The 48,602-nt window shown below is 34.8% G+C and carries 48 protein-coding genes and 1 riboswitch (1 of these 49 running past the window's edge); of the genes, 28 read left to right on the top strand and 20 right to left on the bottom strand.

All coding sequences use genetic code 11. The features are described from left to right. From B6A10_RS03990 to B6A10_RS04060, 15 genes are all read left to right on the top strand, one after another. Positions 1-2,539: the 3' portion of a TonB-dependent receptor gene (locus B6A10_RS03990; protein WP_188219795.1), read on the top strand. It extends 89 nt beyond the left edge of the window; only the last 2,539 of its 2,628 coding nucleotides appear in the window; its start codon lies beyond the left edge, outside the window; it ends in the stop codon at positions 2,537-2,539. 94 nt (positions 2,540-2,633) lie between these two features. After that, a complete protein-coding gene (locus B6A10_RS03995; protein WP_188219796.1) occupies positions 2,634-3,935 on the top strand; it encodes an MFS transporter in 1,302 nt (433 codons plus the stop codon). A 4-nt stretch (positions 3,936-3,939) separates the two neighbouring features. Beyond that, positions 3,940-5,118 carry a glycoside hydrolase 100 family protein gene (locus tag B6A10_RS04000; protein WP_188219797.1) on the top strand — a complete coding sequence of 393 codons (1,179 nt, stop codon included), beginning with the start codon at positions 3,940-3,942 and terminating at the stop codon, positions 5,116-5,118. A 1-nt stretch (position 5,119) separates the two neighbouring features. Continuing rightward, complete coding sequence (locus B6A10_RS04005; protein WP_188219798.1) at positions 5,120-6,043, top strand: carbohydrate kinase family protein; 924 nt, start codon at positions 5,120-5,122, stop codon at positions 6,041-6,043. Positions 6,044-6,192: 149 nt separating this feature from the next. Beyond that, entirely contained in the window at positions 6,193-6,849 is a 657-nt protein-coding gene (locus B6A10_RS04010; RefSeq protein WP_188219799.1) for a queuosine precursor transporter, read from the top strand. Between the two features lie 133 nt (positions 6,850-6,982). Next, positions 6,983-7,417, top strand: a complete 435-nt coding sequence (locus B6A10_RS04015) for a lipocalin family protein (protein ID WP_188219800.1) — start codon at positions 6,983-6,985, stop codon at positions 7,415-7,417. 70 nt (positions 7,418-7,487) lie between these two features. Next, the gene (locus B6A10_RS04020; RefSeq protein WP_188219801.1) at positions 7,488-8,051 is read left to right on the top strand and encodes a DNA-3-methyladenine glycosylase I; all 564 of its coding nucleotides are present in this window, start codon (positions 7,488-7,490) and stop codon (positions 8,049-8,051) included. 88 nt (positions 8,052-8,139) lie between these two features. Further along, a riboswitch (TPP riboswitch) is annotated at positions 8,140-8,247 on the top strand. A gap of 65 nt (positions 8,248-8,312) precedes the next feature. After that, positions 8,313-8,519, top strand: coding sequence for a sulfur carrier protein ThiS (gene thiS, locus B6A10_RS04025; protein ID WP_055094267.1), 207 nt, complete (start codon positions 8,313-8,315; stop codon positions 8,517-8,519). Between the two features lie 105 nt (positions 8,520-8,624). Then, a complete protein-coding gene (gene thiC, locus B6A10_RS04030; protein ID WP_188219802.1) occupies positions 8,625-10,448 on the top strand; it encodes a phosphomethylpyrimidine synthase ThiC in 1,824 nt (607 codons plus the stop codon). A 98-nt stretch (positions 10,449-10,546) separates the two neighbouring features. Then, positions 10,547-11,128 carry a thiamine phosphate synthase gene (locus tag B6A10_RS04035; RefSeq protein WP_188219803.1) on the top strand — a complete coding sequence of 194 codons (582 nt, stop codon included), beginning with the start codon at positions 10,547-10,549 and terminating at the stop codon, positions 11,126-11,128. Continuing rightward, entirely contained in the window at positions 11,101-11,856 is a 756-nt protein-coding gene (locus B6A10_RS04040; protein ID WP_188219804.1) for a hydroxymethylpyrimidine/phosphomethylpyrimidine kinase, read from the top strand. The genes B6A10_RS04035 and B6A10_RS04040 overlap by 28 nt, the downstream gene beginning before the upstream one ends. After that, on the top strand, positions 11,849-12,487 hold the full coding sequence (locus B6A10_RS04045) for a thiamine phosphate synthase (protein WP_188219805.1): 639 nt from the start codon (positions 11,849-11,851) through the stop codon (positions 12,485-12,487). Before B6A10_RS04040 ends, B6A10_RS04045 begins: the two co-directional genes overlap by 8 nt. Then, the gene (locus tag B6A10_RS04050) at positions 12,468-13,244 is read left to right on the top strand and encodes a thiazole synthase (RefSeq protein WP_188219806.1); all 777 of its coding nucleotides are present in this window, start codon (positions 12,468-12,470) and stop codon (positions 13,242-13,244) included. Before B6A10_RS04045 ends, B6A10_RS04050 begins: the two co-directional genes overlap by 20 nt. 159 nt (positions 13,245-13,403) lie before the next feature. Next, a complete protein-coding gene (gene thiH, locus B6A10_RS04055; protein ID WP_188219807.1) occupies positions 13,404-14,519 on the top strand; it encodes a 2-iminoacetate synthase ThiH in 1,116 nt (371 codons plus the stop codon). Between the two features lie 19 nt (positions 14,520-14,538). Continuing rightward, positions 14,539-15,249, top strand: coding sequence for a HesA/MoeB/ThiF family protein (locus tag B6A10_RS04060; protein ID WP_188219808.1), 711 nt, complete (start codon positions 14,539-14,541; stop codon positions 15,247-15,249). Positions 15,250-15,393: 144 nt separating this feature from the next. Here B6A10_RS04060 and aat read toward each other — a convergent pair whose 3' ends face one another. Both aat and B6A10_RS04070 read right to left on the bottom strand, forming a co-directional pair. After that, entirely contained in the window at positions 15,394-16,035 is a 642-nt protein-coding gene (gene aat / locus B6A10_RS04065; RefSeq protein ID WP_188219809.1) for a leucyl/phenylalanyl-tRNA--protein transferase, read from the bottom strand. Positions 16,036-16,164: 129 nt separating this feature from the next. Continuing rightward, on the bottom strand, positions 16,165-16,542 hold the full coding sequence (locus B6A10_RS04070; protein WP_026712592.1) for a DUF3127 domain-containing protein: 378 nt from the start codon (positions 16,540-16,542) through the stop codon (positions 16,165-16,167). A 329-nt stretch (positions 16,543-16,871) separates the two neighbouring features. Between B6A10_RS04070 and B6A10_RS04075 the strand changes: the two genes are divergently transcribed. Then, positions 16,872-18,020, top strand: a complete 1,149-nt coding sequence (locus B6A10_RS04075; RefSeq protein ID WP_188219810.1) for a sensor histidine kinase — start codon at positions 16,872-16,874, stop codon at positions 18,018-18,020. Positions 18,021-18,045: 25 nt separating this feature from the next. Here the strand turns inward: B6A10_RS04075 and B6A10_RS04080 are convergent, their stop codons facing one another. The 3 genes from B6A10_RS04080 to greA form a co-directional block, all read right to left on the bottom strand. Beyond that, complete coding sequence (locus B6A10_RS04080) at positions 18,046-19,218, bottom strand: transglutaminase domain-containing protein (protein WP_188219811.1); 1,173 nt, start codon at positions 19,216-19,218, stop codon at positions 18,046-18,048. A 66-nt stretch (positions 19,219-19,284) separates the two neighbouring features. Continuing rightward, positions 19,285-19,674 carry an HIT family protein gene (locus B6A10_RS04085; protein WP_188219812.1) on the bottom strand — a complete coding sequence of 130 codons (390 nt, stop codon included), beginning with the start codon at positions 19,672-19,674 and terminating at the stop codon, positions 19,285-19,287. Positions 19,675-19,738: 64 nt separating this feature from the next. Further along, positions 19,739-20,215, bottom strand: coding sequence for a transcription elongation factor GreA (gene greA, locus B6A10_RS04090; RefSeq protein WP_055094242.1), 477 nt, complete (start codon positions 20,213-20,215; stop codon positions 19,739-19,741). Positions 20,216-20,376: 161 nt separating this feature from the next. On the opposite strand from greA, the gene B6A10_RS04095 reads away from it, so the two are divergent. Beyond that, positions 20,377-20,808, top strand: a complete 432-nt coding sequence (locus B6A10_RS04095; protein ID WP_188219813.1) for a Rieske (2Fe-2S) protein — start codon at positions 20,377-20,379, stop codon at positions 20,806-20,808. A 55-nt stretch (positions 20,809-20,863) separates the two neighbouring features. Here the strand turns inward: B6A10_RS04095 and B6A10_RS04100 are convergent, their stop codons facing one another. The 5 genes from B6A10_RS04100 to B6A10_RS04120 form a co-directional block, all read right to left on the bottom strand. Beyond that, entirely contained in the window at positions 20,864-23,083 is a 2,220-nt protein-coding gene (locus B6A10_RS04100) for a TonB-dependent receptor (protein ID WP_188219814.1), read from the bottom strand. Between the two features lie 279 nt (positions 23,084-23,362). After that, the gene (gene arfB / locus B6A10_RS04105; RefSeq protein ID WP_188219815.1) at positions 23,363-23,764 is read right to left on the bottom strand and encodes an alternative ribosome rescue aminoacyl-tRNA hydrolase ArfB; all 402 of its coding nucleotides are present in this window, start codon (positions 23,762-23,764) and stop codon (positions 23,363-23,365) included. A 3-nt stretch (positions 23,765-23,767) separates the two neighbouring features. Continuing rightward, positions 23,768-25,387, bottom strand: a complete 1,620-nt coding sequence (locus B6A10_RS04110; protein ID WP_188219816.1) for a DUF4301 family protein — start codon at positions 25,385-25,387, stop codon at positions 23,768-23,770. 21 nt (positions 25,388-25,408) lie between these two features. After that, positions 25,409-26,032 carry a nicotinamide riboside transporter PnuC gene (pnuC, locus tag B6A10_RS04115; RefSeq protein ID WP_188219817.1) on the bottom strand — a complete coding sequence of 208 codons (624 nt, stop codon included), beginning with the start codon at positions 26,030-26,032 and terminating at the stop codon, positions 25,409-25,411. A gap of 3 nt (positions 26,033-26,035) precedes the next feature. Continuing rightward, a complete protein-coding gene (locus B6A10_RS04120) occupies positions 26,036-26,767 on the bottom strand; it encodes a geranylgeranylglyceryl/heptaprenylglyceryl phosphate synthase (RefSeq protein WP_188219818.1) in 732 nt (243 codons plus the stop codon). 93 nt (positions 26,768-26,860) lie between these two features. Here B6A10_RS04120 and B6A10_RS04125 point away from each other — a divergent pair, with 93 nt between their 5' ends. The 3 genes from B6A10_RS04125 to B6A10_RS04135 all read left to right on the top strand — a co-directional run bounded on the left by B6A10_RS04125 (position 26,861) and on the right by B6A10_RS04135 (position 28,209). Beyond that, positions 26,861-27,457 carry a Crp/Fnr family transcriptional regulator gene (locus B6A10_RS04125; RefSeq protein WP_188219819.1) on the top strand — a complete coding sequence of 199 codons (597 nt, stop codon included), beginning with the start codon at positions 26,861-26,863 and terminating at the stop codon, positions 27,455-27,457. Between the two features lie 74 nt (positions 27,458-27,531). Further along, a complete protein-coding gene (locus B6A10_RS04130; RefSeq protein WP_188219820.1) occupies positions 27,532-27,813 on the top strand; it encodes a hypothetical protein in 282 nt (93 codons plus the stop codon). Then, positions 27,814-28,209: a group III truncated hemoglobin gene (locus B6A10_RS04135; RefSeq protein ID WP_188219821.1), complete on the top strand. Its 396-nt coding sequence runs from the start codon at positions 27,814-27,816 to the stop codon at positions 28,207-28,209. Positions 28,210-28,245: 36 nt separating this feature from the next. Here B6A10_RS04135 and B6A10_RS04140 read toward each other — a convergent pair whose 3' ends face one another. Both B6A10_RS04140 and B6A10_RS04145 read right to left on the bottom strand, forming a co-directional pair. Next, positions 28,246-28,890, bottom strand: a complete 645-nt coding sequence (locus tag B6A10_RS04140; RefSeq protein WP_055094221.1) for a hypothetical protein — start codon at positions 28,888-28,890, stop codon at positions 28,246-28,248. A 55-nt stretch (positions 28,891-28,945) separates the two neighbouring features. Next, on the bottom strand, positions 28,946-29,578 hold the full coding sequence (locus B6A10_RS04145) for a 4'-phosphopantetheinyl transferase family protein (RefSeq protein ID WP_188219822.1): 633 nt from the start codon (positions 29,576-29,578) through the stop codon (positions 28,946-28,948). Between the two features lie 254 nt (positions 29,579-29,832). On the opposite strand from B6A10_RS04145, the gene ahcY reads away from it, so the two are divergent. After that, positions 29,833-31,149: an adenosylhomocysteinase gene (ahcY, locus tag B6A10_RS04150; protein WP_055094217.1), complete on the top strand. Its 1,317-nt coding sequence runs from the start codon at positions 29,833-29,835 to the stop codon at positions 31,147-31,149. 69 nt (positions 31,150-31,218) lie between these two features. On the opposite strand, the gene B6A10_RS04155 is transcribed toward ahcY, so the two are convergent. Further along, positions 31,219-31,710, bottom strand: a complete 492-nt coding sequence (locus tag B6A10_RS04155) for a hypothetical protein (protein WP_188219823.1) — start codon at positions 31,708-31,710, stop codon at positions 31,219-31,221. A 116-nt stretch (positions 31,711-31,826) separates the two neighbouring features. Here B6A10_RS04155 and B6A10_RS04160 point away from each other — a divergent pair, with 116 nt between their 5' ends. After that, positions 31,827-33,545 (top strand): tetratricopeptide repeat protein, encoded by a 1,719-nt coding sequence (locus tag B6A10_RS04160; RefSeq protein WP_188219824.1) that lies wholly within the window; start codon positions 31,827-31,829, stop codon positions 33,543-33,545. 82 nt (positions 33,546-33,627) lie between these two features. Next, positions 33,628-36,435 (top strand): outer membrane beta-barrel protein, encoded by a 2,808-nt coding sequence (locus B6A10_RS04165; protein ID WP_188219825.1) that lies wholly within the window; start codon positions 33,628-33,630, stop codon positions 36,433-36,435. Positions 36,436-36,763: 328 nt separating this feature from the next. Here B6A10_RS04165 and rpmA read toward each other — a convergent pair whose 3' ends face one another. Together rpmA and rplU are read right to left on the bottom strand one after the other, a co-directional pair. After that, positions 36,764-37,030, bottom strand: a complete 267-nt coding sequence (gene rpmA, locus B6A10_RS04170; protein WP_026712573.1) for a 50S ribosomal protein L27 — start codon at positions 37,028-37,030, stop codon at positions 36,764-36,766. Positions 37,031-37,054: 24 nt separating this feature from the next. After that, a complete protein-coding gene (gene rplU / locus B6A10_RS04175; protein WP_055094211.1) occupies positions 37,055-37,477 on the bottom strand; it encodes a 50S ribosomal protein L21 in 423 nt (140 codons plus the stop codon). A 242-nt stretch (positions 37,478-37,719) separates the two neighbouring features. Between rplU and B6A10_RS04180 the strand changes: the two genes are divergently transcribed. Both B6A10_RS04180 and B6A10_RS04185 read left to right on the top strand, forming a co-directional pair. Beyond that, the gene (locus B6A10_RS04180) at positions 37,720-39,045 is read left to right on the top strand and encodes a M16 family metallopeptidase (protein WP_188219826.1); all 1,326 of its coding nucleotides are present in this window, start codon (positions 37,720-37,722) and stop codon (positions 39,043-39,045) included. Positions 39,046-39,058: 13 nt separating this feature from the next. After that, on the top strand, positions 39,059-40,474 hold the full coding sequence (locus B6A10_RS04185) for a M16 family metallopeptidase (RefSeq protein ID WP_238929357.1): 1,416 nt from the start codon (positions 39,059-39,061) through the stop codon (positions 40,472-40,474). 62 nt (positions 40,475-40,536) lie between these two features. Here the strand turns inward: B6A10_RS04185 and gldD are convergent, their stop codons facing one another. Genes gldD through mutY form a run of 4 tightly spaced genes read right to left on the bottom strand, consistent with a single transcriptional unit; the run spans position 40,537 to position 43,962 of the window. After that, positions 40,537-41,121: a gliding motility lipoprotein GldD gene (gldD, locus tag B6A10_RS04190; RefSeq protein WP_055094205.1), complete on the bottom strand. Its 585-nt coding sequence runs from the start codon at positions 41,119-41,121 to the stop codon at positions 40,537-40,539. Next, entirely contained in the window at positions 41,114-42,412 is a 1,299-nt protein-coding gene (locus B6A10_RS04195) for a gliding motility-associated protein GldE (RefSeq protein ID WP_188219827.1), read from the bottom strand. Before B6A10_RS04195 ends, gldD begins: the two co-directional genes overlap by 8 nt. 23 nt (positions 42,413-42,435) lie before the next feature. Next, positions 42,436-42,876, bottom strand: a complete 441-nt coding sequence (locus B6A10_RS04200) for a single-stranded DNA-binding protein (RefSeq protein ID WP_188219828.1) — start codon at positions 42,874-42,876, stop codon at positions 42,436-42,438. A gap of 51 nt (positions 42,877-42,927) precedes the next feature. Beyond that, positions 42,928-43,962 (bottom strand): A/G-specific adenine glycosylase, encoded by a 1,035-nt coding sequence (gene mutY / locus B6A10_RS04205; RefSeq protein WP_188219829.1) that lies wholly within the window; start codon positions 43,960-43,962, stop codon positions 42,928-42,930. A 134-nt stretch (positions 43,963-44,096) separates the two neighbouring features. Here mutY and B6A10_RS04210 point away from each other — a divergent pair, with 134 nt between their 5' ends. Together B6A10_RS04210 and B6A10_RS04215 are read left to right on the top strand one after the other, a co-directional pair. Next, entirely contained in the window at positions 44,097-44,387 is a 291-nt protein-coding gene (locus B6A10_RS04210) for an HU family DNA-binding protein (protein WP_007805026.1), read from the top strand. 386 nt (positions 44,388-44,773) lie between these two features. Further along, positions 44,774-46,321, top strand: a complete 1,548-nt coding sequence (locus tag B6A10_RS04215; RefSeq protein WP_188219830.1) for an Rne/Rng family ribonuclease — start codon at positions 44,774-44,776, stop codon at positions 46,319-46,321. A 60-nt stretch (positions 46,322-46,381) separates the two neighbouring features. Here B6A10_RS04215 and B6A10_RS04220 read toward each other — a convergent pair whose 3' ends face one another. Beyond that, complete coding sequence (locus tag B6A10_RS04220) at positions 46,382-47,548, bottom strand: MFS transporter (RefSeq protein ID WP_188219831.1); 1,167 nt, start codon at positions 47,546-47,548, stop codon at positions 46,382-46,384. A 130-nt stretch (positions 47,549-47,678) separates the two neighbouring features. Between B6A10_RS04220 and B6A10_RS04225 the strand changes: the two genes are divergently transcribed. Then, positions 47,679-48,509, top strand: a complete 831-nt coding sequence (locus B6A10_RS04225) for an AraC family transcriptional regulator (RefSeq protein ID WP_188219832.1) — start codon at positions 47,679-47,681, stop codon at positions 48,507-48,509. The last annotated feature ends 93 nt before the right edge of the window (positions 48,510-48,602 follow it).

The following is a 48,602-nucleotide window of genomic DNA, read 5'->3' on the forward strand; positions in this document are numbered from 1 at the left end:
ATCAGGAACTGTTACCGATGCTTCAGGAGCACCGCTTCCGGGAGTAAATATCGCCATTAAAAACAGCTCAAAAGCAATAGCCACTGATGCTAATGGAAAATATTCATTTAACAATTTAAAAAATGGCAGCATTGGACTTATTGCTACTTATATTGGATTCAAAAAAACAGAAATCAGCGTTAACGTTAATGGAAACACAGTTCAAAATATTACCCTGACAGAAGACGCTAATGTTCTGGAAGATGTGGTAATCACAGGGGTTGTAAATCCTAAAGCTAAAATAAAATCCAGTGTTTCCATCACCTCTTTAGGAACAGAACAAATCAACCAATCAGCTCCGAGATCAACAGCGGAAATCTTCAGAACCATCCCGGGTATCCGTTCAGAATCATCAGGAGGTGAAGGAAATTCAAATATTTCAGTTCGTGGGGTGCCAATTTCATCCGGTGGATCTAAGTATTTACAACTTCAGGAAGATGGTCTTCCGGTATTATTATTTGGAGATATTGCCTTTGCTACAGCAGATATTTTTACAAGATTTGACGGAAATATTGCCAAAGTAGAAGCTATTCGTGGAGGTTCGGCATCTACACTTTCTTCGAATTCTCCTGGTGGTATTATCAACTTTATTAGTAAAACAGGAAAAACAGAAGGCGGAAATATAAGCACAACTTTCGGTCTGGATTATGGAAATTTCAGAACTGATATTGACTACGGAGGAAAAATTGGTGAAGGCTTATATTTCCACACTGGTGGTTTTTACAGAACTGGTGAAGGTGTTAGAAAAACAGGTTTCAACAGCAATAATGGTGGTCAGTTTAAATTCAACATTACCAAAGAATTTGAAAACGGTTCGATTACTGTTTACGCTAAATTCTTAAATGACCGAGCTGCTGCTTACATGCCAATGCCTGTTGCGGTTTCCGGAACAAATGCCAATCCAACCTGGAAAAGTGTTAACGGATACGATGCAACAACAGGAGCTTTACAATCTATTTATTTAACTCATAATCTAGGATTAGGCCCTGACGGAAATGTTCGCAGAGAAGCAGTAGCCAATGGTATGCATCCTGTTTCAAAATCTATCGGTGCTAATGCAAATTTTGACTTAGACGGAGGTTGGAAAATAACAGATAACATCCGATTCACATCAAATTCAGGAGGTTTTATTTCTCCTTTCCCTGCCGAGTTAGCAACTGCTGCTACAATTGCAAATTCATTTGGTACCGGCTCTACATTAGTTTATGCAGATAACGGCGCCGCATTTAACAATCCAAATGGATTAGTAGCTCGCATCCATATGTTTGATACCCAATTAAACAATATGGGGAATTTCATGAATGATTTAAGATTAACCAAAAAATTTAACAAAGTAGGTGTTACTGCAGGTTTGTTTAAATCCATGCAAAACATTTCCATGTCATGGCTATGGAACTCTTATTTACAGGAAGTATCAGACAACAACCCACGTTTAATTAACGTTAAAAATGCTGGCGGCGCTTTATTATCAGAAAACGGATTATATGCATACGGAACACCTGCCTGGGGTAATTTAGCCAGAAACTATGATACACAATATAATGTTTCAGCACCTTATGTAAACATTTCCATCGATGCAACCGACAAATTATCCTTAGAAGGTGGATTACGTTATGACAAAGGTAAAGTAACCGGATCTTTTGCAGGCGGAACATCAACTACTTACGACATTAACAACGATGGTACGATTTCAGTTCCTGAACAAAATGTTTATGCAGTAGACAATGCAAATGCTACAACTGTAAACTACGCTTACGATTATTACTCTTATACTTTAGGAGCTAACTTTTTAATCAACAACAAACAATCGGTTTTTGCTCGTTACAGCCGTGGTGCATCTGCTAAAGCGGACAGAATTTTATTCAACGGTGATTTAGATTACCTTAACGGAGATAAAATGAACGCTTTGGATTTCTTACAACAAGCTGAAATTGGATACAAACAAAAATTCAACAAAGGTTATTTTTACGCTACTGCTTTCCATTCGAAAACAGACGAACAAGGTGGATTTGAAGCAACTTCAAACAGTATTATCCAAAACAACTATAAATCACTTGGTTTAGAATTAGAATCATCTTACGATGTTGTTGACAATTTAAACTTAAGAGGTTCATTAACGTATACTAAAGCTGAAATTACTTCTGGAGCTAACGATGGAAACCAACCAAGAAGACAGCCAAAATTAATGTATAGCTTTATCCCTACTTACAAATTTATGGACAACAAAAACACCTTAGGACTAAGTTTCATTGGTCAGTCAAAAGCATACGCTCAAGATTCCAATCAATTAATAATGAACGGATTTGTAATTGTAAACGGATTTGTAGAAGTGGGCATTGCAAAAGGTTTATCTTTAAATGTTTCAGGAAACAACCTATTTAATACTTTAGCAATAACTGAAGCTGAAGAAGGGAGTATCACTGAAAACACAGTGAATTATGTAAGAGCAAGATCTTTAACAGGAAGATCAGTATCGATGTGTTTAGCCTATAAATTCTAAATAATTTTTTTCATAATAGTTGGTTGGCAATTCCTGTACTATAATAAAACATAAAAAGTACAGGAATTCATTTAAAAATTTTAAAATCGCAATTATGGCATTCGTGAAACCTAAATTAAGTTTTTGGCAAATAATCAATATGAATGTTGGCTTTTTTGGCATCCAATACAGTTTTGGTTTGCAACAAAGTGCCGTAAATCCAATTTATGATTTTTTGCATGCCAGTCCGGATCAAATTCCAATTCTAAATTTAGCCGGACCATTAACCGGATTATTAATCCAACCGATTATTGGCGCCATGAGTGATAAAACCTGGCATCTTAAATGGGGACGAAGAAAACCTTATTTTTTCATCGGTGCACTCATTTGCAGCATCACCTTATTCCTATTCCCATTCAGCAGTTCACTTTGGATGGCAGCAGGTTTACTTTGGATTTTAGATGTTGGAAATAATACTGCCATGGAACCTTACCGAGCCTTTATTGCAGATACGCTTAATGAGGACCAACAACCAATCGGTTTTCAGGCGCAGAGTTTTTTCACAGGTTTCGGACAATTTTTATCCTATATCTCACTGTTTTTGTTTCCAATTATTTTTGCAGGTTATACAGGAGAGTTACCCAACTGGATTTATGCTTCTTTCTTTTTGGGAGCAATTCTTTCGATAACTTCCATTTGGTGGAGCATGAAAAAAACAGCCGAAATTCCACCAACAGCCGAAGAAATTGAAAAAATCAAAGCAGAACCTCTAAATCTTTTAAGTCCGTTTGTAGATATTTATCATGCTGTTTTAGAAATGCCAAAGGTAATGTGGCAACTTTTTTTAGTGTATTTGTTCCAATGGTATGCGCTGATGTGTTTCTGGCAAAATAACTCCAAAAGTATTGCTTTATCGGTTTGGGATGTTACTCCGGCAAACAAAGAAGGTTATGAAAAAGCAGTAGAATGGATGGGATTAATAGGAGCTTTTGGTTTTATCGTTACCTTTTCAGTAGCTTTTTATTTGGCAAAATTGGCTAAAAAACACAGCTCAAAAATGGTACATTTTGTTTGCTTGCTATTTGGTGCTATTTCCTTTCTGTTTTTCCCTTTGATACACAACCAATATTTATTTTTTGCCGTAATCATAGGCTACGGAATAGCCTGGGCAAGTATGATGGGAATACCTTATTTAATAGTTGTAGCAACCATTCCTAAAGAACGTTATGGTGTATATATGGGTATTATCAACATGATGATTGTAATCCCAATGATTTTTCAAAATATCTCATTTGGTTACATTTTAAAGAATTTTTTAAATAATGATCCCCGACTAGCAATAAGCTTTGCCGGAGTACTCCTAATCTTGGGTTCACTAAGCACTCTTTTGATTAAAGCACACAAAACAGCAAATTAACAACATGAATACTAATATTACCTACAAAAAAGCAATTGAACTGCTCGAAAAATCATCTTCTTCAGAAGGTTTTTTAGCGAGTGCACAAAACATTTCCAATTACAAAAGAGTTTGGGCACGTGATGGTGTGATATGTGGATTAGCAGCCTTGGCTTCCGGAGATAAAAATTTGATAGATACCTTCGAAAAAACATTAGAAACTCTGGCAAGAAATCAACATCCAACAGGTACAATTCCTTCAAATGTAATGACTAACGGAGATAATGTCGAAGTAAGTTATGGTGGATTAGCCGGAAGAGTCGATGCGGTAACCTGGTTTATAATCGGGGTTTGTCAATATGCTTTTTACAAAAAAGAGGTTTCCTTTGTTGAAAAACACCAATCCCATATCCAAAAATGTCTAACCTTAATGGAAGCTTGGGAATTTAACAACAAACACCTGATGTATGTTCCATTATCAGGAAACTGGGCCGATGAGTACATTACAGATGGCTATGTTTTATACGACCAATTGCTTCGCATCTGGGCGCTAAAAAGTTATAATTACTTTGCAAAAAACAATGAAATCAGCTTAAAAATCAAACAAATAACCGAACAAATAGAATCTAATTTCATTCCTGATTCACCCGGAGAGAAATACCACGAAAGAACTTACAACGAATTAAACATAAAAGACTTCATGCCTTGTTCTTTCTCTCCTGCAGGATACAAAACACCGTTTGATTCGTTTGCGCATTCCTTAGCATTATTGTTAAATATCGGTTCAGAGGAATTTCAGCTAAAGATTATTCAACATACTGAAAAAACAAGAACTCAAACAGCACTGAAAATACTCCCGGCTTTTTGGCCTCCAATAAAAGAAACAGATGCCGATTGGAATTTACTGAAGAACAATTTTAAATATGAATTTAGAAATTATCCTAATGAATTCCACAATGGAGGGAGCTGGCCAATGGTGAATGGTTTTTATGGAGTTGCCCTCCTTACAAAACAGCAAAATAATATTGCACGGAATCTTCTAAATTCAATAAATGAAGCCAATGCAAAAGAAGATTTTAGTTTTTACGAAAATTTCAATACCGAGACCCAAAAACCAAACGGAGTCCCTTTTTGTACCTGGAGTGCTGCGGCAACCGTTATGCTCCATCAGGGGATTAATGCCAATTTTAAATTATTGATTTAAAATGAAAAAGACAATCGACATAATCTGTGCAGGTGAATTGCTCATTGACTTTATTGGCAATGAAATCAACACCCCTATTTCAGAGATAGAAAATTACGAACGCTTCCTTGGTGGCTCTCCAACTAATGTTGCTATTTATGGTGCAAAATTAGGATTGAAAACTACTCTGGCTGCAAGTTGCGGCAATGATGGTTTAGGTCATTTTATGGTTGAAAAACTAAACCAAAATCAGGTAAAGACAACTCTTATTGAAAAAACAAACGATTACCCCTCTTCGGTGATTTTTGTTTCAAAATCAAATGCCACCCCTGAATTCATAGCTTATCGACAAGCCGATTTCCACATTAATGAAGCTCAAATTCCGGACACTGTCCTCGAAGAAGCCCAAATTTTTCATACTACCTGTTTTGCCTTAAGCAAGAATCCGGCTCGAGAGACCATTTTGAAAAAAGCTAAAAAAGCCCTTCAATTAGGCTTACAAACGAGTATTGATCTCAATTATTCCGAAAAAATATGGTCTGACAGAAAAGAAGCCAAAGAGGTGATTGCAGCATATTTAGACACAAAACCCTTAGTGAAATTAAGCGATGACGATTGTTTCCGATTATTTAACGAAACCAAAAGTGACGAAGAAATTATTGAATATTTTCGAAATCTAGGGGCATCAGCAATTTGTTTAACCAAAGGAAAAAACGGAGTGAGCTATTGGGATTCTCAATTAGGTGTTTTACACAAAGAAGCTCCTTTTGTAGAAAACATTAAAGACACAACGGGTGCCGGAGATGCTTTTTGGACCGGATTTTTATACGGAAAACTTAAGGGCAAAACGCCTCTTGAATGCATTACTATTGCTCAAAAAATAGCAGCCATAAAACTGCAACATCTGGGTCATCTTCCGGATAATATTCAGGTGGAAAAAATTTAAAGAAAAAACACAAAACTAAAACCCTAACCGTGACTTTGATTAAGTTCCCTTTTGTATAAAAAGCGGAACTTTTTCCTTTATTGGCAAATAAATCATTTAATCAATTCTAAAAATAATAAACTAAATTTGGTTGCATCAAAAACCAAAATATGTTTCAATCCAAAAAAGACCTTGTTTACATAATCCTTGCCGGAATATTCATTACCAATGCCGTTATTGCCGAACTAATCGGTGGAAAACTCATTTATGTCGGTCCTTATTTAATGAGTATCGGGATTTTACCCTGGCCGGTTGTCTTTGTAACTACCGATTTAATCAACGAATATTTTGGGCAAAAAGGAGTCAAAAAACTCTCTCTGATTACCGCCTGCCTGATTGCTTACTGTTTTGTTTTATTATTTTTTGCACTAAAAATCCCTGCTGTTAAAGGCAATGGACTCGTGACTGACGACCAATTTCATGCGGTATTTGGACAAAGCATGTGGATTATTGTAGGGAGTATTACAGCGTTTTTAACTTCCCAATTAATTGATGTGAGCATTTTCCATTTTTTCAAAAACAGAACCGGCAACAAAATGATATGGTTAAGAAGCACCGGCTCAACAGTTATTTCTCAATTATTTGATAGCTTTATCGTTTTGGGAATTGCTTTTTGGATGACAGGAAAAATCAACACCGAACAGTATATTGCTTCGGCATTTACAGGTTATTTTGTCAAATTGATAATCGCCATTTTACTAACTCCTCTAATTTATTTAGGACATTCACTTATTGAAAAATATTTAGAAAGCAACAAAACAAATTGAAAAAATTAAAGTTACTTCTTATATTAACAAAATTTTAAGCAAGAAAAATAATGTGAAAAAAATAATTACCAGTATTTATATTACAAAATAAAATAGTATATTTGATGCATCATTAACATAAAAACTATCAAACATGAAAAAATTAAATGTACTATTTTTGTCTATGCTTACATTAGCAACTGTTACATCATGTAGCAATGATGATGACAATTCAATATCTGCTTCTATCGTTGGAGAATGGGAATACTATCAAGAAGGTGAAGATCTAGATGATCTAGAGTTATGGGAACACGAATCTATTGATTGTGGAAAAGATTATATTAAAATTCAAAAACAAGGATCATCAGGCAATACCTATAGCTACGAATCAAGTTATTTTTATACCGAAAATTCAGAATGCAAAGAAGAAACTGAGTCTGGAACTTTTACTAAAAATGGAAACATAATTTCAGAAGTGTATGACGGTGAAACTTACACAAACACAATAATAAAATTGAACGAATCTACATTAACAATAAAAGAAGTAGATGAAGAAGGAACATGGTACACTGTTTATAAAAGAAAATAACTTTTTAATAGATCAAAGATTTAACCTCAAAGTAAAATTTGAGGTTTTTTTATACCTTTAAAAATAAAAAATGGAAAATAAAACACGCTGCGCCTGGTGCGAAAAAGACGATTTATATCGTAAATATCATGATGAAGAATGGGGAAATCCCGTGTATGACGACCCTACATTATTTGAATTCTTAACACTGGAAACCTTTCAGGCTGGATTGAGTTGGTACACTGTTCTCGCCAAAAGAGAAAGTTTCCGCGAAGCCTTTGACCAATTTGATTGTCAAAAAATTGCCAGCTATTCTGAAGCTAAAATTCAGGAATTAATGCAGAATCCTGGGATTATTCGCAATCAATTAAAAATACGTGCCACAGTTACAAATGCTATTGCCTTTATGAAAGTTCAGGAAGATTTTGGCAGTTTCTCAAAATACATTTGGGCATTTACTGATGGAAAACCTATTGATAATAATCCTAAAACTTTAAGAGAAGTTCCTGCCACTACTCCACTTTCGGACGCTATCAGCAAGGATTTAAAAAAACGCGGATTCAAATTTGTGGGTTCCACCGTAGTTTACGCCCACATGCAAGCCACCGGAATGGTGAACGACCACGTTGAAGAATGTTGGACGAGAATCCAGTAATCAGCGTTCAATTTTAAAAGTATTCAGCACAAAATTGTTAAACTTCTCTTTTTTAACTACCAACTTCTAACTTTTTAATTACATTTGTCACACACTTTAGGGGTGTCTGCTTCCGGAAAACCGGAAAAAGGCTGAGATTTTACCCTCTGAACCTGATCTAGTTCATACTAGCGTAGGGAAAAGTAAGATGACTTCCATCGTCCAATTTTCGGACATTTTGTAGCCATTCCTAAAGTATTTTTTATTTTAAAAAATCAAGGAATGGAACTAAAAATCAACAATCAATCCAAACACTTTCAAGCAGATACACTAAGTATTCAATCCTTGCTTGACATTGAATTTCCACAAAAACAAAATGGCATTGCCGTAGCCATTAACCACAATGTGATTCCAAAATCCAATTGGAATAACCACATCCTAAAAGAAACTGACGACATTTTAATTATTTCGGCTACACAAGGCGGATGATAACCATTTTAATTTAAAGATTGAAAAATTTAAGGATTAAAATATTTGTCAATCCTTTCTTCAATCTTTAAATTTTTTAATTATTAAATCTTTCAATAAAAAAATATGAACAACGAAGAAAAAATATCCAGACAACCTTTCCCTAATTCGACTAAAGTTTACATCGATGGCGAAATTCATCCTATAAAAGTAGCCATGCGCGAAATTCAGTTATCAGACACTAAACTTTCAAATGGCGGCACTGAAAAAAATCCTCCTGTAACGGTTTACGATACTTCTGGTCCTTACACCGATCCAAATATCGAAATCGATGTTAGAAAAGGATTACCACGCCTTCGCGAACAGTGGATTTTAGACCGAAATGACGTAGAAGAATTGAGCGAAATTACTTCAAATTATGGAAAAGAACGCCTTGCCGATGAAAAATTAAATCATTTGCGTTTTGAATATTTACACAAACCAATGCGTGCCAAAAAAGGAGCTAATGTCACCCAATTATACTATGCCAAACAGGGAATTATCACTCCCGAAATGGAATACATTGCTATTCGTGAAAACCAACGCATCGAACAATTAGAAACCGCTCAAAAAGCGATGCAATGTCAACACGCAGGTCACAGTTTTGGCGCCAATACGCCGAAGAACAAAATCACTGCTGAATTTGTTCGTTCCGAAGTAGCAGCAGGTCGCGCTATCATCCCAAATAACATCAACCATCCGGAAAGTGAACCGATGATTGTAGGACGTAACTTTTTGGTAAAAATCAATGCTAATATTGGAAACAGCGCCGTAACTTCCTCTATTGAAGAAGAAGTAGAAAAAGCCGTTTGGGCTTGTCGTTGGGGAGCCGATACCATTATGGATTTGTCTACCGGTAAAAACATCCACGAAACCAGAGAATGGATTATCCGAAATTCTCCGGTACCGATTGGAACGGTGCCTATTTATCAGGCTTTGGAAAAAGTAAACGGAATTGCTGAAGATTTAACTTGGGAAGTTTTCCGTGATACTTTAATTGAACAGGCGGAACAAGGGGTTTCTTATTTTACGATCCACGCCGGAGTATTATTGCGTTATATCCATTTGACAGCTAATCGTGTTACCGGAATTGTTTCTCGTGGCGGATCGATTATGGCAAAATGGTGTTTGTTCCACCACAAAGAAAACTTTCTATATACCCATTTCGAGGAAATTTGCGAAATCATGAAACAATATGACGTTGCTTTCTCTCTTGGAGATGGTTTGCGTCCGGGATCTATTGCTGATGCCAATGATGCTGCTCAATTTGCCGAATTAGAAACTTTGGGTGAATTGACAAAAATTGCCTGGAAGCACGATGTTCAGGTATTTATTGAAGGTCCGGGTCACGTGCCAATGCACATGATTAAAGAAAACATGGACAAGCAATTGGAACATTGCCACGAAGCACCTTTCTATACTTTAGGCCCTTTAACCACCGACATTGCACCGGGTTACGATCATATTACCTCAGGAATTGGAGCTGCAATGATTGGCTGGTACGGTTGTGCTATGTTATGTTATGTAACACCAAAAGAGCACCTTGGTTTACCCAATAAAAAAGACGTAAAAGACGGCGTGATTACTTATAAAATTTCGGCTCACGCAGCCGACCTTGCCAAAGGACATCCCGGAGCACAATACCGAGACAATGCCCTGAGTAAAGCCCGTTTTGAATTCCGTTGGGAAGATCAGTTCAATTTATCCTTGGATCCGGACACAGCCAGAGAATTCCACGATGAAACGCTTCCGGCTGATGGCGCTAAAGTTGCCCACTTCTGCTCGATGTGCGGACCAAAATTCTGTTCGATGAAAATCTCACAGGAAATTCGTGATGTCGAAGAAGCCAAAAAGGGGATGCAGGCCAAATCAGAAGAATTTATCGAACAAGGAAAAGAGATTTATATCTAAAAAAGAAAAAAGAACATAGAGAAGAGAATATAGATTTGATTCATTTCCGATTACTGTCTATTCTCTCTTTTCTATATTCTATAATCTAATATTTAAAAATGATCATCATATCCAATCCAATTGCTGTTGCAAACGAAATCAAAACCGTCCATGCTCTTTTTGAAAATGGACTGGAATTATTTCATATTCGAAAGCCTGAGTTTTCTGAAGAAGAAATGAAAGCTTTTGTGGCTGCAATTGGATTGGAATTTAGAAATCGGTTGGTTTTACACAGTTACCATCATTTGGCTAAAGAATTTGGAATAAATCGGATTCACTTTTCTTCAACAAACAGACCTGATAACTTTTCAAAACCTAACGGTTTTACAGTATCTACTTCGACACATTCCATCGAAGAATTCAATGCTTTGTCTGAAGATTTTGGTTATGCTTTTTTGAGCCCTGTTTTCAAAAGTATTTCCAAAGAAAATTACGAGCCGAAGACAAATTGGGCAACCGAAATAAAAAAACGAATCAATTTCCAAACAAAACTCATTGGTTTAGGTGGAATACAAGATACAAATCTCCATCAGGCTTTACAGCTTGGTTTTGATGAAGTCGCACTTTTAGGAAGCATTTGGAACAGCGAAAACCCAATACAAAATTTTAAATTATGCCAACAAATCGTCCTTTCGTATTAAGTATTGCGGGTTTTGATCCCTCGGCCGGAGCAGGTGTTTTAGCCGATATTAAAACATTCGAACAGCATCAGGTGTATGGTTTTGCCATCAATACTGCCAATACCATTCAAACTGAAAATAAGTTTGTCGCCATTCAGTGGACAGAACTTAGTTTTGTATTGCAATCCATTGAAACATTATTTGGCACTTATGAAATCAAGGCGGTTAAAATTGGTATCATTCCTTCGTTAAACTATTTAAAATCGATTGTTTTTTTGATAAAAAGGCTTTCTCCTAAGACCAAAATAATTTGGGACACCGTTCTGAAATCAACTACCGAATTTGACTTTTTACAAATTGAAAATCAGCAAGATTTATTAGCTATTTTAAACCAAATCGAACTCATCACGCCCAATTACAACGAAATTCTGAAATTGAATCCGGAAGAAAAACCGGTCGAAATGATTATAGAAAAATTAGTCAAAAACTGCCCCATTTTATTAAAAGGTGGACATCATCCTAAAGAAACTGGAACCGATTATTTACACACCCAAAATCAGTTTTTCAGGCTTTCGCCAAAAAACACTTCGATTTATCAAAAACACGGTTCTGGCTGTGTTTTATCGGCTGCTATTACGGCTAATATAGCCTTAGGAAAAGAGCTTTTATTGGCATGCAAAGAAGGCAAAAATTACACCGAAAACTTTTTACTATCAACCCCAACATCATTAGGAAATCATTATGTATAAGCGTTTACAATACATCTCACAAGGGAACAGCATTGACGAGCAATTGCACAACATCCGGGAAGTCTTAGAACAAGGCTGCCAATGGATTCAGCTGCGTTTTAAGAATGCAACTTCCGAAGACATTTTTACTTTGGCGGAAGCCGTAAAAATCTTATGCCAAGAACATCAGGCTACTTTTATCATTAATGACAATGTTCCGCTAGCGCAAAAAATCGATGCCGACGGCGTTCATCTAGGATTAAAAGACATGAAAATTGCCAATGCCCGCGAAATTTTAGGCAAAGACAAGATCATCGGCGGCACAGCCAATACTCTGGAAGACATAAAAAAACAAATAAATCAGGGAGCCGATTATATTGGTTTAGGTCCTTTCCGATTTACAAAAACCAAAGAAAACCTAAGTCCAATTTTAGGATTGGAAGGCTACCAAAATATTTTGGACCAACTAAAATTACAAGGAATCGAAACACCGGTTTATGCCATTGGCGGGATTCAATTTGAAGACGTATCGGCAATTATCCAAACTGGAGTTTATGGTATTGCCGTTTCGGGATTAATCACTCAAAGTGACCATAAAAACGAATTAATAACAGCACTTAACGAAAAATTATATGAGTCAGTCATTATTTAAAATAGGCGATAAAGAACTGCAATCGCGTTTGTTTCTAGGAACAGGAAAATTTGGTTCGAATACTCAGATGGAAGAAGCCATACTGGCTTCCGAATCGGAATTGGTTACCGTTGCACTAAAACGTGTGGATTTAGAAACCGATACCGATGCGATTTTATCACATTTAAAACATCCTAAAATCAATTTATTACCCAATACTTCAGGTGCCCGAAATGCCAAAGAAGCGGTTTTTGCAGCTCAATTAGCCAGAGAAGCTTTAGAAACGAATTGGTTAAAACTGGAAATTCATCCCGACCCAAGATATTTACTTCCTGATCCGATTGAAACTTTAAAAGCCACTGAGGAATTAGCGAAATTAGGCTTCATTGTTTTGCCATACATACATGCCGACCCTGTTTTGTGTAAACGTTTGGAAGATGCCGGAACCGCAGCAGTAATGCCTTTAGGTTCGCCAATTGGAAGCAACAAAGGCTTAAAAACTATTGATTTTCTGGAAATTATTATCGAACAATCTAAAGTTCCTGTGATTATTGATGCCGGAATTGGCGCTCCGTCTGATGCGGCTAAAGCAATGGAAATAGGTGCCGATGCGGTTTTAGTAAACACTGCAATTGCCGTAGCCGGAAATCCAAAAATGATGGCAGAAGCTTTTAAAGAAGCCGTTATTGCAGGAAGAAAAGCATTTGAAGCCAAACTGGGACAACAATTCAATCAGGCGATGGCTTCGAGTCCGTTGACGGCATTTTTATACGAATAATTATTTAACCGCAAAGTACACTAAGACTTACGCTAAGTTCGCTTAGCTAAGTTTATTAATAAGTTTTCAAAGCTTTGTGAACTTTGCGAAAAAACCTTGTGGACTTTGCGGTTAAAAAATCGCAAAAAACTACTTCTTCACAGTATAAACCAAAATCAAATGACAACATTTAAATCCGTTTTTGAAAAATATAATTGGGAAGATATTCAAACCAAAATTTACTCTACTACAGTTAAACAAGTTGAGCAATCCTTAGCCAAATCCAAAAGAAATCTGGATGATTTCTTAGCCCTGATTTCTCCGGCGGCGCAACCTTATTTGGAACTGATGGCCCAAAAATGCCATGAATTAACCAAAAAACGTTTTGGAAAAACTATCCAAATGTATGCGCCTTTGTATTTGAGTAACGAATGCCAAAACATTTGCACCTATTGTGGTTTTAGTCTGGATAACAAAATCAAACGAAAAACTTTAACTGATTCGGAAATCAAACAGGAAGTTCAAGCCTTAAAAAATATGGGATTCAACCATGTTTTATTGGTAACGGGCGAAGCCAATTATACCGTAAATATCAATTATTTTCTGAATGCAATCGAACAAATCAGAAAGGATTTTTCTATTATTTCGGTCGAGGTACAGCCTCTTTCCCAGGAAGAATACGAGCGTTTACACCAAGCGGGGGTATATTCCGTTTTAGTTTATCAGGAAACTTACCATCAGGAAGTTTATAAAAAATACCATACCAAAGGCAAAAAATCCAATTTTGATTTCAGACTCGATACTCCTGACAGAATTGGAAAAGCTGGAATTCATAAAATTGGTTTGGGCGTTTTACTAGGTTTGGAAGACTGGAGAGCCGACAGTTTTTTTAATGCTTTGCATTTGGATTATTTGCAAAAAACCTATTGGCAAACCAAATATTCTGTTTCTTTTCCACGATTGCGCCCAGCAGAAGGGATTATCGAGCCCAATTTTATTATGGATGATAAAGATTTAACCCAGCTCATTTGCGCTTATCGTCTGTGGAATGAAGATTTGGAAATTTCGATTTCAACCCGTGAAAATGAAAAATTCCGCAACAACATTATCTCAATTGGAACCACCAGTATGAGTGCGGGTTCCAAAACCAATCCGGGCGGTTATGTGGTGGATCCGCAATCTTTGGAACAATTTGAAATCAGCGATGAACGTTCGGTAGCTGAAATTGCAAACATAATTACCCAAAAGGGATATGAACCGGTTTGGAAAGATTGGGATAAAAATTTTAGATTTTAGATTTCAGATTTCAGATGTGATGAGTATAGTACAAGATTTTTTAAGATACAACCGACAAGTTATTTTACCTGAAATTGGCGAAGAAGGCCAGCAAAAACTCAAAAAAGCCAGAGTACTTGTCATTGGCGCTGGCGGTTTGGGCTGTCCTATTTTGCTATATTTAGCACCGGCAGGTGTGGGAACTATTGGGATTGTTGATTTTGACAAAATTGAAATTCACAATTTACACCGTCAAATTTTATATACCGAAGAACAAATAGGTTTATCGAAAGCTTTAACCGCCAAAGAAACGGTTGAAAAGCTGAATCCGTTAATTCAGGTTCAGGTTTTAGAAGAAAAACTAACCGCTGAAAATGCCAGCAGAATCATTGCCGATTTTGACATTGTGGTGGACGGTTCGGATAATTTCAACACACGTTATTTGGTCAATGATACATGTGTAGCATTCCATAAAACATTGGTTTATGGAAGTATTCTTGGTTTTGAAGGGCAAATTGCGGTTTTTAACCATCAGGGAAGTAAAAATTTGCGGGATTTATTTCCGGAACCACCAAATCCAAAAGATGTACCTAATTGCAGCTTAAACGGTGTTCTGGGAACATTACCGGGGATGATTGGGACAATGATGGCACACGAAACTTTAAAATTAATTATTGGTTTGCCGAGTTTAAAGAATGAATTGATTTTGTATAAAACTTTGGATTGGAGTTTTACCAAGTTGAGCTTTTAAAAATGGAACACAGATAAAACGGATACAACAGATAAACACAGATTTTATTTTAATCTAAATGCTTTTTAGAAACACAGATTGCAAAATCTTGGAAATTCTGACACCTAATTTCTCTTTGCGAAAAAACTTTTGCCAACTTTGCGGTTAAATACGGTTTTGAAGTATTTGCATAAACTGTTCTCGCTCAATTTCGCGACAGCCTAAACTTTCCAAATGTTCATTATACACCTGACAATCGAGCAGTTTGTAATTCTCATTTTTTAATTTTTCTACCAAAGCAATAAAAGCGACTTTGGAAGCATTAGAAACCTTGGAGAACATACTTTCTCCACAAAAAATATGACCTAAATCAACTCCATATAATCCGCCTACAAGTTCATTATTTTGCCAAACCTCAACTGATTTAGCAATTCCTAATTCATGTAGTTTGCAATAAGCTTCAATCATATCATCAGTAATCCAGGTTCCGTTTTGACCTTCACGTTTTATTTTTTGGCAATTTGAAATTACCGCTCTAAAATTTTGATTGAATGTTACCGTAAATATTTTTCGATTCAGAATATTCCGCATGCTTTTAGAAATCACCAATTCGTCTAAAAACAAAACCATTCTGGGATTAGGCGACCACCAGGTAATGGGTTCGCCATCTTCAAACCAGGGGAAAATTCCGCTTTGATAAGCCAGTTGCAATCGTTCGGGAGACAAGTCGCCACCAAGCCCAATAATTCCAGAGGAATGAGCTAAATGAACAGGTGGAAAGAATAATTCTTCGGTTAAATAAAACATAACTCAATGGCAATGACAATGGCAAAAATCAATAACAATAAAAAAAATCCCAATTAAAAAAGAAATTCCAAATTCCAATTAATAAATATCTAATTGGAATTTGGAATTTAAAAATTTCGAATTTAATTCTTAGAACGGTAAATCGTCCGGTTCATCTTCATTTAAATTAGTAGCGGGAGCAAATGCCTGAGCTGCCGGCATTGGAGGTGGCATTTGAGCAGCAGGTGCTTCAGTAGCCAGTCTTTCAATTCTCCATCCCTGGATACTGTTAAAATATCTGGTTTCTCCTTGCGGATTAACCCATTCTCTACCTCTTAAATTGATAGAAACTTTAACTGCTTCACCAATATTATAATTGCTTAATAAATCGCATTTATCTTGTGTAAATTCAATCAATATGTGTTGAGGATATTGTTCCTCTGTAGTTACAACTACTTCTCTCTTTCTAAATGACGCACTTACCTGTTGCTCCGGATTGACAACTTTAATTTTCCCTGTAACTTCCATCTTCGTTATTTTAACTGTTAAATAATATTATTTTTCAAAAGTATTCCTAAACCGGAAAACAACTTTTTTCTTTCAAATTTTTATTTCCTCAAAATCAAAGGAATGCAAAACTCTTCCGGAAAAACATTTGATTTACAAATATAACAACTTCTTCTGTGTGATAATAATGTTTGTTTTACTATTTCGATGATAGTTTTTAACAACTTGCTTAACAAATTCTTTTTTCTAAGAATGATTGGGCTTTTGAGGCGAACTATCCTCAAAATTGTAAGCTAAACTAAAACAACAACAGGGATATTTCGTTATATTTATAGCTCAAAATATCATTTATGCAATTTTCTGATAAAAGAAGTACCGGAAGGTGGATTCTTATATTCGCTTCATTTCTTATTATTTCCTTAATCCTTTGGAACACTTATACTTTTTTTCAGATTTTTAAAAATGAAGAACGTTTAAAGATGAATCTTTTGGCAAAAGCCCAAAAAACACTCATCAATGCCGATGAAAATACCGATGTAGAACTTCCGTTGCAAATTTTCAACAACAACACTTCTATTCCGGTGATTCTTACCGAAAACGACAGCATTATTAACACCCTCAACATCGACGAACATATTGTAAAAGACAAGGAAAAAGCCAGGGCTTTTTTAGCCGGATTAAAAAGAGAAAACGAGCCGATTATTATTGAATATGCGCCTAATAAATTCCAAAAATGGTACTATGGCAACTCGGCTTTACTCAATAAATTGAAATATTATCCTATTGCTCTGCTTTTGATTATTTTCCTGTTCTCGGCATTGATTTATTATTTTTACCGCAGTACCAAAATTGCCACTCAAAACAAACTTTGGGCGGGAATGGCTAAGGAAACCGCACATCAAATAGGCACACCGCTTTCTTCCTTAATTGGCTGGGTAGAAATTTTAAAAACCGAAAACATTGATGAAACCACCACTTCAGAAATTGAAAAAGACATCAATCGTTTGCAAACCATTACCGAGCGTTTTTCAAAAATTGGATCGGAACCGGTTTTAGAAAAAGTCGATATTATCGAAAGCACGCTTCAAACTTACAACTATTTGCAATCGCGATTTTCCAAACAAATTGAATTTTCATTTGAAAGTCCAAAATCAAATATTTACACCTTACTCAACCCTACTTTGCACAGCTGGACGATAGAAAACCTCATCAAAAATGCTATCGATGCCATGAAAGGAAAAGGCAAAATAGCTGTCAGCATTCAGGAGGATTCAGAAACCGTAAAAATCAACGTTTCTGACACCGGAATCGGAATTCCTAAAAACCAATTCAACACCATTTTTGAACCCGGTTTCACCACCAAAAAAAGAGGTTGGGGGCTTGGACTTTCGTTAACCAAACGCATTGTAAAAGAATACCACAAAGGCAATATTAAAGTGCTGCATTCGGAACTGGGAAAAGGAACTACAATGCAAATCAGTTTCAAAAAACTAGTTTAAATAAGCTTTTTTATTTTAAAACATTTTAGTTCAATGGTATTCCAAACCAAGACACTCTCGAGAACATTGTCTTTCGCATCAATTTAGACTTACTCAAATACTCCTTTACAAAGGATGCATGTTCGTCTGCTAAAATCAAGTTTTGAGCAATACTATTTTTTATTGAATTTACATTAGCAGTGTTATCACTACCCACCATAACCAATTTAAAAACATCATTTTGACATTTTAACAATTTCTCTCTCGGAGTCTGAATCATTTGACTAATTTTCTCATCAGAGAAAGTGGGTTTAAATTTTTTATTCCTGTACATTATAAAGTCATTTAATAGTAATACCGCCTCATTAAGTTCAGCTACAATGCTATTAATTTTCTCTACATTGGTATTTTGCATTGCAGTACTCCACTGACTCTTCTTAACATTATATGATTCTAAAATCATAGCATTTTTTATCCCATTTTTTTCAATTCTTTCAGCCGTTTCAAATAACTGATCATTTTCTGATTTTTTTAAATAAAGTTCTATCTCCTTCTCAAAATCAAAATATTTTTTTGTCTTATCTAATTGAATTTTACCTGCATAAAATTCTTCATTAGTAATAGGATAGTTCAAAAATTGCCATAAATAATCAAACGGCATATGTGAGGCAATTATTTTGGAAGGCTCCGCTTTAAAATAAGTATTGTTTAACTTCTTTACAAATTTTCCATTAGTTACACCTCCGGCGCCCCAAGTAGGATCAAACACAAACCACTTATTTTCAATTTGAGCCGCACACCAGGCATGAGATAAATTAGCTACCTTTCCATTCTGTTTGGTATAACCCTGAATTATTTGGCATTTAATTCCAATTTTATTTGAAATATCATTGAAAACTTCGGCATAGTGAATACAAACTCCTTTCTTAGTTTTTAAAGTATTTTCTATTTTCTCCTGAGAAGATTGTAATTGATTTGGCTCAAACATATTGGGCACATCATAAGAAATATTAGTAGCCGTCCAATAAAAAACCGCCCGAATTTTTTCGGTATCTGTTTTAAAACTATCCGATATAAATTTTGCGATTCCGGTTGTTGAAGAACTCAACTCAACGGGGATTCTAGAAATTTTATTATCAATATCAGTATACCCCGTTTTTGTTTGCCCAACACTTAAAACAGATAAGAACAGGAATATAAAAGGAACAAATTTTCTCATATTGGTTCAGTTTTTATATAAAAAAACACGAACAAATTCGTGCTTCTTTTTATACTATTGAATAGATTAAAGATTCGCTCTGATTTCCTGAGCTAAATTTTCAAATTCTTCCTGGCTCATAGCTACCTTTTTCTGAAAGCGAATGTCTTCCATGCTGTTTAGCGGAATCAAATGCACATGAGCATGCGGCACTTCTATACCAATAACCGAAATGGCAATTCGGTTACAAGGAACGGTTTTTTCGATAGCCTTAGCTACTTTTCTTGAAAACTGCATCAAACCCAGATAAACTTCTTCGTCCAAATCAAAAATCTTATCAACTTCCGCTTTTGGAATACACAAAGTATGTCCTTTTGCATTTGGATTAATATCTAAAAACGCAAAATAATTCTCGTCTTCAGCGATTTTATAACATGGAATTTCTCCGTTTACTATTTTGGTGAATATAGAACTCATAGTTTATTCGTTTATTTGATTCATCGTTTAACCGATTTTAACGATTAAACGGTTAAACTAAAATTTACTCTCTGGTAATTTCCAAAATTTCGAATTTCAATTTTCCGTTAGGCACCGTAATTTCCGCTACTTCACCAACTGATTTCCCAAGCAATCCTTTCCCTATAGGAGAAGTTACCGAAATTTTTCCGGATTTTAAATCGGCTTCACTTTCAGCAACTAATGTATATTTCATTTCCATGCCATTGGCCTGGTTTTTTATCTTTACACTGGATAAAACCAACACTTTGGACAAGTCTAATTGTGATTCATCAATCAATCTTGCATTAGCATATAACTCTTCCAGTTTAGAAATTTTCATCTCTAATAATCCCTGAGCTTCTTTAGCAGCATCGTATTCTGCATTTTCAGACAAATCACCTTTATCACGGGCTTCAGCAATGTCCTGAGACGCTTTTGGACGCATTACTGCTTTTAAATAATCTAACTCTTCCTTTAACTTTTTTAATCCCTCGGCAGTATAATAAGATACGTTACTCATAATTTCATCGTTTATATAAATACAAAAAATCCCATCGGAACGGGATTTCTTTCCACAAAGATACTATATTTTTTTATAGTATATAATTATATGTTAACCATATATTATTTCAAATGTAAATAAATTAAATTTGTTTCAACAATACTTTTACAAATTAAAACATGAAAAAAATCATCACACTTTTTACTATTTGTCTCTTATTTTTTTCCTGTTCTGACAATGGTTTTAAGAACAATAATCCCTATATCCCAAACTATAATTTTTCAACAACCTTAAATTTGGCATTTTATCAAAACCTCACTTATCCAGGTGGTGTCATTTACTATTCGGGTGTTGATGTAGGTCCTAAAGGAGTTTTCATCATTAATACTTCCGGAACTAATTACAATGCATTTGATGCTGCTTGTCCTAATCAATCTTCAACTAGTTGCACTAACAGATTAACTTTAGATACTGATAAAATATCTTTAAAATGCAGTTGTGGCAATGAAAAATACAATTTATATACCGGACAAAGCAATCTTCAATATCCTCTAAAACAATATCGTGTTGAAATAAGCGGGGACAGAAAATACATTACGATTTATAACTAAAAAAGCGGGCTGAAAATTTAAATTTTCAGCCCGCTTTGAATATAAAAACTACAAATTAAAACTTCAAGGTCAACCCAGCTAGGAAATTAGCTCCGGCCTGCGGATAATAATACACATAACCTCCTCCATAATCGGCTCCATTAGAAATGTATTTTCTATTAGCAAAATTATTAGCCAACACGCTTATACTGATTGATTCAAAAACGCTTTTTGGGAAAATAGTATAAACCACATTAAAATCATTTACAAAATAATCTTTCAACTTACCCTGACCGTCATTAATATTATTCATATACTGACTCCCCACAAATTTTGACAATAAATTCAATTGTAAATTTTCAATTGGTAAAAACAGCACGCTATTTGCTGCAATTAATTTTGGCGAAAAAGCAATATTGGTATTTCCTAATCCAATTAAGTCCGTTCCGTCTTCCAAAACAAAATCGATATTTTTATTATCACTCAAAGTAAAATTAGGAGCGATTGACCATTTTTTATCCAATTGAAATCTCGCATCTACTTCCAAACCTAAACGGTAACTTTTACCTACGTTTGTTCTAATTGGGTTTCCTACATTATCCAATTCTCCTGTTAGCACCAACTGGTCTTTGTATAGCATATAAAATCCATTCAGATTGATTTGTGCTTTAGGCGCCACAAATCGCCAACCTAATTCAAAATCATTTAATTGCTCTGGCTTTACACTTCCGCCTTCATAATCAGTTCTGTTGGGTTCACGATTCGCTCTGGCATACGAAAAATAAATCGCATTAGCATTATCAACGGTATAAGTCAAACCTGCTTTAGGATTAAAGAAATTGAAATTATCATTTACAATCCCTGTCTCAGGACTATTGGCTTTGTAATGTACATTGCGATATTGTAAATCAGCAAAGAAGTTCAAGCTTGGTAAAAGTTGGTAATTTACTTTGGCAAAAACATTCACATCATTCTTAGTCGCTTTATTATAATCTCTGATATCACCCGCTTGAATGGTTGATGGATATTGCAACCATAATAATTCGGTAAAATGTGCTCCTTCATAACGATTGGCTCCACCTCCTACAATTACATTCAGTTTTTCATCTGTATAATTCGCTGAAAAAGTTGTCCCGTAAAAATCATTATCCAACCATTTTCTTCTGGTGTAATCGGTTGAAGAGATGGTTTGTCCGTCAACAACAATTGGATCTAAACCTAAAAATGAATATTGTGCATCCTCGGCATAATACAAATTGGTATACTTCCAATCATCTACATATTCTTCGTAATAGCCTTTTCCTTTGGTATAATGGAAAGCCAAATTGGTATTCCATTTATCTGAAAGTTTTTCATTCCAATGCAATTGTGCATGATCCTGGTTGTAATTATCTACCTGATCTTTATAAAATCCCTGAAAATTACCATCATTATCAAATATTTCTCCAACAGAATTATACTCTCTGTCCACAGCCATCGTAGCTGCATCTATTCCGTTCCAGGATTGATACGTTCTTTCTTTTCCACCAAAAACCAAGGCTTTGATTAAAGTAGTTTTACCCACATAAGTTCCCTGTAAAAAGTACGATTTTAAATCAGAAGAAGCTCTGTCCACATAACCATCCGATTTTAAAGTGGATAAACGTCCGGCAATTTCAAAATGATCATTCATCAAACCAGTACTGAATTTCACAGTGTGTTTGTGCGAATTAAAACTTCCGAAAGAATTCGAAATCTCACCACTGCTTTTTTTCGAATAAGAATCCGTCAACATGTTCAAACTCGCTCCAAAAGCACCCGAACCATTTGTTGAAGTTCCTACTCCGCGTTGCAATTGTAAACTTTGTAATGAAGAAGCAAAATCAGGCATATTTACCCAAAAAGTCCCATGACTTTCAGCATCGTTATACGGAATTCCATTAATCGTCACATTCACACGGGTAGCATCACTTCCTCGCACGCGAATTCCTGTATAACCAAAACCATTTCCAGCATCTGAAGTAGTCACCACCGACGGCATATAATTCATCAAAATCGGAATATCCTGACCTAAATTGCGCGGTGCAATATCCTTTTTGTCTAAATCAGAAAAACTTACCGGCGTTTTAGAAGTAACGCGAACAGCTGAAACCAGTACTACATCCAGTTGATTTACCTGAGTACTGTCTTTTTGTTTTTGCTGAGCAAATGAAAAAAGAGAATAGAAAACAGAAAATAGAGAATAGAAAATTGATTTTTTGTTGCACTTAAAACCTTTGCAACTTTGCAACTTTGTTACTTGAAAAAAAGTTTTCATCCGTAATTTTTTTTTACGAATAAAAGGGGGAATTATTCTTTTTGTTAATGTAATAAATAGATTTGTTCAACTGACAAACTCATGATTTTCTACATGAATTCATCTTAATTTCCCTTAGCAACATTACTCGCTCAGGTTCGTTGGGTATGATCTCAGCTCGTTATTTAGAGCACCCCTTTGAGACGGTGCAAAGATAAAAAGAATTAAGATAAAAGTATCAAGTACAAAGATTTTTGATTCATCAGATTATTTTAACACTTAATTCCCTAACTCTTAATACTAAAAATCAGGCTTTCTTCTAGATTTTTTCAAGTCAGAAAGACTTTTTTTATCCTTAATTCGTTTTCTAATTACCGATTTTGGAACTTTGGTAGCCTTTCTGATTTTTGGAACAACTAATGTTTTTTTGATGAGTTCCAAGAAACGTTTTATAACTATTTCTTTATTTTTAAGTTGGCTCCTGTCTTCATCACAATTGAGAATCAAAATCAAATCTCCGGTCAATCTGGAAGCTAAATTTATTTCTAACAATGCTTTTTCTTCTTCTGACAAAGCCTGAGAATTTTTCAAATCGAATGACAATACAACTTTCGACGAAACCTTATTCACGTTTTGTCCGCCGGCTCCACTGCTGCGAACCGCCTTGAATTGTAACTCGGATATGATTTTTTGAATTTCCACTTTTTATAAGGACTGATGTGCTTCTTTTAATAAATCATTGACGGTTTTCACCGGATTAAAGGTAATCAAAGGTACTTCAACAAAAACGGTTAACCAATTGGCCATAGCTCCATTCCATAATCCCGGTAATTCATAACCTTTAATATCTTTTCCCTGATAATTTTTTTCTACAATAAACCCAGCATTTTCATCAACAAACTGATGTAAATCAAACTTTTCATTTTTATAATTTTTGGTTGCACAAACCAAATCCACCGGATTAAAATGCGTGGCATTCGCCATAATTTTAGCCTGCTTTTTATTCGTTAAATCCACTTGTGAAGATTCAACAATTTGTAAAGAAGCTCCTTTTCCTCCATTTTTCACCCAAAAAGGGCCACCACCCGGTTCGCCTTCATTGATTACCATTCCGCACACTCTGATTGGTCGGTCTAAAATTTCTCTTAACACCTTGATTTTATTTTCAAAAGTATATAAATCAAAATCAGCTTTTACACTAACATTCAACTTCGTTTTCAGGAAATTTTTAATCTCTTCGATTTGTTTATCATCAATGGTGTACAAATCCATGAGATTCAAACAGGCAAAAATTTCCTGCTGCAATTCCAGCAAAATTCCGGCTAAAGCTTTTTTATACAATGCAATAGTTTCATTATTATGCAAAATCACATTGTCGATATTTTTGATAAAAATGATATCGGCATCCAAACGATTCAAATTGCCAATTAAAGCTCCATGTCCGCCAGGTCGAAAAAGTAATTTACCATCTTCGGTTCTAAACACCTTATCATTCATATTCACCGCAATCGTGTCGGTACTTCTATCCTGATAGGAATAACTGACTTCAATACTGGTATGTGCTTCTTTCTCAACATTACTTCTTACTTCATTAATAATTTGTTCAAATTGCGTTTGATGTGATTCAGAAACGGTAAAATGCAGATAGGATTTTCCAATGGTTGTGGAATAATACCCGCACTCGTACAAGTGTTCTTCAATTGGAGTAGCAATTCGCGTGGCATATTTATGAAAAGGCAAAATTCCTTTAGGTTTGGAAGCAAAATCAAAATAATCTGCATCCAACATGAATTTTATAAAATAATAATTTTTATAATCCCGTGAAAGTGAATCAAAATCCTGAATTTCTTCTTTCAGTTTTTTATAAATAATTTCAAAAAAAGGCAACTTTTCCATACCCACTAAAAAAACAGGTAGTTTGCTGTCTTTCTTTCTATTGATATAAGCGTTGATAGTCTCCTTTTCGATATTAAAATCATTCAAAAAAGCTGTCAAAAACTTAAACATTCTGGTAGCAGCTCCTGAAGCCGGAACAAATTTCAATAATTTTAAGTCTGATTTATGTTCGTCAAAAAAATGCGCTTTTTCAACAAAATCTTCATTAGTCAATTTCAAAATTCCGTTGCCCACAGTTGCCGCATCCAGCAATTCCATCTTAGCAATCCCTTTCTTAAAAATAGCAAGCTGTTTTTTTATAGCATTTATCGAAACACCATGTTCATTGATTTGCTCCAAATCCTGTTCAGACAAGCCCATACTTTTTATTTTTTTTAAATCATCAACTGACTTTGATTTCTCTACTATTGAAATTCCTCTTTCATCCATATTATTCCAGAAATATTATTCTTAACAAACTGTCTCTTGATCACTTAAAATTTTCTTCCATTCTAAATAAGCTGAAACAGCCAAAATTGTAAAAATTAAATATTGAAAAGATAACATCCCCAGTCCACGATAAGCGTATAAAGGTGTCGCTATAAAGTCACCTACAATCCAAAGTGTCCAATTCTCAATTTTTTTCTTCGCCATATACCACATTCCTGTAAAGAACAGACCTGCAGTAAAAATATCGATATAATTATCTTTTTTAATTTCGTAATCAAAAAAAGTATAAATGCAGAAAACTACGATTATTGTTAGAAAAAACAATGCAATTCCTATTATTTTTTCTTTAATATTAGTTCTCGTTATAGGAAAATCATCTGTTTGATTACCATTTTTAACCCAATAATACCAGCCATAGATACTCATTATAGCAAAATATCCATTGACTAACATGTCCCCCAAATAACCCGCAAGATACAGCAAATAAGTGGTAATAGCTGTAGCAATTAATCCTATGGGGTAAACCCAAATATTTTCTTTTTTAGCAAACCAAACACTCAAAATACCACATACAAAGGCTATAAACTCCAATACAATGTGGTATGTTGGAACATTTTTATAGGCATCCAGAAAAAACGCTATCATTTACTATTTTATTGAAAAATTAAAAAAATTATTATCTCTTTCAAAAGCTGTTCCTATCACCACCAAATCCGCTCCGGAATCATAAGCCTTTTGAATTCCTATTTGATCTGTAATTCCACCACCTACAATAAGAGGAATGTTAGTGTTTTGAGCGACCAACTTAATGATCTCCTGCGAAACGGCTTTTTGAGCACCGCTTCCGGCTTCTAAATAAATCAATTTATTCCCTAACATTTCCCCTGCCAAAGCCGTTGCCAATACTAAATCTAAATTATTGCTATCCAAAGGCTTGGTTTGACTCACACGTTCTACAGCGGTTTGCGAGCCACTTTCAATTAAAATGTATCCTGTTGGAATAATTTCAAGTTGCATTTTTTTTAAAATCGGAGCTGCTTTTACCTGATGACCAATTAAATAATCCGGGTTTCGACCAGATAACAAAGACAAAAATAAAATTCCGTCGGCATGATTGGAAATTTGTGAAGCATCGCCTGGAAAAAGCACAACTGGTAACGTACAGTGTTTTTTTATTTGCTGAATTAAGGTATCAAGAATACTGTTCCCAACCAGACTTCCGCCAATAAAAACATGAGTAGCCGGGGATTGATTAATCTTTTCAATTAAGGCCGTTACATTTTCTAAAACTATTTTATCTGGATCCAAAAGTATTGCTAATAACTTCTTATTTGTTTCCTTAGCAGTTAGTATTTCCTTGTATATTGTTGCTTTTTTCATCTCTGAGGTAAAAGTAAAAAGTTTTTACAGCACAAGAACCATTTTGAAAGAATTATATTTGTTTTCTACAAAAACCTTAAAAATTTCCTAACTATGATTGCAATTGATTTGCTCGAAGAATATGGCGGAATTAAAAAAAACTACAAAAGCGGCGAACTCATTTTTGAAGAAAATAGTTTGGCTTTACAGTATTTCCAAATCATTTCGGGCGAAGTAAAAATGAATAATTATAACGAAGAAGGCAAGGAATTCATTCAGGGAATTTTCTATGAAAACCAATGTTTTGGCGAACCTCCCTTGTTTATTGAACAAGTTTATCCCGCCAACGCTGTTGCTGTTACTAACACCGAATTGATTGTGATTACCAAAAACCAATTATTGGATTTGCTGCAAAATCATTCAGATATTAGTTTAAAATTCATCAAAAATCTTTCCCAACGATTGTATTACAAATCGGTAATGGCAGCTGAAATTTCCTCACAGGATCCCGAACATCGCATTTTAAGACTAATTGATTATTCGATAAAACAATTGAATTTCAAGAAAGAAACGGCCGGTTTTCATATTCATTTTACCCGCCAGCAAATAGCCGATTTAACCGGATTGCGGGTAGAAACCGTAATCAGAGCCATTAAATCACTGGAGAAAAAAGGCGATTTGAAAATAATTAACCGAAAAGTGTACCGATAATTTCGTTTTATGATTTAAGTCATAAAATATGACCTGGAAGCCGTCGTAACTTTGTGTTATTAAAACAAATTATTATGACACTTTACAACCATACCTTCGAAAAATTTGACTCTAATTATTTTGCATCAGCAACTTTAAGTATCTTGGTACAAAGCTGTTTAGGAGGTGCTGCAGCAATGGCTGTATTAGCCAACGGAACTTCGTTAACACAAATGATTCAACTGGTGCTTGTAGTATTTATTTCAATGTTAGCGAATACTTCTATTTTAGCACAAATGAAACACAAAGTTGTTTTTAATGCCGTTTTGTTAAGCATGATTTCAAGCGTATTCTTCATCATTATAAACAATTTATAAATGAAAAAAGACATTGAAAACAGAGCTGATATTTCGGTTCTAATACATCAATTTTATGATCAAATAAGGGCTGATGAAGAAATTAGCCCTTATTTTAACGAACTCATTGCTGACTGGGACTCCCACCTAGAAAAGCTAATTGATTTTTGGGAAACTAATTTATTCGGCATCCGTAAATACAAAGGCAATCCAATTGCCGTTCATAACAAAGTAGACGAATATTTTAATAGTCAAATTAGCGCTAACGAATTTGGTATTTGGCTGAACTATTGGTTCCAAACTTTAGACAGTCTTTTTGAAGGTCAAAATGTAGAAATCCTGAAATACAGAGCCAGAAGAATGGGCACTAATATTTACATTAATATGTTTAGAAACCGAATTGTTTCAGCGCAATAATTTGACAACTTTTAAAAAGTTGTCAAATTTTAATTTTCAATCTTCAATATAAAAATCTCTTTCTATTGAATCCATTCTCTTTACATATTCTATATGCGAATATGTAAAATTATCAACATCATCAAAATAACTTAAAACTTCTTTTTTGAATAATTTAGTTTCTTTTTCAGAAATTAAATTATGATAGGATGACCATTTCCAATCTCTAAAATCCTTAACGAGACTGTGCTTTTGCGCATTCGTATTTATATAACAGGTCAATTCTCTTAAATAATTTTCTTCTTCCACCCTTACTCTTTTAAAAGGTGTTTGAAAAAGAGTACCTACTCTGCTATTTTCTTTATTAAAAGCCATAGCATAGCTTTGAAAAAACTTCTTAAATTGATTACTTATAATATCATGTGTTGTTGATGATTCATTTGATTTTTTAAAATTTGACAACTTTTCAAAAGTTGTCAAATCTGTCAAATCATTTATTTTTATCAAAAAATGAAAATGATTACCTAACAAACAATAAGCATATATTTTAATGTAATTTGAAAGGTATTTATCAAATTGTCGAATAAAAAAATGATAATTTCTATCAGACAAAAACATTGGTTTTCTATCTATACTTCTATTATAGACATGATAAATTCCATTGTTTTCAAAACGAGTAAAATAATGTTCTGTTTTTGCCATTATTATTCATTTTGTTTGTGAGATTTGACAACTTTTTGAAAGTTGTCAAATCTGTCTATTTCTCTAAAGCATACACTAAAGTAAAATTTTCCACTTCTTCAAAAAAGATTTGGAACTCTTTATTCCAACCCGAAAAATGAAGATTTGCTAAAGTTTCCGTCTGATTCAAATCGAATGCATTTACAGCAATATGATCTTTAAAACTGATTCCTTTTTCGTTTTGAATTTTAAAAATTGCTTCTTTGGCTCCCCAAATTACCGTTAATTTCCGAATATACTCTGCGGTTTCTTCGCGGTTTAAATATTGAAATTCGGCATCGCAAAATTTATCGGCAATTCGAATAATTTTCTCCCTTTGCAATTCTATATCGATTCCTACGACCTCATCACTAACAATAATTGACGAAAATTGATGCGAATGCGTGATTGAAATATGCTTTCCATCATGCAAATGTGGTTTTCCAAAGGCATCATAATACAAATCAAAATCGGTATAACCAGCTTCTTCCAACAGTTTACGTACACTCAGAAATCCGCGTTGGTGCATTTCGGATTTCATATTACTAATGCGTTCCTGACACACCGGATTTAAACGAACTTCCTGAACCAATTGCTCAAAAGATTCGGTTATTTTCCAAATATAAATGTGCGTCGTAGCATTAAATTCTATCTTCTTGAATAAAGGCATTCTTCTAGGTTGTGATTTGTTAGATGCAACTTTCGCTCTGAATACTTTTAGCCCTGACAGTAACGACATCCTTTCCTGCCGGGGTTCGGTTGGAAAGATACAGTGAATGGCAGGATTAGCTTCTAAAAAACATTCTTAAACTAAAGTTCTAAATATTAAGACCTTAAACAATTCATAAATATTTTAGAAATTAGTTTAATTCTAAAGTTATTACGTAAATTTGCAAAAAATTTATAATTACAAATATACTATAAATGAGTACTACAACAATTCCATATGTACCATACAAAGTTAAAGACATTGCTTTGGCTGAATGGGGAAGAAAAGAAATTCAATTAGCTGAAGCTGAAATGCCAGGATTAATGGCAATTCGTGAAGAATACGGTCCTTCTCAGCCATTAAAAGGTGCTAGAATTGCAGGATGTTTACACATGACTATCCAAACTGCAGTTTTAATCGAAACTTTGGTTGCTTTAGGAGCCGAAGTTACCTGGTCTTCTTGTAACATTTTCTCTACTCAGGATCATGCTGCTGCTGCTATTGCTGCTGCAGGAATTCCGGTTTATGCCTGGAAAGGCCTTAACGAAGAAGAATTTGACTGGTGTATTGAGCAAACATTATTCTTTGGTGAAGACAGAAAACCATTGAACATGATTTTAGATGATGGTGGAGACTTAACTAATATGGTTTTTGACCGTTACCCTGAATTAACAAAAGACATCAAAGGACTTTCTGAAGAAACTACTACAGGAGTTCACCGTTTATACGAAAGAATGAAAAACGGAACTTTAGTAATGCCTGCAATCAACGTAAATGATTCTGTTACTAAGTCTAAATTTGATAACAAATACGGATGTAAAGAGTCGGCTGTTGATGCTGTACGTCGTGCTACAGACGTGATGTTAGCTGGAAAAAGAGTGGTTGTTTGCGGATACGGTGACGTTGGTAAAGGGACAGCTGCTTCTTTCCGTGGAGCTGGTTCTATCGTAACTGTTACTGAAATCGACCCAATCTGTGCTTTACAAGCTGCAATGGACGGTTATGAAGTAAAACGTTTAGATACTGTAGTTGATAACGCAGATATCATCATCACTACAACGGGTAACTTTAACATTGTAAGAGGAGAGCACTTCTTAAAAATGAAAGATAAAGCTATCGTTTGTAATATTGGACACTTCGATAACGAAATTGACATGGCTTGGCTGAATACTAACTACGGTGCAACTAAATCAGAAGTTAAACCCCAAGTTGATATTTATAACGTAGAAGGAAAAGAAATTATCATCCTTGCTGAAGGACGTTTGGTAAATTTAGGATGTGCAACTGGTCACCCATCGTTTGTAATGTCTAACTCATTCTCAAACCAAACTTTAGCTCAAATTGAACTTTGGAATAACTCAGCTGCTTACGGAAACGAAGTATATATGTTACCAAAACATTTAGATGAAAAAGTTGCTGCTTTACACCTTAAAAAATTAAGTGTAGAATTGGAAGTACTTTCTCAAGAACAAGCTGATTATATTGGTGTTGCTGTTGAAGGCCCATTCAAACCGGAATATTACAGATACTAGTATTAAGTAATTAGTATCAAGTATTAAGATAGAACCCTTACAGAAATGTGAGGGTTTTTTTATACGAAATTAATATTTCTCAAAAGTTAAATATGAAACTATTTCATTATTAAACTTTTTCACGAATACAATCTTAGTATTTGTTTCCATAACAGATTGCCACTCTCCTTCAATTTTCAAAAGATCATTTGGAGAAACAAAACTTAATGCAATAAAACAACCAAATTCTAAGACTTCTTGAGAAGGATTGTAACTAATAATTTTTTGATAAACAGACCAAATACCCTCATATTTATTTGCTTGATAATTAACCTCAACTTTTCCAGAATTAACATTTAAAACATCTTCATTTTTATTGAATTTAAAAACATAGGAAGAATAAAGACTGGTCTCTTCTAATCCATTATTGCTAAAAAAAGTAATTTTCCAAGTTGAAGCATTCAATTTTGTGCTTAAAGCATAAGGGACGACTCCGCCCGAATGTTCATAATCATCAAGTCCACTTGCGTCAGTCCCACAAGAATACGACACTAATAACAATATTAAAACCAACTTTTTCACGACAAAAAAATCAATAATTCACTCCTTAAAGTTACAAAATAAAAAAATCAAAAAACATATAATTATTTGATTTAAAGCTTATTTGACTTAAATTTGAATAGCCAAATTCAGAAATCATGAGAACTATTTTAAAAATAATAATAGTCTGTGTTTTATTTTTTTCTTGTAAAAAAGAAACCTCTGAAAAAGAGAAAATCGTTGCAGGAAAAAACAGTTTAAGTTGTGCTCCTGCTACTACCGATACTAAATGGTTTGAAACCGATAACAAAGCACCTCTTTTTGATGGCTTGGATATTATCCACTTTCCAATATCTACTAAAAATACTGAAGCTCAAAAATATTTCAATCAGGGATTAGCCCTTGCCTACGGTTTTAATCATGCAGAAGCAGCACGCTCATTCTATTATGCTACAAAATTAGATCCGCAATGCGCCATGTGTTTTTGGGGATATGCCTATGTGCTAGGTCCTAATTACAATGCCGGAATGGAACCAGATAATTACGAACGGGCATACAAAGCCATTCAAACTGCGATTCAACTTTCAGATAAGGCTACTACCAAAGAAAAAGCATTAATTATGGCTTTATCCAAAAGATATGTTTCCAAACCAGTAGAAGATCGAAGTTCTTTAGACAAAGCTTATTCTGAGGCTATGAAAAAAGTTGCAGCAAATTATCCTGATGACGATGATATTGCAGCCATTTATGTCGAATCGATAATGGATTTACATCCTTGGGACTTGTATGAGAAAAATGGAACTCCAAAAAAATGGACTCCTGAAATCGAATCCTTATTAACAAAAATACTAGCTCGAAACCCCAAACATATTGGCGCCAATCATTTCTATATCCATGCCGTAGAAGCGTCCAATTCTCCCGAAAGAGGCAATCAGTCTGCTAAATTGTTTGACGAAGGCCTTGTTCCCGGCTCAGGACATCTGATTCACATGCCTTCTCATATTTACATCAGAACCGGTGAATATCATAAAGGCACAGTTGCCAATATAAACGCCGTCAAAAAAGACAGCAGTTATGTAACTTTATGCCACGCACAGGGAGCTTATCCGCTGGCTTACTATCCGCACAATTATCATTTTATGGCTGCTTGCGCTACATTAGAAGGAAATTACAAATGGGCAATGCTGGCCGCCAACAAAACCTCTGAACTTGTACATCCTAAAACTATGATTGAACCCGGATGGTCAACGCTGCAACATTATTATGTAATCCCCTATTTTGTAGCTGTAAAATTTGGAAAATGGAACGAAATTCTAAAAATGAAATTAGTATCAGACACCTTAAAATATCCGTTAGCTATTTCTCATTATGCAAAAGGCATGGCATATCTTGGTAAAAAAGATTTTACAAAAGCCAAAGCCGAATTGGTCAAACTCGAAATTTTAGCCAATGATCCCTCCATGAAAAAAATGACCATTTGGGAACTTAACTCCATGTATGATATTCTGCAAATTGCAACTAAGGTTCTTAAAGGAGAAATTTTAGCTTCTGAAAAAAAATACGACCAAAGTATTTCACTACTTGAAAAAGCTATAAAAACAGAAGACAATCTCAACTACAACGAACCTCCGGATTGGTTTTTCTCGGTAAGACATCATTTAGGAGCTGTTCAAATTGAAGCCAAAAAATATAACGAAGCCATCAAAACCTACGAAATAGATCTCAAACAATTCCCAAACAACGGATGGGCGCATCAAGGATTAAAATTAGCTTATGAAAAATTAGGCAAACAAAATTTAGCCAAAGAAATAGACCGTAAAATAACCAAAAGCTGGGCCACAGCAGATATTAAAATAGCCACCTCAAGAATCAAATAAGCCCCAATAAATATAATTTTTACACTTTTAATTAAACCTTTCCGGTTAATTAACATCTTATGTTAAGTTTAACCAAATTATTATGTGTAAATATTTATCATTTCTGTTCTTATTATGCTTTCCTTTTTTAGCATCGGCTCAGGGCAGCTACATCTTAAAAGGAAAAGTACTCAACATCAACAACCAACTTCCGCTGGAATCGGCAACTGTATACATTACAACCGTAAAAGATTCTACAGTTTTAGAATACACTTTAACCGATAAAAACGGAGACTTCAATTTTGCTGCGAAGAAAAACGACAAACCTGTATTTTTGAAAGTCACTTACATGGGATTTGACACTTTTATCGAAGAACAAAAAGGAATTACATCTAATAAAGATTTTAACAACATCTATCTTTCTGAATCAGTTAACACATTGAACGAAGTAACCGTAAAAGGCGAAGATCCTCCTATTAGAATTAAAAATGACACCATAGAATTCAAGGCTTCCTTATTCAAAACACGTCCGGATGCTAACGTAGAAGCTCTTTTAAAACAACTTCCCGGAATTGAAGTGGATAGCGACGGGAAAATTACCGCTAATGGTAAGGAAGTTACACAGGTTTTAGTGAACGGCAAACCTTTCTTTGACCGTGATGGTGCTATGGCTTTAAAAAATCTTCCTGCAGAAATCATTAATAAAGTTCAAATTTCTGATTTTAAAACTAAAAAAGAAGAATATTCTAAAGACCAGGCTGCTTCAGACAATTCCAGTATCAACCTGACGATTGATGAAGATAAAAACAAAGGTTATTTTGGAAAATTCATGGGTGGTTATGGTACTGACGACCGCTATGAATCCAGTTTTATTCTGAATTATTTTAACAATAAACGAAAAATAAGTCTGCTAGGTTCTTCTAACAATATTAATGCACAGGGATTTTCGCAGGACGAAGTTTTTGACAACATGGGCGGCGGAAGAAACAGCCGCGGATCAACCGTAAACAGAAGTCAGGCGAATGGAATCACTACATCCAATTTACTTGGTTTTAACTATTCTGACGAATTAATCAAAAATTTTAATTCTAATGCAAGTTATAACTATGCAGATGCCCATACTGAAAACAAACACTATTCTGAATCAACTGAGTTACGTCCGGATGGTAATTCCTATTTTACCGTTTCCGATTCCAAAACAGACAGCAGAAACAGCAGCCACAAAGCCAATGTAGAATTAGAATACAAAATATCACCAACGGTACGATTATTTGTTGCTCCCAGATTCAACACCTCTATTACCGAAAGCAATCCGGAATCCAGCAGTAGCAGTACTAATTTAACAGATGATAGTCTTGCTAATGACGCCTCTTCAAAATCTGCTAACAGAAGTGAATCGAACAGTTTTAGCAACTCGATTAACTTCAATAAATCTTTTGAGAAAAAAGCCCGAAATTTAAGCTTCGTATTCAATAACAACAATTCGAATTCGAATTCGAATAACTTCATAGAATCTGAAACAAATTTCTACACGACCAACAGACAGATTCTAAGAGACCAAAACATTAAAAACAGAAGTGTTAGCGATTCTTATTCTGCCGAAATTGAATATACCGAACCCGTAACCGATTCCATTCGATTTAAAATTGGAGTAGAATACAATTACCAAAACAACATTAACGATAATAAAACTTTTGATGATATCGGAAACGATGTTTACACCAATATTAACGAAGATCAAACAACCTTTTTGACTTCTAAACAAAATAGTATTGTTCCAAAAACAGGGATTCGTTTTCAAAAAAACAAATTCACTTTTGACATCAATTCATCAGCCTCTATCTTACAATACGACAACCATTCGTTTTACAAAGGAAATGCCATCGATTTGAATCAAAAATACATATTACCAAGCAATGCTTTACAAATTCGATACCGAGCAGATCGTTCTAAAAATTTGACTTTTAGATACAACTACGATCAATCGTTACCTTCGGCATCCCAATTGCTGCCAATTCAAAACGTATCCAACACTTTAAATACTGTTACCGGAAATCCGGATTTGAATCCTACAGAAACCCATAGTGCAAGATTAAACTATAGAAATTTTGATTTCCGCACCCGTTCCGGATACAACTTTTATTTGAATGCCAATTATAACAAAAACGATGTTATTAGCACTTCTATTTACAATACTGATAACAGCCGTACCACAACTTACACTAATATTTCAGGAACCTATTCCTTTTCCGGAGGTGGTAGTTGGAATAAATCTATCAAACAGGAATCTAATTTATTGAGATACGGAATTGCCTTAAACGCAAATTATAATTTCGACAAAGGATTCACCAATGGCGTTTTATACGGAGCTACTTCCAAAGGAATTACACCAAGAATCTATTTAAATTATGATTATGGCGAATTTTTCACTGTCGCTCCTTCTTATAATTTCTCTTATAATGAAACCGATTATGATATCAGTTCGCTTAAATCAAGATCCAATGTAGTACACCGAATTAATCTGCAAACAACATCATATTGGCCAACCAATTGGATTTGGGGGAATGATTTTGGTTACACTTACAACTCCATCAATCAAAGTTTCTACTTATGGAATACCAGTTTATCATACACTTTCTTAAACAAAACCTTTGTTGCCAAGGTAAAAGTTTATGACATTTTAAACCAAAACCAAAGTATCACCCGAAGCATTTCATCAACGGCAGTTACTGACAACTACAATACGGTTTTACAACGCTATGCAATGTTCTCACTTACTTATAAAATTCAAAACTTCTCAGGAACACAAAAAGCTCCCGGAAGAAACAACCGTAACATGGAAGGCATGGACAGAGGCAATCGCCCACCGGGAGGATTTGGTGGCGGCAGACCCGGAGGCCCAATGGATTAAGCTGCTATAATTATTAATTCAGTTTTCAACGATAAATCCCCTTGTTTTAAATGAAAACAAGGGGATTTGTTATTTGTACCAACTTCTGAAAAAAACGGCAAATTGTTTATTAAAACTATTATTCCTTACTTTAAAAACCTGTCTTAAACCTGACACAAAAAATGTTTTAAACTTTAGCTGGTGACCCAGGATTCATATCTGTAGCCTTCTGAGCCGTAATCAGATACGCTATTAAAATACAACTAAACTATTTACCCTCATTCATTTTTAAACATAAAAAAACCCATTCGCTAGGAATGGGTTTTTTAAATAATTCTGAGAAAATCAATTAAGCTTCTACTTCAAATGGAAGGATAGAAACATAAGATTTGTTATCTCTTTTCTTTTGGAACTTCACAATTCCGTCTACTTTTGCGTGTAGTGTGTGATCTTTACTGATGTAAACATTTTCACCTGGATTGTGTTTAGAACCTCTTTGTCTTACGATGATGTTCCCTGCGATAGCAGCTTGTCCACCAAAAATCTTAACACCTAAACGTTTCGATTCTGATTCTCTACCATTCTTAGAACTACCGACACCTTTCTTGTGAGCCATGATGTTTAAGTTTTAATATTGTTATTATTCTTGAGTATCTTCTTTTTTAGCTTTAGTCGCTTTTTTCTTTGGAGCTTCAGCTGTTTCTACAGTTGCTTCAGCTGCTGCTTTTTTAGAAGCCGCTTTTTTAGCACCTGCTGCAGTAATACCCTCAATTACAATTTGAGTAAGATATTGTCTGTGACCATTTCTTTTTTTGTATCCTTTTCTTCTTTTCTTTTTGAAAACGATAACTTTGTCTCCTTTTAAGTGTTGTAACACTTTAGCTTCTACTGAAGCACCTTCTATAGCTGGGGCGCCTAAAGTTACATTTCCATTGTCATCTAACAAAAGAACTTTATCAAAAGAAACTTTTGATCCTTCTTCGTTAGCTAAACGGTGAACATAAACCTTTAAGTCTTTGCTTACTTTGAATTGTTGCCCTGCTATCTCTACGATTGCATACATACCAAATTGATTTATTGATTTTTAAGGTTGCAAATATACAATTATTTTTTTACCACACAATCACTTAATTTAAAAAAATATTTTCTCTCATTTGTGCTTTATTTTCAGCACCTTAGAAACGGGCAACCAACTTATATTTTTGTTAAAAAAAACAGAATCATTGAATCAAAACTAAAAAAAGGTATTTTTGAAACAATAATAATACACAGCCATGTATTGTCAACTCCTTTTTATTAATCTGTATGAAAAAATTAATAATGTCAATTAGTTCTACACTTTTACTTAGCGGTGCTGTCACAGCTCAAAAAATAAACTTCGAGGAATACAACCTCGACAACGGTCTACACGTTATCTTACACCAGGACAATAGCGCACCTGTAGTAATCACTTCGGTAATGTATCACGTAGGATCTAAAGACGAAAACCCTAACAAAACAGGCTTTGCACACTTCTTTGAACATTTATTATTTGAAGGAACAAAAAATATTAAAAGAGGCGAATGGTTTAACATCGTAACTTCTAATGGCGGAGTAAACAATGCCAACACTTCCGACGACCGAACTTATTACTACGAAGTTTTCCCGTCTAATAATTTAGAACTGGCACTTTGGATGGAATCAGAAAGACTGATGCATCCTATTATTAACCAAATAGGAGTTGACACTCAAAAAGAAGTTATCAAAGAAGAAAAAAATTCGCGCTATGACAATCAACCCTACGGAAGAATTATCGAAGCAGTTAAAAAAAACCTATTTGTAAACCATCCGTATCGTTGGACCACAATTGGTTCTACCGAACATTTGGAAGCCGCTAAGTTGGAAGACTTCAAAGCTTTTAACGAAAAATTCTACGTTCCCAACAATGCCGTTTTAGTAGTTGCCGGGGATTTTGAACAAAAACAAGCCAAAGAATGGATTCAAAATTATTTTGGACCAATTAAAAAAGGAAATGATATTGTAAGAGAAAAATTTGTTGAAAAGCCAATTACCGAAACAATCAAAGCCACACACATCGATCCCAATATCCAAATTCCGATGATTATCTCGGCTTACCGCACCCCTTCTATGAAAACCAGAGATGCGCGCGCTTTAGATTTTATCTCCGCCTATTTAAGCGACGGAAAAAGTTCTAAACTATATAAAAAAATAGTGGACGAGAAGAAAAAAGCACTTCAAATTGGCGCCGTAAGTTTTAATGAAGAAGACTACGGCATGTACATTGTTTACGGATTACCGATGACCAACTACACCGGTCAGGATTTACTTCAGGAAATTGACGAAGAAATCACCAAACTCCAAACGGATTTAATTTCAGAGAGAGATTATCAAAAACTTCTGAATCAATTTGAAAATCTTTATGTAAACGACAATTCAAACGTGGAAGGAATTGCCGAAAATCTAGCCAAATATTATCTGTTGTACGGAGATGTAAATCTTATTAATAACGACATCAACATTTATCATTCCATCACCAGAGAAGAAATCAGAACAGCAGCAAAAAAATACCTGAATCCAAATCAACGTTTACTATTGGATTACATTCCTACACCGGAAAAAAACGAAAACTAAGTCCTTTCGAACCATGAAGAAATCAAGTATATTACTCATCCTAATATTAGTTACCGCAATCATGCCAGCACAAGACCGCAAACAACCTACAGCCGGAAAACCTCCGGTAGTAAACATAAAAAAACCACAAACTTTTACCTTAGCCAACGGACTTAAAGTTATGGTTGTTGAAAACCACAAACTACCCAAAGTAACTTTCAACCTCACGATAGACACACCTCCATTTGCCGAAGGCGATAAAAAAGGAGTCGATGAATTATGCAGCAATCTAATAGGTAACGGAAGTACCAAAATTTCCAAAGAAGACTTTAACGAAGAGGTTGATTTCATGGGCGCTAATATGTCTTTTAGTTCCGGCAGTGCTCACGCCAGCGCCCTGTCTAAATTTGCAAAAAGAACTCTGGAACTTCTTTCTTACGGAGCTTTGGCTCCTAATTTTACTCAGGAAGAACTTGACAAAGAAAAAGCCAAATTAATTGAAGGCTTACGCTCTCAGGAAAAAAGCGTTTCAGCAATTGCCGGCAGAGTGGTTAACGCTTTAGCTTATGGAAAAAACCATCCTTTGGGCGAATTTATTATCGAAAACTCCCTATCAAACATCACATTAGAAGATGTCATAAAAAACTATCAGACGCATTTTGTTCCTCAAAACGCTTATTTAGCCATTGTAGGCGACATTAAATTCGAAGAAATAAAACCACTTGTAGAGCAGCTTTTTGGTTCCTGGAAAAAAACATCCAATAACGACATTACTTATCCGGATCCCAAAAATGTAGCCAACATACAAATCAACTTTGTCGATGTTCCCAATGCCGTACAATCGGATATTTCCGTTGTAAACTCATACCGCTTAAAAATGAACGACAAGGATTTCTTCCCAACCGTTATTGCCAGCTACATCTTAGGTGGTGGTTTTAACAGTTACCTAAACATGAATTTAAGAGAAGCTCACGGTTGGACTTACGGAGCAAGTTCGAATATTGGAGCAGGAAAACACGTAACCAGTATTCGCTCGACTTCTGCCGTAAAAAACAATGTAACCGACAGTGCTGTTGTAGAATTCATCAAAGAAATCAAAAAAATAAGAACCGAAAAAGTAACAACCGAAGCCCTTGAAAGTGCCAAAGCCGGTTACATTGGTCGTTTTGTAATGAAAGCCGAAAAACCGGAATCGGTAGCACGATACGCTCTAAACACAGAAATCGAGGAACTTCCTGCTGATTTTTACGAAAACTACATCAAAACCATCAACGCCGTTACCAAAGAAGATGTTATAGCCGCTGCCAACAAATATTTTTTACTGGACAATTCCAGAATAATTATCGTTGGCAAAGGAAAAGAAGTGATACCAGCACTGGAAAAACTCAACATTCCTATTTTCTATTTTGACAAATATGCCAATCCGGTTGACAAACCGGTTTTTGAATAATTACCAACAAAAAAGGATTCGCAGCTGCGAATCCTTTTTTATTTCTTTCCAATTACAAAATACTATTTCCATGATAAAGTTTCCATCAAATGCTGCATGTCATTTTTAATATAACTCGCAGCCGGCATAATGGAATCAAAATTAGGTTTAGCATAAAAATAAACTGAACCCGTTAAAAAATGTCGGGTACTATCTGTCAAATAAAACTGTGAATTTGTCGCCGCATTTCCATCCACCTGATAAAACATTCCGTACACTTTCTTCTCCGGATTTAAATACGGTTGTTCTAAAATATCATCCGCTTTAATTACGTGTTCAAAAGTTAGTTTTTGAGCATCACGCAACAATTTGTTCAAATTATTATTTACCGGCTTATACGTCAGATAAATGGTTGCTTTCATCTTTGGGTACGAAATCGTAAATCCGCAATCCTTTTCACCTTTTATAATCGCCTTTGCATTAATATCAAAAGCAAAAGGACAGCTATTTTCAAAATGCGCATACTGAGCCATCGGATAATCTAATCGCAAATAAGCAGCCGGTTTAGGTAAAACTTCCTTTTTACAAGCCGAAAACAGCACTATAAAACACACAACAACAGACTGAACTAAAATCTTTTTCTTATCCACACACTTTAAATTAAACATCAATAGTAACTTTTATCTGTTTGATACGTTTTTTATCCACCACTTCAATCGTAAAAACACAATTTTCAAAAGCAATTTTTTGTCCTTTAGCCGGAAAATTACCTGAAATTTCCAAAATAAACCCCGCTAAAGTTTCGGCCTCTCCTTTTTTCTCTTCAAACGATTCTTCGTCAACATCAACAATTCGATAGAAATCCTTAAGATTAATTTTACCTTCGAAAAGGAAATTACGCTCGTCTATTTGTGAAAAATTAATATCCTCATCGTCAAATTCATCACTAATATCACCAACGATTTCCTCGATAACATCTTCCAAAGAAACCAAACCGGAAGTTCCGCCATATTCATCCACCACAATAGCCAAATGACTTTTCATTGCCTGAAAATCTTTCAACAAATTGTCTAACTTTTTATTTTCCGGCACAAAGAACGGCTCTCTTATCAAAGTTGTCCAGTTAAAATTTTGCTTGTCAATATGTGGCAACAAATCTTTGATAAACAAAACCCCTTCAATTTGATCAATATTATCCCGATAGACCGGAATTCGGGAATAACCTTTTTCTAAAATTTTGGTATAAATTTCTTCAAAAGTCTCCGAAATTTCCAACGCAAAAATATCAATTCGGGGACTCATCACCTGTTTGGTATCAGTATTTCCAAAAGACACAATTCCTTCCAAAATTTTCTGTTCATCGGTCGAAGTTTCATCAGCAGCGGTTAATTCCAAAGCCTGTGATAATTGGTCAACCGAAAAATTAGTTTTTTGTTTTCCTAATTTATTATGCAAGTAAACCGTAGCCGAACGCATTGGAATGCTTATTGGAGACAAAAACTGATCTAAAACCGAAATAGGATAAGCAATCGTTTTGGCAAATTTGATATTGTTTCGGCTGGCATATACTTTTGGCAAAACTTCACCAAAAAGCAACAACAGAAAAGTAACCACAATTACCTCAAAAATAAATTTCAACAAAGGCGAAGTAATGGCTGCAAACAAATCGGAACCAATAAAAGAAAAAAGAATAACGACTCCTATATTAATAAAGTTATTCGCTACGAGAAGTGTTGCCAATAATTTTTTAGGTCGCTGCAATAGCTCTGAAAGAATTTTTCCGGTAGAAAGATTTTCCTGAAGTGCCTCATCGATATCTTTTTGCGAAAGCGAAAACAAGGCAACTTCGGCTCCGGAAACAACTGCTGAACAAAAAAGCAACACAAATATTCCGGCAAAACCGAACAATAGATTTACATCTAAAGTATAAACAAAATTAAAACTGGGCTCCGGGTCCAAATTAGAAAAGATTAGTTAAACAATTAAAAAGGCAAATCATTTATAGGTAAGCCTTTATTGGGCGTATCAAAATTAGTGTTTTTAGTAGCATCCGGATGCTGAATTTGTTTATTGTTTTCAGTCTCTTTTTTAGTTGTTAAAAAAGTAAATTCCGTTACCTGAATTTCAACAGTATGCTTCGTCGAACCATCTTCTACCTGCCATTGACGGGATTTAATCCTTCCTTCTACATAAATCTTATCTCCTTTTGACAAATATTTTTCACATATTTCAGCCGCTTTATTACGAACTACAATATTATGCCATTCGGTTGAAACAATCCGCTCATTGGTTGTCTTATTAATATACACTTCATTCGTAGCCAATTGAAATCTTCCAATACAATTACCTGCATCAAAATAGTGCATTTTAACATCGTCACCTAAATGACCAATAAGCATCACCTTATTTAATGTTCCGTTCATAATATATAAGCTGGTATTGCTACCAAAGATACATTTTTTACTCCTTATTTTCTATTCCGATTCAATAAAATTATGAATCACAATTGGAAACGGATATTGCTTTAATTCCTCTTTGGTAATTCCGTTGACCAACTCCCCTTTTACATTCAGCTTCCAAAACTTAATATGCAAATGCTGATGCGACAATTTATGCACAATACTTTTTTCGTTGCAAGCCTGCATACTTATAACAGGATTAGCAAAAAAAGAGTTCGTAGCGACCGCATTAGAAACGAACTCGAAGTCTTCTTCCTGCAAAGTTTCAATCAAAGGAAACTCGTATAAATTATACCAAATTCCCTTCGCAGTTCTTTTTTGCACCAAAGTCTTCTCATCGGCATCCGAAACCATAATATAATTAAAGTAGCGATTCCTCACTTTTACTTTTTTGGATTTCACCGGCAATAACTCAACTTTCTTTTTTTGCAAAGCCGCACAACTTTCGTTAAAAACACAAACCGCACAATCCGGATTTTTAGGCACACATTGCAAAGCACCAAACTCCATAATAGCCTGATTAAAAATAGCCGGGTTATCTTTTGGCATTAATTCAAAAGCTAAGGCTGCGAATTCTTTTTTGGCGGTAGCCTGAGCAATATCGGTATCCATATCAAAATAACGGGAAAGTACTCTAAATACATTTCCGTCCACTACAGGAACGGCTTCATTATAGGAAAAAGAAGCAATGGCCGCAGCAGTATAATCGCCCACTCCTTTTAATTGTAACAAATCTTTATAGTTGTCCGGAAAAACTCCGTTTAATTCCGTCGCAATATATTGAGCTGTTTTATGCAGATTTCGGGCACGGGAATAATAACCTAATCCCTGCCACAATTTCAACACCTGTTCTTCCTCGGCTTTTGCCAAATCAAAAACCGTTGGAAAAGCTTCAACAAAAGACAAAAAATAGGGCAATCCCTGCGCTACTCGCGTCTGTTGGAGCATAATTTCCGAGAGCCAAATATGGTATGGATTAGTGGTTTTTCGCCATGGCAAATCACGCTTATTTTCTAAATACCACTTTATTAACGAGTTATAAAAAATCATTATAAAAAATTTGTTGACAAAAGTAAAAGTTTATGTAATTAAAATTTAATGAATTAGCTTGAATAATTGTTTTTTTAATTCATATATTTGCACACTCAAAAAAATTATTACAGAATAATAAATAAGGAAAGAAAATGACGAAAGCAGATATCGTAGCGAAAATTTCAGAAAAATTAGGTCTTGAAAAAGGTGATGTTCAAGCAACAGTTGAGACTTTTATGGAGGAAGTAAAAACTTCATTAGAAACTGGAGACAATGTATATTTAAGAGGTTTCGGTAGCTTTATCGTAAAGACAAGAGCAGAGAAAACAGGTAGAAATATCTCTAAAAACACTACCATCAAAATTCCTGCACACAATATTCCTGCTTTCAAACCTGCAAAAGTATTTGTAGAAGGAGTAAAAACAAACAACGAAGCAAAATAATATTAATTAATCATAAAATCGACAAGATATGCCAAGTGGTAAAAAAAGAAAAAGACATAAGGTAGCGACTCACAAACGTAAAAAAAGAGCGAGAGCTAACCGTCACAAAAAGAAAAAGTAGTTTATAACTACTTTTTTCTTTTTAAACGTTCATTGAAATTTGGTTTTCAGACTTCAGAATTTAGATTTCAGACCGCAGCATAAAACTGTTTTCTGCTTACTGAATACTGCACACTGAATTCCTCCGGGTTAATACCTGTTCAAAATATTGTTTAATCCATCTGTAAATAAGATTTTAGATTTCAGATTTCAGATTTTAGATTTTTCAAGTCTATTTTCTATTCTCTATATTCTATTTTCTGAAAAAACAGATAAAAATTTACAACGTGAATAAAGAATTAATCATTCGATCTAGTTCTGATTCCGTAGATTTTGCCTTATTAAAAGATGGAAAACTAATTGAATTACACAAAGAAGAAGAAACCAGCAATTTTCAGGTAGGCGATATTTTTATTGCTAAAATCAGAAAACCTGTTGCCGGACTTAACGCTGCTTTTGTAAATGTAGGTTTTGAAAAAGACGCTTTTTTACATTATCACGACTTAGGCCCTAATCTAACTTCCCAACTGAAATTCATAAAACTTGTAAGCGCAGGTAAAATAAAAGATTTCTCCCTAAAAAACTTTCAGTTTGAAAAAGAGATAGACAAAGACGGTACTATTACTGATGTAATCAATGCCAATCAATCTATCTTAGTACAGGTTGTAAAAGAACCAATATCAACCAAAGGCCCAAGAATAAGCGCTGAGCTTTCTCTTGCCGGACGTTTTATTGTGTTAGTCCCTTTCTCTGACCGCGTTTCTATTTCTCAAAAAATAGAAGACAAAAAAGAAAAAGACCGACTTAAAAAACTGGTACAATCTATCAAACCAAAAGGATTTGGCGTTATTGTTCGCACAGTAGCCGAAGGCAAAAATACAGCCGAATTAGAAAAAGATTTGCAGAACCTGCTCAGCAGATGGTCTGCAATGTATAAGAAATTACCAACTGCTCATCATCCCTCAAAAGTTTTGGGTGAACTCAACAGAGCTTCCTCAATACTTAGAGATGTTTTCAACGATACTTTTACCAGTATTCAAATAGATGATGAAGAGTTGTACCATCAAACCAAGGATTACCTGCAAGAAATTGCACCATCCAAACAATCAATTGTGAAGTTTTATCAATCAAACGACACGCCTATTTTCGAGAAATTCAATATAGAGAGACAAATCAAAACTTCTTTTGGAAAAACCGTTTCCATGAGTAAAGGAGCTTATTTAATTATCGAACACACCGAAGCTTTACACGTTATAGACGTGAACAGTGGAAACCGTTCGAATAAAGCGACTAATCAGGAAGACACAGCCATGGAAGTTAATATGATTGCCGCAGCCGAAATAGCCAGACAATTGCGTTTGCGCGATATGGGCGGAATAATCGTAGTAGATTTTATCGATATGTCGAATCCCGAAAACCGCAAAGTCCTCTTCGACTTCCTGAGGGAAGAAATGAGCGATGATAAAGCAAAACACAAAATCTTACCTCCGAGTAAATTTGGATTAGTCCAAATTACCAGACAAAGAGTAAGACCGGAAAGAAATATTAAAACCAGAGAAGAAGATCCAAACAATGAAAATGGTGAAATTGAAGCACCAATTTTAATCATTGATAAAATCAATGCCGATCTGGAAAGAGTTTTAAAAACCCACAAAAAAGTAGTACTCAATGTACACCCGTTTGTGGCTGCATACCTCAGCAAAGGTTTTCCATCATTACGTTCAAAATGGTTTCTTGAACATAAAAAATGGGTGAAAATTATACCACGTGACGCTTACACGTATTTAGAATATCATTTCTTTGACAATAAAGGAAATGCTATTACAGAAGACTAAACAAAAAACCGCTTTTCGTGAGATTAGCGGTTTTTTTGTGTCTTATTTCTAAAATTTAAATCAAATACTTTGCAACTTCAAAGCCCGCTGTTTTCTCTGCAAAAACAACACCGTAAACAAAACCCCCATTAAGGACATTCCTATCCCCACTAAATTTGGCGAAGCATAACTATAACCGGCAACCAATGGCAAACCACCAAGAAAAGCCCCCAAAGCATTACCAATATTAAATGATGCCTGTATAGCTGCCGAAGCAATCATCTCGGCTCCTACCGCAACCTGAATCATTAACATTTGAATTGATGCAATAAATGTAAACGAAATACATCCGGTTGAAAACACTAAAAACAAACTAACATAAGGATTATAAGAAAATAAAAATACCATAACCAAATCCAAAGCCATCAACAAAAACAACACAACCAGTGTTCTATCAGGCTGAAATGTATCAGCTAATTTACCTCCAATCATATTCCCAACAACCATTCCGGCACCAGCTAAAATCAAGATATAAGGAACACTCGTTGCAGAAAAACCTGAAATATCAGTCAATAAAGGCGCTATATAACTAATCCAGCAAAACAATCCTCCCACTCCAATAGCAGTTATCAAAATCACCAGCCAAGCTTCAATTTTAGTAAATAACCGCATTTGTTTCTTCATCGACACCTGATCATTAGAAGGTAAATTTGGCATCCAAAAATAAAGCGAAACAAGTGTTAATACTCCCAAAATTCCGATTAAGATAAAAGTATAACGCCAGGAAAGATGATGACCTATAAAAGTTCCAATAGGCACCCCGATAAGATTGGCAATTGTTAATCCCGCAAACATAATCGAAATTGCCTGAGCTTCTTTTCCCTTTTCGGCCAGGCGACTGGCTACTACTGCCCCAACACCAAAAAAAGCTCCATGCGGCAATCCCGACAACAATCGGGTTAAAACAAAAAAACCATAATTTGGCACAACTACAGACAGCGAATTAAAAAACGCAAGCATTCCTGCCAAAATTAAAAGCGTTTTTTTGGGCGGATAATTTCGGGCAACAACTACCAATAAAGGCGCACCAATAACTACACCAAGCGCATAAGCCGAAATTAAATATCCTGCAATTGGAATACTCACATTTAAATCAGCAGCAACATCCGGTAATATTCCCATCATCACAAACTCCGTAATCCCAATAGTCAAACCTCCCAAAGCCAGTGCCAGCAAACTTTTTTTCATAACATTCTACCTAAAAAATTAACATTAGAGATTTCTCATTTAAAAAGACAACCTCTTTTACTTTGCAAATTTATTGACAACTACCTCAAATAAATTGTAATTTTACAACATAAACTTGCAATTTTAGGTTATGAAAAAATTAAATCAATTTGACACCTTAGTCATCGATGAATTTGAGGAAGATCAATACCATCTTCCCCGGCACAGCCATACCTATTACGAGATTATTTACATCATCAAAGGAAGTGGAATCCATCAACTGAACAAAAACCTGATTCCGTATCAAAGCGGAGATTTATTTTTACTTTCAACCGATGACGAACATTATTTTGATATTAAAGAAACCACCCGGTTTTTCTTTATCAAATTTACCGACACCTATTTTAATTCGAATAAAAAACTTTCCTGTGACGAATTTTTACTCAACACACCGGAAAATTTTATGCGCGAACAGTCACTGAAAGAAAATGTTTTAAAGCTCAACGAAAGTTGTGCTGCTATTTTAAAAAACACCATCGACAACATCCGAACCTACAATAACACCGGAAATATTTCAACTTCGCCAATTGCTTTTTATCAAATCTTATCCATTTTTGGTTTAATCAAAGAAAGTTTGCAGCAACAAAACATCAAATTTTCAGGCTTCGGAATTGACAACGATCAGATTATCTCTTACATTCATCAAAATATTTACAACCCAAAACTGGTGCAAATAAAAACGATTGCTGCTCATTTTAATATTTCTCAAAATTATTTCGGAAGTTATTTTAAACGCAATTTCACCATAAGCTATCGGGAATATTGCAACAAGCTACGAACTCAATTAATAGAAAAAAGAATCCAAAACAAACAACTGTCGCTAAAACAAATTGCCTACGAATTTGGTTTCACCGATGAAAGCCATCTTTCCAATTATTTTAAAAAACAACGGAATATAAACCCTAGTGCGGTGAAGAAATAGACTGCCCCCAAAAGTTTAGACAAATTTATAATTAATTTTGATAATAATGAGCTCGATATTGTATCGGGCTCATTCCTTTTAAATTCAGCTTTA

The organism is Flavobacterium pokkalii (genome assembly GCF_014596575.1).
Lineage (GTDB): Bacteria > Bacteroidota > Bacteroidia > Flavobacteriales > Flavobacteriaceae > Flavobacterium > Flavobacterium pokkalii.

Bases quoted from the DNA above. Each gene is read 5' to 3' on its own strand.
- B6A10_RS04005 (WP_188219798.1), top strand. From the start codon at position 5,120: ATGAAAAAGACAATCGACATAATCTGTGCAGGTGAATTGCTCATTGAC.
- B6A10_RS04070 (WP_026712592.1), bottom strand. From the start codon at position 16,542: ATGGAAGTTACAGGGAAAATTAAAGTTGTCAATCCGGAGCAACAGGTA.
- rplU (WP_055094211.1), bottom strand. From the start codon at position 37,477: ATGTATGCAATCGTAGAGATAGCAGGGCAACAATTCAAAGTAAGCAAA.
- B6A10_RS04015 (WP_188219800.1), top strand. From the start codon at position 6,983: ATGAAAAAATTAAATGTACTATTTTTGTCTATGCTTACATTAGCAACT.
- B6A10_RS04110 (WP_188219816.1), bottom strand. From the start codon at position 25,387: ATGGATGAAAGAGGAATTTCAATAGTAGAGAAATCAAAGTCAGTTGAT.
- B6A10_RS04130 (WP_188219820.1), top strand. From the start codon at position 27,532: ATGACACTTTACAACCATACCTTCGAAAAATTTGACTCTAATTATTTT.
- thiC (WP_188219802.1), top strand. From the start codon at position 8,625: ATGAACAACGAAGAAAAAATATCCAGACAACCTTTCCCTAATTCGACT.
- B6A10_RS04185 (WP_238929357.1), top strand. From the start codon at position 39,059: ATGAAGAAATCAAGTATATTACTCATCCTAATATTAGTTACCGCAATC.
- B6A10_RS04010 (WP_188219799.1), top strand. From the start codon at position 6,193: ATGTTTCAATCCAAAAAAGACCTTGTTTACATAATCCTTGCCGGAATA.
- thiH (WP_188219807.1), top strand. From the start codon at position 13,404: ATGACAACATTTAAATCCGTTTTTGAAAAATATAATTGGGAAGATATT.
- B6A10_RS04120 (WP_188219818.1), bottom strand. From the start codon at position 26,767: ATGAAAAAAGCAACAATATACAAGGAAATACTAACTGCTAAGGAAACA.
- B6A10_RS04125 (WP_188219819.1), top strand. From the start codon at position 26,861: ATGATTGCAATTGATTTGCTCGAAGAATATGGCGGAATTAAAAAAAAC.
- greA (WP_055094242.1), bottom strand. From the start codon at position 20,215: ATGAGTAACGTATCTTATTATACTGCCGAGGGATTAAAAAAGTTAAAG.
- pnuC (WP_188219817.1), bottom strand. From the start codon at position 26,032: ATGATAGCGTTTTTTCTGGATGCCTATAAAAATGTTCCAACATACCAC.
- rpmA (WP_026712573.1), bottom strand. From the start codon at position 37,030: ATGGCTCACAAGAAAGGTGTCGGTAGTTCTAAGAATGGTAGAGAATCA.
- B6A10_RS04100 (WP_188219814.1), bottom strand. From the start codon at position 23,083: ATGAAAACTTTTTTTCAAGTAACAAAGTTGCAAAGTTGCAAAGGTTTT.
- mutY (WP_188219829.1), bottom strand. From the start codon at position 43,962: ATGATTTTTTATAACTCGTTAATAAAGTGGTATTTAGAAAATAAGCGT.
- B6A10_RS04095 (WP_188219813.1), top strand. From the start codon at position 20,377: ATGAAAAAAATCATCACACTTTTTACTATTTGTCTCTTATTTTTTTCC.
- B6A10_RS04165 (WP_188219825.1), top strand. From the start codon at position 33,628: ATGTGTAAATATTTATCATTTCTGTTCTTATTATGCTTTCCTTTTTTA.
- ahcY (WP_055094217.1), top strand. From the start codon at position 29,833: ATGAGTACTACAACAATTCCATATGTACCATACAAAGTTAAAGACATT.
- B6A10_RS03995 (WP_188219796.1), top strand. From the start codon at position 2,634: ATGGCATTCGTGAAACCTAAATTAAGTTTTTGGCAAATAATCAATATG.
- B6A10_RS04020 (WP_188219801.1), top strand. From the start codon at position 7,488: ATGGAAAATAAAACACGCTGCGCCTGGTGCGAAAAAGACGATTTATAT.
- B6A10_RS04200 (WP_188219828.1), bottom strand. From the start codon at position 42,876: ATGAACGGAACATTAAATAAGGTGATGCTTATTGGTCATTTAGGTGAC.
- B6A10_RS04000 (WP_188219797.1), top strand. From the start codon at position 3,940: ATGAATACTAATATTACCTACAAAAAAGCAATTGAACTGCTCGAAAAA.
- aat (WP_188219809.1), bottom strand. From the start codon at position 16,035: ATGTTTTATTTAACCGAAGAATTATTCTTTCCACCTGTTCATTTAGCT.
- B6A10_RS04145 (WP_188219822.1), bottom strand. From the start codon at position 29,578: ATGCCTTTATTCAAGAAGATAGAATTTAATGCTACGACGCACATTTAT.
- B6A10_RS04075 (WP_188219810.1), top strand. From the start codon at position 16,872: ATGCAATTTTCTGATAAAAGAAGTACCGGAAGGTGGATTCTTATATTC.
- B6A10_RS04050 (WP_188219806.1), top strand. From the start codon at position 12,468: ATGAGTCAGTCATTATTTAAAATAGGCGATAAAGAACTGCAATCGCGT.
- B6A10_RS04085 (WP_188219812.1), bottom strand. From the start codon at position 19,674: ATGAGTTCTATATTCACCAAAATAGTAAACGGAGAAATTCCATGTTAT.
- B6A10_RS04135 (WP_188219821.1), top strand. From the start codon at position 27,814: ATGAAAAAAGACATTGAAAACAGAGCTGATATTTCGGTTCTAATACAT.
- B6A10_RS04225 (WP_188219832.1), top strand. From the start codon at position 47,679: ATGAAAAAATTAAATCAATTTGACACCTTAGTCATCGATGAATTTGAG.
- B6A10_RS04035 (WP_188219803.1), top strand. From the start codon at position 10,547: ATGATCATCATATCCAATCCAATTGCTGTTGCAAACGAAATCAAAACC.
- B6A10_RS04220 (WP_188219831.1), bottom strand. From the start codon at position 47,548: ATGAAAAAAAGTTTGCTGGCACTGGCTTTGGGAGGTTTGACTATTGGG.
- B6A10_RS04045 (WP_188219805.1), top strand. From the start codon at position 11,849: ATGTATAAGCGTTTACAATACATCTCACAAGGGAACAGCATTGACGAG.
- B6A10_RS04140 (WP_055094221.1), bottom strand. From the start codon at position 28,890: ATGGCAAAAACAGAACATTATTTTACTCGTTTTGAAAACAATGGAATT.
- thiS (WP_055094267.1), top strand. From the start codon at position 8,313: ATGGAACTAAAAATCAACAATCAATCCAAACACTTTCAAGCAGATACA.
- B6A10_RS04160 (WP_188219824.1), top strand. From the start codon at position 31,827: ATGAGAACTATTTTAAAAATAATAATAGTCTGTGTTTTATTTTTTTCT.
- B6A10_RS04040 (WP_188219804.1), top strand. From the start codon at position 11,101: ATGCCAACAAATCGTCCTTTCGTATTAAGTATTGCGGGTTTTGATCCC.
- B6A10_RS04180 (WP_188219826.1), top strand. From the start codon at position 37,720: ATGAAAAAATTAATAATGTCAATTAGTTCTACACTTTTACTTAGCGGT.
- gldD (WP_055094205.1), bottom strand. From the start codon at position 41,121: ATGTTTAATTTAAAGTGTGTGGATAAGAAAAAGATTTTAGTTCAGTCT.
- B6A10_RS04060 (WP_188219808.1), top strand. From the start codon at position 14,539: ATGAGTATAGTACAAGATTTTTTAAGATACAACCGACAAGTTATTTTA.
- B6A10_RS04210 (WP_007805026.1), top strand. From the start codon at position 44,097: ATGACGAAAGCAGATATCGTAGCGAAAATTTCAGAAAAATTAGGTCTT.
- B6A10_RS04080 (WP_188219811.1), bottom strand. From the start codon at position 19,218: ATGAGAAAATTTGTTCCTTTTATATTCCTGTTCTTATCTGTTTTAAGT.